At 70.3% G+C, this 56168-nt stretch carries 54 protein-coding genes and 2 pseudogenes (2 of these 56 cut by a window edge); 40 read left to right on the top strand and 16 right to left on the bottom strand.

The features are described 5' to 3' along the window. The 11 genes and pseudogenes from ACZ3I4_RS24830 to ACZ3I4_RS24780 all read left to right on the top strand — a co-directional run. On the top strand, positions 1-132 hold the 3' end of the coding sequence (locus ACZ3I4_RS24830; RefSeq protein WP_465384392.1) for an ABC transporter substrate-binding protein. Its footprint begins 1419 nt before the window's first position; the window shows 132 of its 1551 coding nt (coding positions 1420-1551); its start codon lies off the left edge, out of view; its stop codon occupies positions 130-132. Positions 133-144: 12 nt separating this feature from the next. After that, positions 145-1146 carry an ABC transporter permease gene (locus ACZ3I4_RS24825; RefSeq protein WP_465384391.1) on the top strand — a complete coding sequence of 334 codons (1002 nt, stop codon included), beginning with the start codon at positions 145-147 and terminating at the stop codon, positions 1144-1146. Beyond that, a complete protein-coding gene (locus tag ACZ3I4_RS24820) occupies positions 1146-3125 on the top strand; it encodes a dipeptide/oligopeptide/nickel ABC transporter permease/ATP-binding protein (protein ID WP_465384390.1) in 1980 nt (659 codons plus the stop codon). The genes ACZ3I4_RS24825 and ACZ3I4_RS24820 overlap by 1 nt, the downstream gene beginning before the upstream one ends. Further along, entirely contained in the window at positions 3122-4489 is a 1368-nt protein-coding gene (locus ACZ3I4_RS24815) for a serine hydrolase domain-containing protein (RefSeq protein WP_465384389.1), read from the top strand. Before ACZ3I4_RS24820 ends, ACZ3I4_RS24815 begins: the two co-directional genes overlap by 4 nt. After that, on the top strand, positions 4477-5235 hold the full coding sequence (locus ACZ3I4_RS24810; RefSeq protein WP_465384388.1) for an ABC transporter ATP-binding protein: 759 nt from the start codon (positions 4477-4479) through the stop codon (positions 5233-5235). The genes ACZ3I4_RS24815 and ACZ3I4_RS24810 overlap by 13 nt, the downstream gene beginning before the upstream one ends. Before the next feature lie 24 nt (positions 5236-5259). After that, positions 5260-6867, top strand: coding sequence for a PucR family transcriptional regulator (locus ACZ3I4_RS24805; RefSeq protein WP_465384387.1), 1608 nt, complete (start codon positions 5260-5262; stop codon positions 6865-6867). A gap of 145 nt (positions 6868-7012) precedes the next feature. Next, positions 7013-10288 (top strand): serine hydrolase, encoded by a 3276-nt coding sequence (locus tag ACZ3I4_RS24800; RefSeq protein WP_465384386.1) that lies wholly within the window; start codon positions 7013-7015, stop codon positions 10286-10288. A 2-nt stretch (positions 10289-10290) separates the two neighbouring features. Continuing rightward, on the top strand, positions 10291-11385 hold the full coding sequence (locus ACZ3I4_RS24795; RefSeq protein ID WP_465384385.1) for a M20 family metallopeptidase: 1095 nt from the start codon (positions 10291-10293) through the stop codon (positions 11383-11385). After that, on the top strand, positions 11382-12224 hold the full coding sequence (locus tag ACZ3I4_RS24790) for a GNAT family N-acetyltransferase (RefSeq protein ID WP_465384384.1): 843 nt from the start codon (positions 11382-11384) through the stop codon (positions 12222-12224). Before ACZ3I4_RS24795 ends, ACZ3I4_RS24790 begins: the two co-directional genes overlap by 4 nt. After that, positions 12221-13327 carry an o-succinylbenzoate synthase gene (gene menC / locus ACZ3I4_RS24785; protein ID WP_465384383.1) on the top strand — a complete coding sequence of 369 codons (1107 nt, stop codon included), beginning with the start codon at positions 12221-12223 and terminating at the stop codon, positions 13325-13327. Before ACZ3I4_RS24790 ends, menC begins: the two co-directional genes overlap by 4 nt. A gap of 140 nt (positions 13328-13467) precedes the next feature. Further along, a pseudogene (locus ACZ3I4_RS24780) lies at positions 13468-13704 on the top strand (helix-turn-helix domain-containing protein); the annotation flags it as partial. Between the two features lie 230 nt (positions 13705-13934). Here ACZ3I4_RS24780 and ACZ3I4_RS24775 read toward each other — a convergent pair. The 3 genes from ACZ3I4_RS24775 to ACZ3I4_RS24765 all read right to left on the bottom strand — a co-directional run bounded on the left by ACZ3I4_RS24775 (position 13935) and on the right by ACZ3I4_RS24765 (position 15434). Continuing rightward, complete coding sequence (locus ACZ3I4_RS24775; protein WP_465384382.1) at positions 13935-14552, bottom strand: ClpP family protease; 618 nt, start codon at positions 14550-14552, stop codon at positions 13935-13937. Continuing rightward, positions 14549-15157, bottom strand: coding sequence for a ClpP family protease (locus ACZ3I4_RS24770; protein WP_465384381.1), 609 nt, complete (start codon positions 15155-15157; stop codon positions 14549-14551). The genes ACZ3I4_RS24775 and ACZ3I4_RS24770 overlap by 4 nt, the downstream gene beginning before the upstream one ends. A gap of 70 nt (positions 15158-15227) precedes the next feature. After that, on the bottom strand, positions 15228-15434 hold the full coding sequence (locus ACZ3I4_RS24765; protein ID WP_465384380.1) for a sigma factor-like helix-turn-helix DNA-binding protein: 207 nt from the start codon (positions 15432-15434) through the stop codon (positions 15228-15230). Positions 15435-15755: 321 nt separating this feature from the next. On the opposite strand from ACZ3I4_RS24765, the gene ACZ3I4_RS24760 reads away from it, so the two are divergent. Beyond that, positions 15756-15962, top strand: coding sequence for a hypothetical protein (locus ACZ3I4_RS24760; RefSeq protein WP_465384379.1), 207 nt, complete (start codon positions 15756-15758; stop codon positions 15960-15962). Here ACZ3I4_RS24760 and ACZ3I4_RS24755 read toward each other — a convergent pair whose 3' ends face one another. Beyond that, the gene (locus ACZ3I4_RS24755; RefSeq protein WP_465384378.1) at positions 15963-16478 is read right to left on the bottom strand and encodes a hypothetical protein; all 516 of its coding nucleotides are present in this window, start codon (positions 16476-16478) and stop codon (positions 15963-15965) included. It lies immediately after the preceding gene. A gap of 59 nt (positions 16479-16537) precedes the next feature. After that, positions 16538-17182: a lytic polysaccharide monooxygenase auxiliary activity family 9 protein gene (locus ACZ3I4_RS24750; protein ID WP_465384377.1), complete on the bottom strand. Its 645-nt coding sequence runs from the start codon at positions 17180-17182 to the stop codon at positions 16538-16540. A gap of 272 nt (positions 17183-17454) precedes the next feature. On the opposite strand from ACZ3I4_RS24750, the gene ACZ3I4_RS24745 reads away from it, so the two are divergent. Both ACZ3I4_RS24745 and ACZ3I4_RS24740 read left to right on the top strand, forming a co-directional pair. Next, a complete protein-coding gene (locus tag ACZ3I4_RS24745) occupies positions 17455-17676 on the top strand; it encodes a hypothetical protein (protein ID WP_465384376.1) in 222 nt (73 codons plus the stop codon). Between the two features lie 485 nt (positions 17677-18161). After that, a complete protein-coding gene (locus ACZ3I4_RS24740; protein WP_465384375.1) occupies positions 18162-18995 on the top strand; it encodes an SAM-dependent methyltransferase in 834 nt (277 codons plus the stop codon). Positions 18996-19230: 235 nt separating this feature from the next. Here ACZ3I4_RS24740 and ACZ3I4_RS24735 read toward each other — a convergent pair whose 3' ends face one another. After that, entirely contained in the window at positions 19231-20157 is a 927-nt protein-coding gene (locus tag ACZ3I4_RS24735) for a hypothetical protein (protein WP_465384374.1), read from the bottom strand. Positions 20158-20330: 173 nt separating this feature from the next. Between ACZ3I4_RS24735 and ACZ3I4_RS24730 the strand changes: the two genes are divergently transcribed. The 3 genes from ACZ3I4_RS24730 (at position 20331) to ACZ3I4_RS24720 (ending at position 23120) form a co-directional block, all read left to right on the top strand. Continuing rightward, entirely contained in the window at positions 20331-21506 is a 1176-nt protein-coding gene (locus tag ACZ3I4_RS24730) for a sensor histidine kinase (protein ID WP_465384373.1), read from the top strand. An 8-nt stretch (positions 21507-21514) separates the two neighbouring features. Further along, positions 21515-22174 (top strand): response regulator, encoded by a 660-nt coding sequence (locus ACZ3I4_RS24725; RefSeq protein WP_465384372.1) that lies wholly within the window; start codon positions 21515-21517, stop codon positions 22172-22174. Positions 22175-22493: 319 nt separating this feature from the next. Further along, positions 22494-23120: a hypothetical protein gene (locus ACZ3I4_RS24720; protein WP_465384371.1), complete on the top strand. Its 627-nt coding sequence runs from the start codon at positions 22494-22496 to the stop codon at positions 23118-23120. A gap of 247 nt (positions 23121-23367) precedes the next feature. Here the strand turns inward: ACZ3I4_RS24720 and ACZ3I4_RS24715 are convergent, their stop codons facing one another. Together ACZ3I4_RS24715 and ACZ3I4_RS24710 are read right to left on the bottom strand one after the other, a co-directional pair. Continuing rightward, positions 23368-23718 carry a hypothetical protein gene (locus tag ACZ3I4_RS24715; protein WP_465384370.1) on the bottom strand — a complete coding sequence of 117 codons (351 nt, stop codon included), beginning with the start codon at positions 23716-23718 and terminating at the stop codon, positions 23368-23370. A 145-nt stretch (positions 23719-23863) separates the two neighbouring features. Then, a complete protein-coding gene (locus ACZ3I4_RS24710; RefSeq protein ID WP_465384369.1) occupies positions 23864-24157 on the bottom strand; it encodes a hypothetical protein in 294 nt (97 codons plus the stop codon). Between the two features lie 553 nt (positions 24158-24710). Here ACZ3I4_RS24710 and ACZ3I4_RS24705 point away from each other — a divergent pair. Continuing rightward, complete coding sequence (locus ACZ3I4_RS24705; RefSeq protein ID WP_465384368.1) at positions 24711-25436, top strand: pentapeptide repeat-containing protein; 726 nt, start codon at positions 24711-24713, stop codon at positions 25434-25436. Between the two features lie 144 nt (positions 25437-25580). Here ACZ3I4_RS24705 and ACZ3I4_RS24700 read toward each other — a convergent pair whose 3' ends face one another. The 3 genes from ACZ3I4_RS24700 to ACZ3I4_RS24690 form a co-directional block, all read right to left on the bottom strand. Further along, complete coding sequence (locus ACZ3I4_RS24700) at positions 25581-26282, bottom strand: group II intron maturase-specific domain-containing protein (protein ID WP_465384367.1); 702 nt, start codon at positions 26280-26282, stop codon at positions 25581-25583. Between the two features lie 92 nt (positions 26283-26374). After that, complete coding sequence (locus tag ACZ3I4_RS24695) at positions 26375-26950, bottom strand: reverse transcriptase/maturase family protein (protein WP_465384366.1); 576 nt, start codon at positions 26948-26950, stop codon at positions 26375-26377. Then, on the bottom strand, positions 26886-27332 hold the full coding sequence (locus ACZ3I4_RS24690) for a reverse transcriptase N-terminal domain-containing protein (protein WP_465384365.1): 447 nt from the start codon (positions 27330-27332) through the stop codon (positions 26886-26888). The genes ACZ3I4_RS24695 and ACZ3I4_RS24690 overlap by 65 nt, the downstream gene beginning before the upstream one ends. Positions 27333-28004: 672 nt before the next feature. On the opposite strand from ACZ3I4_RS24690, the gene ACZ3I4_RS24685 reads away from it, so the two are divergent. Next, a complete protein-coding gene (locus ACZ3I4_RS24685; RefSeq protein ID WP_465384364.1) occupies positions 28005-28520 on the top strand; it encodes a hypothetical protein in 516 nt (171 codons plus the stop codon). Positions 28521-28524: 4 nt separating this feature from the next. On the opposite strand, the gene ACZ3I4_RS24680 is transcribed toward ACZ3I4_RS24685, so the two are convergent. Beyond that, positions 28525-29121: a TetR/AcrR family transcriptional regulator gene (locus tag ACZ3I4_RS24680; RefSeq protein ID WP_465384363.1), complete on the bottom strand. Its 597-nt coding sequence runs from the start codon at positions 29119-29121 to the stop codon at positions 28525-28527. A 100-nt stretch (positions 29122-29221) separates the two neighbouring features. Between ACZ3I4_RS24680 and ACZ3I4_RS24675 the strand changes: the two genes are divergently transcribed. The 3 genes and pseudogenes from ACZ3I4_RS24675 to ACZ3I4_RS24665 form a co-directional block, all read left to right on the top strand. Further along, complete coding sequence (locus ACZ3I4_RS24675; RefSeq protein ID WP_465384362.1) at positions 29222-29779, top strand: hypothetical protein; 558 nt, start codon at positions 29222-29224, stop codon at positions 29777-29779. A gap of 1 nt (position 29780) precedes the next feature. Further along, on the top strand, positions 29781-30932 hold the full coding sequence (locus ACZ3I4_RS24670) for an FAD-dependent oxidoreductase (protein WP_465384361.1): 1152 nt from the start codon (positions 29781-29783) through the stop codon (positions 30930-30932). Next, positions 30896-31216, top strand: a pseudogene (locus ACZ3I4_RS24665) (FAD-dependent oxidoreductase); the annotation flags it as partial. The gene ACZ3I4_RS24670 and the pseudogene ACZ3I4_RS24665, both read left to right, overlap by 37 nt. A 62-nt stretch (positions 31217-31278) precedes the next feature. Here ACZ3I4_RS24665 and ACZ3I4_RS24660 read toward each other — a convergent pair. After that, positions 31279-31512, bottom strand: coding sequence for a hypothetical protein (locus ACZ3I4_RS24660; RefSeq protein ID WP_465384360.1), 234 nt, complete (start codon positions 31510-31512; stop codon positions 31279-31281). Here ACZ3I4_RS24660 and ACZ3I4_RS24655 point away from each other — a divergent pair. Continuing rightward, a complete protein-coding gene (locus ACZ3I4_RS24655) occupies positions 31492-31731 on the top strand; it encodes a hypothetical protein (RefSeq protein ID WP_465384359.1) in 240 nt (79 codons plus the stop codon). The two genes, ACZ3I4_RS24660 and ACZ3I4_RS24655, sit on opposite strands and share 21 nt — an antisense overlap. Before the next feature lie 5 nt (positions 31732-31736). On the opposite strand, the gene ACZ3I4_RS24650 is transcribed toward ACZ3I4_RS24655, so the two are convergent. Beyond that, complete coding sequence (locus ACZ3I4_RS24650) at positions 31737-33257, bottom strand: hypothetical protein (protein WP_465384358.1); 1521 nt, start codon at positions 33255-33257, stop codon at positions 31737-31739. Between the two features lies 1 nt (position 33258). Further along, complete coding sequence (locus ACZ3I4_RS24645; RefSeq protein ID WP_465384357.1) at positions 33259-35325, bottom strand: hypothetical protein; 2067 nt, start codon at positions 35323-35325, stop codon at positions 33259-33261. 407 nt (positions 35326-35732) lie between these two features. Here ACZ3I4_RS24645 and ACZ3I4_RS24640 point away from each other — a divergent pair, with 407 nt between their 5' ends. Genes ACZ3I4_RS24640 through ACZ3I4_RS24595 form a run of 10 tightly spaced genes read left to right on the top strand, consistent with a single transcriptional unit; the run spans position 35733 to position 46202 of the window. Further along, a complete protein-coding gene (locus tag ACZ3I4_RS24640) occupies positions 35733-37685 on the top strand; it encodes a methyl-accepting chemotaxis protein (RefSeq protein ID WP_465384356.1) in 1953 nt (650 codons plus the stop codon). A 7-nt stretch (positions 37686-37692) separates the two neighbouring features. Beyond that, entirely contained in the window at positions 37693-39240 is a 1548-nt protein-coding gene (locus tag ACZ3I4_RS24635; RefSeq protein ID WP_465384355.1) for a chemotaxis protein CheW, read from the top strand. Between the two features lie 11 nt (positions 39241-39251). Beyond that, positions 39252-40295, top strand: a complete 1044-nt coding sequence (gene cheB / locus ACZ3I4_RS24630; RefSeq protein WP_465384354.1) for a chemotaxis-specific protein-glutamate methyltransferase CheB — start codon at positions 39252-39254, stop codon at positions 40293-40295. A 19-nt stretch (positions 40296-40314) separates the two neighbouring features. After that, positions 40315-40911, top strand: a complete 597-nt coding sequence (locus ACZ3I4_RS24625) for a HEAT repeat domain-containing protein (protein WP_465384353.1) — start codon at positions 40315-40317, stop codon at positions 40909-40911. Continuing rightward, on the top strand, positions 40908-41777 hold the full coding sequence (locus tag ACZ3I4_RS24620; RefSeq protein WP_465384352.1) for a CheR family methyltransferase: 870 nt from the start codon (positions 40908-40910) through the stop codon (positions 41775-41777). The genes ACZ3I4_RS24625 and ACZ3I4_RS24620 overlap by 4 nt, the downstream gene beginning before the upstream one ends. Continuing rightward, positions 41774-42160 (top strand): response regulator, encoded by a 387-nt coding sequence (locus ACZ3I4_RS24615; protein ID WP_465384351.1) that lies wholly within the window; start codon positions 41774-41776, stop codon positions 42158-42160. Before ACZ3I4_RS24620 ends, ACZ3I4_RS24615 begins: the two co-directional genes overlap by 4 nt. Beyond that, complete coding sequence (locus tag ACZ3I4_RS24610; RefSeq protein WP_465384350.1) at positions 42157-44511, top strand: chemotaxis protein CheA; 2355 nt, start codon at positions 42157-42159, stop codon at positions 44509-44511. The genes ACZ3I4_RS24615 and ACZ3I4_RS24610 overlap by 4 nt, the downstream gene beginning before the upstream one ends. Then, a complete protein-coding gene (locus ACZ3I4_RS24605) occupies positions 44492-44764 on the top strand; it encodes a hypothetical protein (protein ID WP_465384349.1) in 273 nt (90 codons plus the stop codon). Before ACZ3I4_RS24610 ends, ACZ3I4_RS24605 begins: the two co-directional genes overlap by 20 nt. Continuing rightward, entirely contained in the window at positions 44761-45132 is a 372-nt protein-coding gene (locus tag ACZ3I4_RS24600) for a response regulator (protein ID WP_465384348.1), read from the top strand. Before ACZ3I4_RS24605 ends, ACZ3I4_RS24600 begins: the two co-directional genes overlap by 4 nt. Before the next feature lie 23 nt (positions 45133-45155). Next, positions 45156-46202 (top strand): methyl-accepting chemotaxis protein, encoded by a 1047-nt coding sequence (locus ACZ3I4_RS24595; protein ID WP_465384347.1) that lies wholly within the window; start codon positions 45156-45158, stop codon positions 46200-46202. A 12-nt stretch (positions 46203-46214) separates the two neighbouring features. On the opposite strand, the gene map is transcribed toward ACZ3I4_RS24595, so the two are convergent. After that, a complete protein-coding gene (gene map / locus ACZ3I4_RS24590) occupies positions 46215-47039 on the bottom strand; it encodes a type I methionyl aminopeptidase (RefSeq protein ID WP_465384346.1) in 825 nt (274 codons plus the stop codon). A gap of 68 nt (positions 47040-47107) precedes the next feature. Between map and ACZ3I4_RS24585 the strand changes: the two genes are divergently transcribed. The 7 genes from ACZ3I4_RS24585 to ACZ3I4_RS24555 form a co-directional block, all read left to right on the top strand. Then, on the top strand, positions 47108-47374 hold the full coding sequence (locus ACZ3I4_RS24585; RefSeq protein WP_465384345.1) for a helix-turn-helix domain-containing protein: 267 nt from the start codon (positions 47108-47110) through the stop codon (positions 47372-47374). Between the two features lie 302 nt (positions 47375-47676). Then, the gene (locus tag ACZ3I4_RS24580) at positions 47677-49308 is read left to right on the top strand and encodes an ABC transporter substrate-binding protein (RefSeq protein WP_465384344.1); all 1632 of its coding nucleotides are present in this window, start codon (positions 47677-47679) and stop codon (positions 49306-49308) included. A gap of 4 nt (positions 49309-49312) precedes the next feature. Next, on the top strand, positions 49313-50323 hold the full coding sequence (locus ACZ3I4_RS24575) for an ABC transporter permease (RefSeq protein ID WP_465384343.1): 1011 nt from the start codon (positions 49313-49315) through the stop codon (positions 50321-50323). Then, positions 50323-51195: an ABC transporter permease gene (locus tag ACZ3I4_RS24570; RefSeq protein WP_465384342.1), complete on the top strand. Its 873-nt coding sequence runs from the start codon at positions 50323-50325 to the stop codon at positions 51193-51195. Before ACZ3I4_RS24575 ends, ACZ3I4_RS24570 begins: the two co-directional genes overlap by 1 nt. A gap of 54 nt (positions 51196-51249) precedes the next feature. Continuing rightward, positions 51250-53202: a dipeptide ABC transporter ATP-binding protein gene (locus ACZ3I4_RS24565; RefSeq protein WP_465384341.1), complete on the top strand. Its 1953-nt coding sequence runs from the start codon at positions 51250-51252 to the stop codon at positions 53200-53202. A gap of 2 nt (positions 53203-53204) precedes the next feature. Next, entirely contained in the window at positions 53205-55241 is a 2037-nt protein-coding gene (locus ACZ3I4_RS24560) for a hydantoinase/oxoprolinase family protein (RefSeq protein ID WP_465384340.1), read from the top strand. Continuing rightward, positions 55238-56168, top strand: the 5' portion of a protein-coding gene (locus tag ACZ3I4_RS24555) for a hydantoinase B/oxoprolinase family protein (protein ID WP_465384339.1). The gene runs 737 nt beyond the window's last position; the window shows 931 of its 1668 coding nt (coding positions 1-931); its start codon is at positions 55238-55240; its stop codon lies off the right edge, out of view. Before ACZ3I4_RS24560 ends, ACZ3I4_RS24555 begins: the two co-directional genes overlap by 4 nt.

Below are 56168 nucleotides of genomic sequence, written 5' to 3'. Positions count from 1 at the left end.
GAGAAGGCGGTGGTGCAGAACCTGGACCTGGTGCCGTTCGCCAACTCCAACGCGCCGTCGATCGCCAACGGGGCCGAGTTCAACCTGTCCGAGGGTGACGTCGACCCGTCGTCCATCCGCATGCTGGGCTGACCGGGAGCGGGCATGACGATCACGGCGGAACCGGAGAAACTCGCGACTGAGCGGCCGAACCTGGCCGGCCACCCCTGGGTGCGGTTCGGCCTGCGCCGGGCCGGGCGCCTGGTGGTGTCGGTGTGGGTGCTGGTCACCGCCGCGTTCCTGATGATCCACGTGCTGCCCGGCGATCCCGTCCGGGCGGCCCTGGGCCCGACCGCTCCGCTCGCGCTGATCGACCAGCGGCGCGAGCAGCTCGGGCTCAACGACCCACTCTGGCTGCAGTACCTGCACTACCTGGGTCACCTCGTGACCGGCGACCTGGGCGTCTCGATGACCTCGGGCCTCCCGGTCGTCGAGGTGATCTCGGCCCGGCTCGGCTCCACGGTCGAGATGGCGTTGCTGGCGTTCGCCGTCGCGGTCGCCGTCTCGGTGCCGCTCGGTCTGCTGATGGCCGTGCTGGCCCGCGACGGGCGGAGCCGGGGCGGGGACTGGGCGCTCACCTCGACCGGGGTCGTCGTCGCGACCATCCCCGAGTTCCTGATGGCGGTCGGGCTGGTCTTCGTGTTCAGCGTGCAGCTCGGATGGTTCCCGGTGGCCGGGCGCTCGGGCCCCGACTCGTACGTGCTGCCGGTGTTGTCGCTGGCCATCGGCCCGGCCTTTATGCTGGCCCGGATCGTGCGGGTGGAGCTGCTGGCGGTGCTGCAGACCGACTACATCCGGACGGCCCGGGCCAAGCGGCTGCGCGCCGGGGCGATCTATCTGCGGCACGCGCTGCCCAACGCGCTCACCGCCACGCTGACCATCGGCGGGCTGCTGCTCGGCGGGCTGGTCGCGGGCACCGTGCTGATCGAGAACATCTTCGCCTGGCCGGGCCTGGGCGGCACCATCGTCCAGTCGATCCTGGCCAAGGACTATCCGACCGTGCAGGGCGTCGTGCTGGTCTACGGCATCGGCGTGCTGTTGATCAACCTGGTGGTGGACGTGGCCCTGGCCGTGCTCGACCCCCGCTCGGCGATTCGGGAGAGCTGATGGCGGTCCTGACCGAGGCAGTTCCGCCGGCCCGGCCGGCCCGTCGCTGGACAAGCGTGCTGCGCAGCCCGCTCGGCCTCACCGCCGCGGTGCTGCTGATCGCGGTGCTGGCGCTGACCGTGCTGGCCCCGCTGATCTGGCAGGACCGGGCCGAAGCCGTGCAGGCGGCCGACATCCTGCAGGGCCCGTCGTCGGCGCATCCGGTCGGCACCGACCTGCTCGGCCGCGACATCCTGGCCCGGGTGCTGGTCGCGTCGCGGCTGTCGGTGACGCTGGCGCTGCTGGCCACGGCGATCGGGGTGACCGCGGGCCTGCTGCTGGGCACCGCGCCCGTGCTGCTCGGCCGCCGGGTGGGCCGCTGGGCCGGCGCGTTCATCAACATCGCCGTCGCTTTCCCGTCCCTGCTGCTCGCGCTGTTCTTCGCCGTCATCTTCGGGGTAGGCGCCAAGGGGGCCGTGCTGGCGATCGGGTTCGCGACCGCACCCGGTTTCGCCCGGCTCACCCAGACCATGGCCGCGACCATCTCCGGCCGCGACTTCATCGCCGCCGCCCGGGTGGCCGGGATCGGCCGCCTGCGGATCCTGGTGCGGCACGTGCTGCCCAACATCGCCGAGCCGCTGGTGGTCTCGGCGACCATGGCGGCCGGCGGTGCGCTGCTGTCCTTCGCGGGCCTGTCGTTCCTCGGGCTCGGGGTGCAGGCGCCCAGCTACGACTGGGGCCGGCTGCTCGGCGAGGGGCTGGCCCAGATCTACGTCCACCCGGCCGGCGCCCTGGCCGCCGGGGTCGCCGTGGTGCTCGCCGCGATGGCCTTCAACCTGGCCGGCGAGGCCGTCGCGCGGGCGATCGGCCTGCGCTCGGCCCATCCCGGCGCGCGCACCGCCCCGGCCCACGAGCCCCCGCGGGCCGAACCGGCGCCGGACGGGCCCGAGCAGCCCCTGCTGGCCGTGGAGAACCTGCACGTCGGCTTTCCCGCGGCCGGTGGCGAGGTCACCCCCGTACGGGGTGTGAGCCTGTCGGTGCGCCAGGGCGAGGCGATCGGCATCGTCGGGGAGAGCGGCTCGGGCAAGAGCCTCACCGCCCTGGCCATCGCCCAGCTGATCGAGCGGCCCGGCCGGGTCCGCGCCGACCGGCTCGAATTCCTCGGCGTCGACCTGCGCGAGGACGCCGATCGCCGCGGGCGGGGCGGTCCGGGCCGGGACGAGCGCCGCCGCCTGCTCGGCACCTCGCTGGCGATGGTCTTCCAGGACCCGATGACCTCGCTCAACCCGGCCCAGCGGGTCGGCCGTCAGCTGGCCGAGGTGGTCCGCGAGCACCAGCGGGCCGACCGGCGTACGGCCTGGCGCCGGGCCGTCGACCGGCTGTCCGCCGTACGCATCCCGCAGGCCGAGCGCCGCGCCCGCCAGCTGCCGCACGAGTTCTCCGGCGGCATGCGGCAGCGGGCCATGATCGGCATGGGCGTGATGGCCAACCCGCAGCTGATCATCGCCGACGAGCCGACCACCGCCCTCGACGTCACCGTGCAGCGCCAGGTGCTGCAACTGCTGGCCCGGATCCGCGCCGCCGAGCGGGTCGGGCTGCTCTTCATCAGCCACGACGTCACCGTGGTGGGCCAGGTCTGCGACCGCGTGCTGGTCATGTACGCCGGCCGGGTCGTCGAGGACCTGCCCACCGGCGCGTTGCTGCACGACGCCCGGCACCCGTACACCCGGGCGCTGGTGGCCGCCGTGCCCGACATGACGACCGACCGGGACGCCCCGCTGGCGGTGATCCCCGGCCGGCCCCCGGACCCGCACAACCTGCCCGCCGGATGCCCGTACGCCCCGCGCTGCCCGCTCGCCGGCGAACGATGCCGCAGCGAGGACCCACCCCTGACCCCGTACGCCGAGGGCCGCCGCGTCGCCTGCTGGCACGCCGACCTGGCCCCGCAGGTGGTCCCGGACCACCAGATCGCCGCACCCCTGGGAGGAGAAAGACCATGACCGTCAGCACCGAACACTGGACCGCGCGACTGGCCGAGCTCGCGGAACGGCACGACGTGCCCGGCGCGACCCTGGGCATCCTGCACGACAACGAGATCACCGAGGCCGCGTACGGGGTCCTCAATCTGCGCACCGGCGTCGAGGTCACCACCGACTCGCTGTTCCAGATCGGCTCGATCAGCAAGGTGTGGACCACGACGCTGGTCATGCAGCTGGTCGACGAGGGCAAGCTGCAACTCGACGCGCCGCTGACCGACGTGCTGCCCGAGCTGCGGCTGAGCGACCCGGGCGTCACGGCCAAGGTCACCATGCGGCACCTGCTCACCCACACCAGCGGCATCGACGGCGACATCTTCACCGACACCGGCCGCGGCGACGACTGCCTCGAGAAGTACGTGGCCGGGCTGGCCGACGCCGCGCAGAACCACCCGCTCGAGGCCACCTGGTCGTACTGCAACTCCGGCTTCTCGCTGGCCGGGCGCGTCATCGAGAAGCTGACCGGCGGCACCTGGGACGCGGCCGTCCGCGACCGGCTGGTCACCCCGCTCGGCCTGACCCGCACCGTGACCCTGCCCGAGGAGGCGCTGCTGCACCGGGCCGCGGCCGGGCACGTGACCCACGACGGCAAGCAGACCGTGGCGCCCGTCTGGGCCATCCCGCGTTCGGCCGGACCGGCCGGTTCGATCATCTCGACCCCGGCCGACCTGCTGACCTTCGCCCGGCTGCACCTGGCCGGCGGCGTCGCCCCCGACGGCACCCGGGTGCTGAGCGAGGCGAGCACGGCCGCGATGGCCGAGCACCAGGTCGAGCTGCCCGACAAGCACACCCTGGGCGACTCGTGGGGCCTGGGCTGGGAGCGGGCCGGCTGGGACGGTCACCGGCTGATCGGGCACGACGGCAACACCATCGGACAGGCCGCCTTCCTGCGAATCCTGCCGGAGAAGGGTGTCGCGGTCGCGCTGCTGACCAACGGGGGCAACGCCGCCAAGCTGTACGAGGAGCTGTACCGCGAGATCTTCGCCGAACTCGCCGGTGTGCCCGTCCCGCACCCGCTCGGACCGCCGGACACCCCCGTCGACGTCGACCCCGCCCCGTACGTGGGCGTCTACGAGCGGGCCAGCATCCGCCAGGAGGTCAGCATCGGCGAGAACGGCCCGGTCATGCGGCTGAGCATCACCGGCCCGATGGCCGAGCTGCTGCAGGACGAGCCGGTCGACTACCCGATGGTCGCGGTCGGGCCCGGTTTGTTCGTCGGCCAGGACCCGGAGACCGGCAACTGGGTGCCGGCCACCTTCTACCAGCTGCCCACCGGCGAGAAGTACGTGCACTTCGGCGCCCGGGCGACCCCGCTGTGCGCGAGCTGACCTTCGCCGACGTGACCGTGCGCTTCGGCTCGCGCCGGCGGGGCACGGTCGCGGTCGACGGCGTGAACCTCGTCGTGCCCGCCGGGCAGGTGGTCGGCCTGGTCGGCGAGTCCGGCTCGGGCAAGTCGACCCTCGCCCGGGCCGCGGTCGGGCTGGCCCCGCTGTCGGCCGGCCGGATCCTGCTCGACGGACAGCCGATCGCCGGCCTCCGGACCCGGCCGCTACAAATGATCTTCCAGGACCCGTACTCGGCCCTCGATCCGCGGATGAGCATCGGCGCCTCGATCGCCGAGACCCTTCCGCGGCACCCGCCGATGCCCGCGGCCCAGCGGCGGGCCGAGGTGGGCCGGCTGCTCGAACTGGTCGGCCTGGCCGCCGACCGGGCCGGCGCCCGCCCCGACGAGCTCTCCGGCGGCCAGCGGCAGCGGGTCGCGCTGGCCCGCGCCCTGGCCGGCCGGCCCGAGGTGATCGTGGCCGACGAAATCACCTCGGCCCTGGACGTCTCGATCCAGGGCGCGGTGCTCAACGTGGTCCGCGACCTCCAACGCCAGATGCGGCTGACCATGCTGTTCATCTCGCACAACCTGGCCGTGGTGCGCTACGTCAGCGACATCGTCGCGGTGATGCGCCAGGGCCGGATCGTCGAGTGCGGCCCGGTCGAGCAGGTGCTCAGCGACCCCCGGCACGAGTACACCCGCGAACTGCTCGAGGCCGTCCCCCGTCCCGGCGTCCCTCTCGAAACCTGACCAGTGCCGCTATTGTCGGCGGGCATGAGCCAGCTGCCGCGCGCCAGTCTCGGCCGGGTCCTCGGCGACCTCGGGGTCACGCTGCTGGATCTGGTGCACGGCGACGCCCACTCGGCCGAGCCGATCGCCGGCATCGCCTTCCACGACCCGTACGACGAACCGCATCTGCCCTCGCGGGCCCTCGTGCTCGGCGTGGGCCTGCGCGAGCCCGCCGAGATCGCCGCGCTGCTGCGCACCCTCGGACCGCAGGGGGCGGCCGGTCTGATTGTGCGGGCCCCGGTGCCGCCGGGTGACGAGCTTCGGGCCGCCGCGCACGAGTCGGGGGTGGCGCTGATCGCGCTGACCCGCGGCGCCTCCTGGGCCCAGCTGGCCGCGCTGCTGCGCTCTATGCTCAGCCAGGGCGACGTCGGCGACGCCGGGCCCGAAATGCTCGGCGGGCTGCCCTCGGGTGACCTGTTCGCGCTGGCCAACGCGGTCGCCGCGCTGGTCGACGCGCCGGTCACGATCGAGGACCCGGACTCGCGGGTGCTGGCCTTCTCGGGGCGCCAGGAGGAGGCCGACGAGTCGCGGGTCGAGACCATTCTGGGCCGCCAGGTGCCGGAACGCTTCGCCGTCCTGCTGTCCCGCGCGGGCGTGCACCGCGACCTGCACCGCAGCGCGGAACCGGTGTTCGTGGCGCCGCCGGAGTCCGCGCCCGGCGAGTTCTCGGTGCCGCGGGTGGCGGTGGCCGTGCGGGCCGGCGACGAGTTCCTCGGCTCGATCTGGGCCGCCGTGCGCCAGCCGCTGACCCCCGACCGGTCCCGCGCGTTCAGCGACGCCGCCAAGCTGGTCGCGCTGCACATGCTGCGGCTGCGTGCCGGGGCCGACGTCGAGCGCCGGCTGCGCACCGACCTGGTCGGCACCGCGCTCGAGGGCGGCGCCGGCGCCCGGGAGTCGCTGGCCCGCCTCGGCCTGGCCGACCAGCCCCTCGTCGTGCTGGCCCTGGCCCCGGCCGCCCCCGAGGGCGCGGCCGACCGGTCCGGGCTGGCCGCCGACCGGCAGCGCCTGACCGACGCGCTGGCCATGCACCTCAGCGCCGTGCACGCCGGCAGCGCGGTGGCCCTGCTCGGCGATGTCGCGTACGGGCTGCTGCCGGTAATGACCGGGGAGCGGGCCGTGCGAGTGGCCGGCGAGTTCCTCGACCGGGTCGGCGACCGCGTGCCCGCCCTCATCGGGGTGAGCACGCCCGCGGCCTCGGTGAGCGAGCTGGCCGCGGCCCGGGCCGGCGCCGACCGCGCGTTGCGGGTGCTGCGCTCGGGCTGCGGCCTGCGGGTGGCCCGGCTCACCGACGTCTACACCAAGGCGATGGTGCTGGAACTGCGCGACCTGATCGCCGCCCGCGGCGACGCCCCGACCGGGCCCCTGGCCAAGCTGATCGCCTACGACGCCGAGCACAACGCCAGCCTGGTCGAGACCCTGGCCGCCTGGCTCGACGCCTTCGGCGACGCGGTGGCCGCCGCCGCGGCCCTGCACGTGCACCCCAACACCTTCCGATACCGGCTGCGCCGCCTGGCCGAGGTGGGCGACCTCGACCTGGCCGACCCCGAGGCCCGCTTCGGAGCCATGCTTCAGCTGCGCGTCTTCCAGGCCTGAATCACGCCGTTCCACCGGCGGGCGCGGTCGGTCACCGTGCCGGCGGACGAGTGGATCGCCCCGGACTCGTTGCGGCGCACAAAGACACGGCACTCCGCGGCGGGCAAGCTTCGGCCAGAGACCCGCGAGTCGAAGGGGAACACCCGTGGCACGTCGTGCGCAGATCGAAGACCTGGTGTCGGTGGCGACGCCGGAGCAGCCCGCCCTCAGCCCGGACGGGCGCCGGGTCGCGTACGTGCTGCGGACCGCCGACCGGGAGGCCGACCGCGTCACCCGCGGCCTCTGGTGTGCCGGCGACGGCGGCTCCCGCCGGCTGACGCGCGGCCCGGCCGACACGTCGCCCGCCTGGTCGCCCGACGGCACGCAGCTCGCGTTCCTGCGCGGCGGCGACGGACCCGCGCAGATCTGGCTGCTGCCCGCGGACGGCGGCGAGGCCGAGCCGGTCACCGACCTGCCGCAGGGCGCGGGCGCGCCGCTGTGGAGCCCGGACGGCACGAAGATCGCCTTCGCCGCGGCCGTCTCGGTGACCGGCGCGGCGGCGAGCGCCCCGATCGTCACCGAACGCCTCGACTATCAGGCCGACGGGGCCGGATGGCTGCGCGACCTGCGCAAGCATCTGTTCGTGCTCGACCCGCAGACCCGCGAGGTCCGGCAGGTCACCGAGGGGGACTGGCACGCGGGCGACCCGGCCTGGTCGCCCGACTCGGCCCGGCTGGCCTTCGCCGCGGCCACCGGCCCCGACGCCGACCTGGTGCTGCGGGCGCCGCTGCACGTCGTGGACGTGACCGATCCCAAGAGCCGCCCGCGGGTGGCCGGGCTGGCCGAGGGGGTCGCCGGGCCGGGCGTGTGGACACCGGACGGCGACGCGCTGGTGGTCGTCGGCTACGAGGGTTCCCTGGCCGGGCACGCCCACCTGCTGTACGTGCCGCTCGACGGCGGCCCGGTGCGCGACCTCGCGGCCGGCCTCGACCGCAACGTCATGCCGGGCGGTACGGCCTACCCGGGCGCGGTGCCCCGGTTCACCTCCGACGGGAGGACGGTCCTTTTCTGCGTACGGGACCGGGGTTGTTCGCACCTGTATGCCGTTCCGCTGGACGGTGGCGAGCCCCGCCCGGTCGTCGCGGGAGCCGGGCGCGTGGTCTCCGGACTGTCCGTGGCCGGGGACACCGCCGCGATCGTTCTGGCCACCCCCACCTCGTACGGGGAAATCGTCACCATCGACCTGGGCGCGGGCGACGAGACCGTCCGCACCACGCACGGCTCGGTGTTCGACGACGTCGAGCTGTTCCCGCGGGTCGAGCGCGAATTCACCGTCTCCGACGGCACGGTCGTGCACGGCTGGCTGATCCGCGACCCGGAGGCCACCGGCGCGCGGCCGCTGCTGCTGGACATCCACGGCGGCCCGCACAACGCCTGGAACGGCGCGGCCGACGAGGTCCACCTCTATCACCAGGAGCTGGTGGCCGCCGGCTGGAACGTGCTGCTGCTCAACCCGCGGGCCAGCGACGGATACGGCGAGCGGTTCTTCACCGCCGCCCTGGGCGCCTGGGGCGAGGCCGACGCCCGTGACTTCCTCGAGCCGCTGGACCAGCTGGTGGCCGAGGGCCTGGCCGATCCGGCGAAGCTGGCCGTGGCCGGCTACAGCTATGGCGGCTACATGACCTGCTATCTCACCGCCACCGACGACCGGTTCGCCGCCGCGGTGGCCGGGGGAGTGGTCAGCGACCTGACCAGCATGGCCGGCTCGTCGGACGACGGGCACCTGCTGGCCGGCCTCGAGCTCGGCGGTCAGCCGTGGGAGGCGCCGGAGCGTTACGCCGCGATGTCCCCGCTGACCCGGGTGGCCGACGTCCGCACCCCGACCCTGATCATCCAGGGCGCGGCCGACCTGCGCTGCCCGGTCGGCCAGGCCCAGCAGTGGCACACGGCGCTGCGCGAACGCGGCGTCCCGGCCGAGCTGGTGCTCTATCCGGAGGGCTCGCACCTGCTGATCGTCGAGGGCCCGCCCTCGCAGCGTCTCGACTTCAACCGGCGGATCGCCGAGTGGGTGGGCCGGCACACCGGCACAGGACGCAAGCCCTTGGACGCCGCGCACTGGCAGCGGCGCCTGAACGTGCTGGCCAAGCGGCACGGGGTGCCCGGAGCTGTCCTCGGCATCTCGCGGGCGGACGAACTGGTCGAGGCCGCCTACGGCGTGGTCAACGTGGACACCGGCGTCGAGACCACCACAAACACGGTGTTCCAGATCGGCTCGATCAGCAAGGTCTGGACCGCCACCCTCGTGCAGCAGCTGGTCGACGAGGGCAAGCTCGAACTGGACGCGCCGATCGCCGACGTGCTGCCCGAGCTGACCCTGGCCGACTCCGGCGTCGCGGCCAAGGTGACCATGCGGCACCTGCTCACCCACACCAGCGGCATCGACGGCGACGTCTTCACCGACACCGGCCGCGGCGACGACTGCCTGGAGAAGTACGTCGACGGCCTGCGCGACGTCGCCCAGAACCACCCGCTCGGGGCCACCTGGTCGTACTGCAACTCCGGCTTCTCGCTGGCCGGCCGGGTCATCGAGAAGCTCACCGGCGGCACCTGGGACGCGGCCCTCCGCGAGCGGATCAGCACCCCGCTCGGCCTGCGCCGCACCGGCACCCTGCCCGAGGAGGCGCTGCTGCACCGGGCGGCCACCGGCCACGTGCCCGGCCCGCAGGTCGCCCCGGTCTGGATGCTGCCGCGCGCGCTCGGCCCGGCCGGTCTGATCAACGCGACCGCGGCCGACCTGCTGGCCTTCGCCCGTCTGCACCTGGACGGCGGGCTGGCCCCGGACGGCACCCGGCTGATCAGCGCCGACGGCGCCGCGGCGATGACGGCCGAGCAGGTCGAACTGCCCGAGAAGTACACGCTGGGCGACTCGTGGGGGCTGGGCTGGATCCGGTTCGGCTGGGACGGCCACCGGCTGATCGGCCACGACGGCAACACCATCGGCCAGTCGGCGTTCCTGCGGCTGCTGCCCGAGCAGGGCCTGGCCGTCACGCTGCTGACCAACGGCGAGGGCGCCCGCGACCTCTACCAGGACCTGTTCTCCGAAATCTTCGCCGAGGTGGCCGGGCTGACCATGCCGCGGCCGCTCACCCCGCCGTCGCCGCCCGTCGAGGTCGACGTCACCGAGCACCTGGGCACCTACGAGCGGGCCAGCACCCGGCTGGAGGTGCTGGAGGGCCCGGTTCTGCGGATGACCCAGACCGGACCCCTGGCCGAGCTCAGCCCCGAGCCGGTGCACGAGTTGCCGATGGTCGGGGTCAAGGACGACCTTTTCCTCGTACGCATGCCGCAGACCGACACGTGGTTCCCGGTCTACTTCTATCGGCTGCCCACCGGCGAGCGCTATCTGCACCTGGGCGTGCGGGCGACCCCGAAGGTGGCCTGAGGATGGACCTGTCCGCGATGCTGGCCGACCTGGAAGAGCTGGTGACCTGCGAGTCGCCCTCGGACGACCGGGCGGCCGTGTCCCACAGCGCCGAAGTGCTCGCGGCCGTCGGCCACCGGCGGCTGGGCGCGCACCCGGAACGGATCGTGCTCGACGGCCGTACCCATTTGCGGTGGCGCTTCGGCTCCGGCCCGCCGAAAGTGCTGGTGCTGGGCCACCATGACACGGTGTGGCCGATCGGATCGCTCGCCGCCCACCCGTACGGGATCGACGGGGAGATTCTGCGCGGTCCCGGCTGCTTCGACATGAAGGCCGGTGTGGTGCAGGCCCTGCACGCGGTGGCCGCGCTGCCCGGCCGCGACGGGGTGAGCGTGCTGATCACCGGGGACGAGGAGCTCGGCTCGCCGACGTCGCGGGAGCTGATCGAGAAGGAAGCCGCCGGCTGCGCGGCCGCCCTGGTGCTGGAGGGCTCGGCCGACGGCGGCGCGCTCAAGACCGAGCGCAAGGGCGTCTCGCTCTACCGGGTCCGGGTCACCGGCCGCGCCTCGCACGCCGGCCTGGAACCCGAGGCGGGGGTCAACTCCACCGTCGAGCTGGCCCATCAGGTGCTCGCGGTGCAGGCCCTGAACGGTCCGGAGCACGGCACGACCGTGGTGCCGACCCGGATGACCGCGGGCACCACCACCAACACCGTTCCGGCGACCGGCGAGTTCGCCGTCGACGTGCGCGCTCGCACCGTCGCCGAGCAGCACCGCGTCGACACTGCCCTGCTTGCCCTGACCCCGGTGCTGCCGGGAGCCCGGATCACGATCGAGGGCGGTCCCAACCGGCCGCCGCTGGAAGCCGCCGCCTCCGAGGCCCTCTACGCGCGGGCCGTGGCGATCGCCGGCCGGCTGGGGCTGCCCCCACTGACCCGGGCCGCGGTGGGCGGCGCCTCGGACGGCAACTTCACCGCCGGCGTCGGCACCCCCACGCTGGACGGGCTGGGCGCGGTCGGCGGCGGCGCGCACGCTCCCGGCGAGCATGTCGTCGTGGCCGAGATGCCGCGCCGGGCCGCTCTGGTCGCCGCGCTGATCTCCGAGGTGACCCGCCGATGACCGATCTGCTCAGCCCCGGGTCCGCCGCCTCGGCCGCGGCCGACGCGGCCGGTGTCCGGGTCCGGATCCTCACCGAGCTGGCCGAGCTGCACGACGTGTGCCGGCTGTTCGACCGCATCTGGCAGTCCGATCCGGCCGAGCCGCCGGTCACCCGCGACCTGCTGCGGGCGATGAGCAAGGCCGGCAACTACGTGGCCGGGGCGTTCGACACCACGGGCCTGGTCGGGGCCTGCATCGCGTTCTTCGGCCCGCCGGAGAGCCGCGAGATGCACAGCCACATCGCCGGGGTCAGCAGCGCGGCCCGGGGCCGCCACGTCGGCCGGGCCCTCAAGCTGCACCAGCGGGCCTGGGCGCTGGACGCCGGAGTCCGCACGATCAGCTGGACCTACGACCCGCTGGTCGGCCGCAACGCGTACTTCAACCTGGTCAAGCTGGGCGGATCGCCCGTGCAGTACCTGCCGCACTTCTACGGCGCGATGAGCGACGGCATCAACGGCGACGACGACACCGACCGGCTGCTGCTGCGCTGGGACCTGACCGCGCCTGCCGTCGAGACCGCCGCCCGCGGGGGCCGGCCGCCGCAGCCGGACACCACCGGGGCGGTCTTCGCCCTGGCCCGTACGCCGGAGGGTGAACCGGCGCCCGGCCCGGCCCGCGGCCGTACGGTGCTGGTCGCCGTGCCGGCCGACATCGAATCGCTGCGCCGCACCGACCCCGCGTGCGCCCGGCGATGGCGGGTGGCCGTGCGTGACGTGCTCGCCCCCTTGATCGACAGCGGAGCCCGGGTGACCGGCTTCGACCGTGCCGGCTGGTACGTGGTGGAGAGGCAGGACTCATGAAACTCACCGGGATCGAGCTGCGCCGGATCCGGATGCCGCTGGTGGCGCCGTTCCGCACCTCGTTCGGCACGGAAACCGAACGCGACGTCCTGCTGCTGCGCGCCGTCACCGACGAGGCCGAGGGCTGGGGCGAGTGCGTCGCGATGAGCGACCCGCTCTACTCCAGCGAATACGTCGAGGCCGCGGCCGACGTGCTGCGCCGCTATCTGGTGCCCGCGCTCGGCGCGAGCCGGCCCGCCGCGGCCACCGCCGTGGCGCCCGCCCTGCACAAGTTCAAGGGCCACCGGATGGCCAAGGCGGCCCTGGAGACCGCGGTGCTCGACGCCGAACTGCGCGCCGAGGGCCGCAGCTTCGCCCGCGAGCTGGGCGCCACCCGCGACCGGGTGCCGTGCGGGGTGTCGGTCGGCATCATGGATTCGATCCCCGAGCTGCTCGACGCGGTCGACGGCTACCTGGCCCAGGGCTACGTCCGGATCAAGCTCAAGATCCAGCCGGGCTGGGACGTGGAGCCGGTCCGCGCGGTCCGCGAGCGCTTCGGCGACGACGTGCTGCTGCAGGTCGACGCGAACACGGCGTACACGCTCGGGCAGGCGCCGCTGCTGGCCGCCCTCGACCCGTTCGGCCTGCTGCTGATCGAGCAGCCGCTGGACGAGGAGGACGTGCTCGGCCACGTGGAGCTCTCCCGGCGGGTCCGCACCCCGATCTGCCTGGACGAGTCGATCGTCTCAGCCCGGGCCGCGGCGGACGCGATCCGGCTCGGCGCCTGCAGCATCGTCAACGTCAAGCCGGGGCGGGTCGGCGGCTATCTCGAGGCCCGCCGCATCCACGACGTGTGCGTCGCCAACGGCATCCCGGTGTGGTGCGGCGGCATGCTCGAAACAGGCCTGGGCAGGGCGGCCAACGTGGCTTTGGCCGCCCTGCCCGGTTTCACCCTGCCCGGCGACACGTCGGCGTCCGACCGCTATTTCCGTACGGACGTCACCGCGCCGTTCGTGCTCGAGGACGGTCACCTGCCCGTGCCCACCGGGCCCGGCCTCGGCGTGGAGCCGGTGCCGGAGATCCTGGCCGAGATCACCACGAGCATGGAGTGGCTGCCGCTGTAGTCCGGGGCCGTGAACGGCTGTCCCTACGGCAGCTGCCTCTACGGCGGCTGCTTTCACGGCGGCTGTCCCTACGGCGGCTGCTTCTACGCCGGCGGCGAACGGGGTATCGGCGTCGTCGCCGGGCTGGGTACGGTGACGGCATGGCGGACAACCGACGGCCCTTGTTGCGCACGGTGGTCGGCCGGGTGCTGCGCCGCCACCGGCTGGAGCAGCGCCGCACCCTGGCCGAGGTCGCCCGCGACGCGTGCGTCTCGGTGCAATATCTGTCCGAGGTCGAGCGCGGCCGCAAGGAACCGAGTTCCGAGATCCTGGCCGCGGTCTGCGACGCACTCCGGGTCGAGCTTTCCGACCTGCTGGCCGAGGTCCGGTTCGAGCTCGTCGGCCACACCGCCCCCGTGCTCCGGCTGGCCCCCGTGGCCCCCGTCACGCGGCCGGCGCCCGGCCGGTCCGGCGGCAGCGTAATGCTGCTAGCCGCCTGACCCTCGTTCAGCCGGCGGCGGTCAGGCAGCGTGATGCTGCTGGCCGCCTGACCCTGGCTCGGCCGGCGGCGGTCAGGCGACGTGATGCTGCTGGCCGCCCGACCGTGCGCTTCGCGCAGCTCGCTGGTTCAGCCGGCGGCGGTCAGGCGATAGGCGCGTTCGGGGCGGGCCGTGATCACCCGGTCGGCCAGGCCGTAGGCCACCGCCTCGGGAGCGGTCAGCGCCATGCTGCGGTCGGTGTCGGCGCGGATCTTCTCCACCGGATGTCCCGTGTGCCGGCTCAGGATCCGGTCCATCTCGGCCCGCACCTTGGCCACCTCCTTGGCCTCCACCGCCAGGTCGGGCAGGGTGCCGCGGGCCTGGCTCGACGGCTGGTGCAGCGTCACCTTGGCGTGCGGCAGCACCGAGCGCTTGCCCGGCGTGCCCGCGGCGAGCAGGGCCGCGGCCGCCGACGCCGCCTGACCCACGCAGATCGTGGCGATGTCACAGCGTACGAAATGCATGGTGTCGTAAATGGCGGTCAGCGCGCTGAACGAACCGCCGGGCGAGTTGATGTAGAGCCCGATCTCCTGCTCGCCGGCCGACTCCAGGTGAATCAGCTGGGCGATCACCACGTTGGCCACCCCGTCGTCGATCTCGGTGCCCAGAAAGATGATCCGGTCGGACAGCAGCCGCGAATAGATGTCGTACGCCCGCTCGCCGTTGGGGGTCTTCTCGACGACGGTGGGAATCGTGTACTGGCTCATGCGCTCAGTCCCATCGGCTGGCGGGTCATCTCGGGACGCACATCGTCCACGGTGTCCAGGATGTGATCGATCAGCCCGTACGCGAGAGCCTCCTCGGCGGTGAACCAGCGATCACGGCGACTGTCCCGCTCCACGACCTCGATCGGCTGCCCCGTGTGCTCCGCGGTCAGCCGCAGCAGCGTGGTGCCCACCCGATCCAGCTGATCGGCGTAGATCTCGACGTCGGCCGCCGTGCCCCCGAACCCGGCCGAGCCCTGGTGCATCAGGATCTGCGCGTGCGGCAGGCTGAACCGCTTGCCCGGCGCGCCCGCCGTCAGCAGGAACTGCCCCATGCTGCCGGCCAGCCCGAGAGCCAGCGTGCTGACCTCGTTGGGGATCAGCCGCATGGTGTCGTAGATGGCCAGCCCCGCGCTGACCGACCCGCCCGGCGAGTTGATGTAGAGGCTGATGACCGCGCGCGGGTCCTCGGCCGACAGCAGCAGCAACTGCCCGCAGAGCCGGTTGGCGATCGGGTCGTCGACCTCCGTGCCGAGCACGATGATGCGCTGATGCAGCAGCCGTGCCGCCACCTGGTCGTCGATCGACCCGGCATTCCACTGGTTCATGTGAGTCCCTCGCTCTCGTCCGGGTTCCACCATGGGAGCCGGGGAGGGCGGATTCCAAGCCGATCTGCTGTCAGCAGACGCGCATGTCGGAGAGCTGCCGCATCGCCTCGTAGAGCCGGGCCTTCACCGTCGCCGGCGGCAGCTTGAGCGAGCGCGCCGCGTCGGTCGTCGTCCGGCGGTGGAAGAACGTGGCGACGAGAACCTCACGATGCCGGGCCGGAAGGCGCTGGAGCATCTCCTCCATCGAGGGCCGGCGAGTCTCTTGTCGGGTCGGCATGCCTCGCACTCTGGTCGGCCGCGGGGGCCAACTCCAGTGCGCACCTGCGGCGTAGTCGTCCGGTTACGTGGCAGCGCCTTCCTACCCTGGGGGCATGCAGCTCACCGAGATGAGCGTACGAGGGTTCCGGACGTCGGTCACCGTGCTGCGGCGGCCCGCCGGTGGGCTGCGATGGGTGATCATCCCGACGATCCACATGGGGCATGCCGACTACTACTGGGCGATCTGGCAGCGGCTGCGCACCTGCCAGGCGGTCGTCGCCGAGATCTGGAGTTACCGCGCAGCCCCGACGACGTCAAGCGCGAAGATCTGCTGCTCGGCGTGCTGCGCGAGATCGACGGCGAGTTCGCGGCCGAGGACATGGAAGTGGCCGTGGTGTTCGGCGCCGCCCACATGCCCACCGTCGTCCGCGACCTGGTGCGGCTCGGCCACCGTGTGCGGCCCGGGTCGCAGTGGCTGACCGCCATCGACCACGACGAGCCGCCGCTGCTGCGCAAACCCGGCCTGGACGGCTGGATGGACTGGTGATCAGAGCCCGGCCGAGCTGTCGTAGCGGCGGCGCAGATCGCGCATTTCCGGCTCGGCCAGCGCCTCCTTGAGGGCCAGGTCCGCATACTTCGCCGGGAACACCTGCCGCAGACGGTCGACGTACTTGACCTTCTCGGTGGCCTCGACCACCTGGATGCCCGCCGGATCGGTGGTCAGGTCGAGGATGACCGGCCCGGCCAGCTTGACCGCCACGTCCCACGGTTGCCGGGCCTCGGCGACTCCGCAGAGGTGGAACCCGTAGACCGTCCGCACGTCGGCCAGCGCCTGCGCTCCGGCCGGCTCGTAGCCGTAGACGCGAACCCCGCAGACCACCTCGCCGGCCGCCGGCGCAGCGGAGTGCCCCGCATGGCTGTGCTGCCCCGGATCGGACTGCTCGAGCGTGCTTCGCATCCGGTTCGTGACCTGGTCGGGCAGACTCTCCGGATCCGGCTTCAGCGCGACGATCCCGCCCGCCACCGCCAGCAGAATCGCCGCCACTCCTACGTAGCGCTTCATCGTTTGGTCGCCCTCCTGCGCCCGGCGGCCCCGCGTCGCGAGGCCGCCGGACACGCCGATCAGGTGAAGTTCACGTCGCTGCACCACATGTAGGCCTGGTCCAGGTGGGAGGCCTGCCAGATGACGAAGAGAATGTGGTGCCCGGAGTATCCGGAGGTGGAAATGTTGAACGAGATGTTCTGCGCCGGCGCGTACCGGCCGGTCTGCGTGATGAAATCGAGGTTGCCCCAGCCGAGGCTCTGGGTGGCCGGGTTGAACCCCTGCTTGCTCACGTAGACCTTGAAGTAGTCAGCACCGTGGCTGGCCTGGTCATACAGCTTGACGCTGAAGTTGCTGCTGACGTCGGTCTTCCGCCAGGCGCCGGGTTGGTTGAGGCTGTTGTTGCGGCTCAGCCCGTTGCTGCAGAGCTGCCCGTCCGGGGTGCGGGCCTGGAACTGGGCGCCGAGCCCGTCCCGCAGGGCACTCATCCAGTTCCACATGGTGTCCGGGTTGGCCTGGAACGCTTGCCAGCACATCGGATCCTGCTGTTGCATGGCCGGATTCGTGTGCTGACTGCCCCAGGCCTGCCAGCACTGATAGGCGCGGCTGGCCGGACTGACAATGGTGCCGTGGGCCTGGGCCGCCCCACTCCAGGGGAGCAGGCTGGCCACCAGGGCGAACAGCACCACGATGGCACGGACGGGCCGACGTGACTTCTGTGACACGGTCGTCCTCCATTCTTCGGCGTTCGGGGGATGGGAGCGCTCCCAGGTGAGCATCGCAGGCATCTGTCCATATATCAACCCACGTCTATCCATTTGGCACGGCGGCTAGCGACGGCGACCTGCTCAGTGCCTGGTTGCGGGGCTTTGAGCCACTGTGCGAACGCCGCGGCGACGGTGCTGCCCGACCCACGGCAGAGCCGCCGGCCCCTGTTGGGGGTGTGGCGCTGCCTGCGTGCAACCCGGCCCGGCCCGGCGCTGCTTGCGGTGCATCGGTGCCCGGCGCAAGCCGCCTTGATCAGAGTCGTCGGCGCCGCCTGACTAGCAGGTACGCCGCAGACCCGGCCTTCGTCGAAGCGGCCAACAACTCCGGTGACGAGACGGTCACCGGCCTGATTCACGCTCAGGCATTGCAGCGCAGCGTCGGATCCGTCACCGAAGCAAAGGCGAATCCAACACTTGTTCGTTCTTCATCTCTGACCGCAACCACCGAATGATGAGTTGCAGCTGGCCGGCACCCGGCTACGGCATGGATTAATCACCGCAACCACCCACGAAGCATGACCACGCATTCAGGAAAACGCACCGGGCGCACGCAAGCCACCACGCGAATCCACCGCAGATGCGGGCCTCTGTGTGAGGCATCAATAGTCAAAGGGGGATGCGGATGCTGCCGCAGCAGGCCGGTCTCTGGCCATCGGCCGCTCTCGGCATCGCGGCCATCCTGAAAGCCGCGACCGCCCCGACCATCTGTGGAAACAATGTCGACCCACCACCGTTGGGTCGCCCACTGAGTCCTGGCTGACGCCTACGCCCAGCCCTCCCGCTGACGAATCATCGTACGGTCAGACCGCATGTCCATCGTGGTGAAGGGCATCAACGCTAGGCGATTTCGGAAAGGCCTCGACCTGGCCCCGGCCGATCTTTAGGATCCTGCGGTAGCCGACCCGCCCGCGGGAGGCCGGTGAAGGAGATGTCACGGATGTCCGAACAAGACGACCTGGATCCCGGAACCCGGGTGGACCTGCGCACCGACCGCCCGCACCCCGCCCGGGTATATGACTATCTCCTCGGCGGCAAGGACAACTTCGCGGCCGATCGCGAGGCCGCCCATAAGGGCTTGCAGGCCAACCCGGACAGCCGAATTCCACCGCGCGAGAACCGGTTGTTCCTGGGCCGGGCGGTTCGCTTCCTGGCTGAGCAGGGCATCGACCAGTTCCTCGACATCGGCACAGGGATCCCGAGCGCACCGAACGTCCACCATGTCGCCCAGGCGATCAACCCCCGCTCACGGATCGTCTACGTGGACAACGACCCCATCGTGCTCGCCCACGCCCGCGCGCTGCTGACCAGTCATCCCGACGGCAAGACCGACTACATCGACGCGGACCTGCGCGACGTCGACTCGATCCTCGGCTCCAAGACCCTGAGCGACACTCTCGACCTGAACCGCCCGGTCGGCTTGCTCCTCATCGCGATCCTGCACTTCATCGGCGACGAGCACCACCCGTGGGACATCGTCAACCGCCTCCTGACAGCGTTGCCGGCAGGCAGCTACCTGGCGTTGTCCCACTTGACCGGCGACTTCCGCCCGGAGGCTTGGGCGCATGTGACGGAGGTCTACCGTCGGCAGGGTGTCACCATGAAGGTCCGTCCCAAGCAGCAGATCGAACAGTTCTTCACCGGCCTGGAACTGGTAGATCCCGGACTGCAGATCCTGCCTGCCTGGCGACCCGACCTCGGTGAGCCCACCGATCAGCCACCGCCATCGGACCCGCAGGTCTCGGTCTACGGCGCGGTGGCCCGCAAGCCCTAGCTGCCGGTCGCTAACCGCCGCTCAGACTCTGGCCGCCACAACCGATTGCCGCAAGGCAGCGATCGCCTGGCCCGCCGCATCTCGGAGGCCGAAAGTAAAGGATGGCGCGGCGAAGTCGAAGGACCCTCCGCGATATTGGCTCGCCGGCTCGCTGCTGCCGACCTGCTCGCCGAGATCGCAGGCGGCCCGGCTGTAGCGTGGACAGTCCGCAGGTCCAGACGGGCGGGTGGGCCGCTCATCGACCGCCTTCGGCTGCAGCGGCGGCCACGGCCTTGGCCGGTAGCGGGCGGCTGCGGTTAGCCCAAGGGGTCATGCCGCCCGGTTTGTACACCGACAGCGTAGTGGCGGTGGCCAGCAGCGCCACGTAGACGATCATGCAGACGGCCAGCCGTACGCCTAGGCTGCCCGGCCCGGCCGGCGGGTCGGCGGCGGTGCGCTCGATCAGGTCAGCGATCCAGTGTTCCTGGGCGAAGCCGGCCACCAGAGGGATGCTCAGGGCGACAAAAAACTTGATCAGTACCCACCAGTGGCGGGTCAGCCCCCACTTCGTGAACAGGGACACCACCAGGCCGCTGAGGAGAGACAGCAGCACGATCGGAATCACCAACACGATGTCGAAGATGTGCATGATCCGGTAGACGTCGTAACGCAACGCCGGCTCGTCCGTGGCCAGCCCGATGATGCTCAATGCCGTCATCGACAGCGATAGGCCCAACCAGGCTACCGAGAAGCCGACGTGCAGAGTGAGGAAGAACCTGCGCGGTGCCGGTTTGAGCCGCGGGAATACCGGCTTCATCGCCACCGCGATCGCAGCAGAGATGAGCATTCCCAGCAGCACGATGCTTGACGGGATACTTAGGACGAACTGGATCGGTACCAACGCGGTGTGTACCGCGATGACTTGCCTGCGCGTCGCCGGGCGGCCGAAGCGCAGGGCAAGGACGAGGCTGACCACCCCGGCCAGCGCCGAAACGATGACGGCGGCGGTGACCAGCAATCCGTCACCGGCTGCCATCGGCAGCAGGATCGCCGCCACGGCCGCGTAAGGGGTATAGGCGACCAGCAGGGACCGGGCGATACGGGAGGGGCGGGTCAGCCTTCCCTCACCGCCTGCAGGGAGCTGATCGGCGGTCCGGCGGTCGGGTTGTGTTCCGGTCGGCATCGCTGCGCTCCTCGACATGATCGGGCGTGGTCAACACCACGCTATGGACCGGTCGCGGACCGCCGCGTCAGCGAAAGGTCGTCGCGGGGTCCGTCGAAGGATGGCTGCCGCCTGCGCTGATCTCCCTCCTTTGAACGACTTCAGCGACCGCCCGGCTGCCTACACTCGGGCCCATGAGCACCGCCAGAGTGGCCTGGTCGACGTGGCTCGGCGAGGCCTGGCTGCGGCGCGACCGGGCCGTCGACGGGCTCCTGGCCGCGGTCTGCGCGATCAGTACCGCGGGACCAGCGATGGACTCCACCCTGTTCGGCGGCTCGCCCTACCTGCCCTGGCACCCGCCACCGCCGGTCACCATCGGCCTCGGCATGCTGATCGGCGCTGCGACCCTGTCCCGGCGGCGTCGGCCGCTGCTGTTCGTCGTTGCCGCGTTGGTGGCGTGGGTGATCGCCGCGGCGTACCCCGCCGTGATCATCGGCCAGTACAGCCTGGGCAGCCACCAACGATCCCGGCGTACCGTCGCGGCCATCACCACCGTGGTGACAATCGCGGTCGCGGTGCCGTTCTGGCGGCAGGGACTTGACTCCATCATCCCGCTCAGCGTCGCGGTGTGTCTGGCACCCACCCTGCTCGGACTGTGGGTGGCTGCCCGGCGGGACCTGTTGGCCGGCCTCCGGGAGCGGGCCGACCGAGCCGAACGCGAACAGCACCTGCTCGCCGAGCGGGCCCGTGCCGACGAACGCACCCGGATCGCCCACGATATGCACGATGTGGTCGCCCACCGGGTCAGCCTGATGGTGCTGCACGCCACCGCGCTGGAGGTCGCCGCCGATACCGAACGCCCGGTGCTCGCCCGTCGGATCCGCTCCATCGGCCGGGACGCCCTCGACGAGCTCCGCGCTCTCGTCGGCGTCCTGCGCACCGGTGAACCCGGCGCACCGCTCGCGCCCCAGCCCGCCCTGGCCGACGTGGCCCGCCTGGTCGAACAGTCTCGGGCAGCCGGTACCTCCGTCACCATCGAATCGGCCGGGCAACCACGCACGTTGCCGTCCATGGTCGAGCAAGCCGGCTACCGGCTGGTGCAGGAGGCACTCACCAACGTGCACAAGCACGCCGGCACCGCCACCACCCGGGTCTACATCCAGTACGACCCCGACACGCTGCGCGTCGCCGTCCACAACGAACCGCCCGCCCACGCCGGTGCACCTGCGCTACCGCCCGGTGGAAACGGGCTTGTCGGGCTACGCGAACGGGTCCACCTCCTCGGCGGCCACCTCACCGCCCGGCCGACCCTCGACGGCGGGTACGAAGTCGCCGCCACCATCCCCGTCCCCCTGCAGGACTTCCTATGATCCGGGTCATGGTCGTCGACGACGAGTGGATGGTCCGGGCCATGCTGCGCACTATCCTGCACTCCGCCGGAGACCTCACCGTGGTCGCGGAGGCGGCCGACGGCGCCGACGCCGTCACCCAGGCCCGTCAGCACCACCCCGACGTAGCCCTGGTCGACATCCGCATGCCCGGCACCGACGGCCTCAGCGCCACCGCGAAACTCGGTCAGCTACCACACCCGCCGAAGGTCGTCGTACTGACCACCTTCGACCTCGACGAGTACGTCCGCACCGCCATCCGCAACGGCGCCGTCGGGTTCCTGCTCAAAGACGCCAGCGGAGAGGAGATGATCGCCGCGGTACGGGCCGCCCACGCCGGCGACGCCATGCTGGCCCCCCGCATCACCCGCCGCCTACTCGACGCCTTCGCCCGCGACATCGAACCCGACGTCGAACCCACCGAACCGGCAAAGGCCGAAGCGCAACAGCGGCTGCGCTCACTCACCCACAAGGAACGTGAAGTCCTCCAAGCCCTCGCCGACGGGTTGTCCAACGCTGACATCGCCAAAAGGCTTCACCTCGGCGAATCCACCGTCAAGACCCACATCAGCCGGATCTTGACCAAACTCCAACTCACCAACCGCGTCCAGGCCGCCATCCTCGCCCACCGCGCCGGCCCCAACCGCTAACCAGCTCCCGCGACCGCGCAACCGACCCGCCCGGCATCCGCCACTTCCACAGCGCAACGTACACAAATGACGATGGCACTGCCGTCGGCTTCTACTGGCTGGCGACTCTTTCTGAGGATCGTCAAGATAACGCCCGTCGGCACGCCACGTGAGCACAGCGCGTTTTCGGCGGCAAATGAGTACGTCGACCTGCCTATACATCGACCCGTGGTCGACGATGACCTCTGACGGGCCAATCGCAAGCAGGTCGACATGCGCGCGGTCGAGAGCTGCCATTGATCAGCGATCATCGTTGCGCTAGTGCCGCACCCTGATAGTTATGACGGCTTTGATCGATCAGCTGCCCGCCCTAGTCGGAGTCATCATCGGCGCCGTCGGCGCGATGGCATCCAGCACACTGACCGACCGCCTACGCTGGAGACGAGACCAAGCGGTCCGCTGGGACCAACGGCGCCTTGACTCGTACATCGCCTTCACCGCAACACTAAAAGACGCCGTCAGGCTCTCCTACCGTCTGACGGCGTCGCACCGGCAGGCGGCCACAGCATTCCAACTGGATCGTGCTGCAGCGATCGAGGACTTGGAGGAAGCCGAAAAGCGCAACTCGAAGGACTGGGAAGCGCTCTTGCTACTCGGCGATGCCAACACTGTCGAAGCCGCTCGCCACTGGCGTGAAGCTGCCGGAACGGTTGTGCGCGTGGCGCTACGCGACGAATTTGATCGAAACCAGTGGGACGCCGCCGTCCACCAATTGGATCAAACCCGCGACGATTTTCACGCCGTAGCACGGCGCACCCTCGGGGTCAGTGGATCCGTCGAGCAGTTTTCCTTCCTTCGCGAGCTTCATGGCGACGCCCGCGTATCAGGTCTCGACGACCGGCTCGCCAGCGAGACCGCCCCAAGCCGACCTAATGGCGCTGCAATACCCCCTCGCGCCAACAAGTAGAGATCCGGTACGGCACACCGCCACACTGGCAGCCCAGACCAGCATCACGTCGGCCCCCGCCATCCTGATGCTCGGGCGCCCGGATCCACTTCTCATCATGACGCAAGGTTACGAAGACCCATCGCCTCGCAGGCGATCACCACAACCGGTCGGCGGCAGATGAGTGCGTCTCGCGGCTTGGGTCCGGTTCGGTCGTGGCTATTCAGGATACTGTTCGCGTATCACGCACACGACCAGCTACGCCGTCCTAGTCGCGATGGCTATCAGAGGGGCGATCCGCTCGCCACTCCAGCTCTGGATCTTGGTGCCGGTGCCCGTCGATGAGCGTGAGCAGCTCGATAAGTGCGGAACGGTCATGAGCGAGTCTGGCGAGATCGCCACCGGTCGCGACGTGCCGACGCAGGAAGTCGGCTGCCGTTGAGGTTGCGTGCTGCCCCAAAAGGTCGCCGATGTGGTCCTGCATGTAGCTCAGGACCTCATCGGGTACGCCGCCGCGCTCGTAGGCGTCCTCCGTGAGCAACCACGCCGCCAGAGCAGGGAGCGCTTGAGCCGTACGCCTGCCATGCTCTGCAGCTGCCGCCATGTCGTCGCGATCCACATACAGATTCTGACAGCGACACGAACTGGAAACTTCGCTTCTCAGCAGCCTGCGCACCCGGCCGACCGCCATCGCTGCAGAGCCTAGCGCTCGACTCGCGGGAAATCCGGATGCTCCCACCCTCGGTCCCAGGATCGACGATCCCCTACTCGCGCCGCGAGGCTCCGGAAACCTCTCGCAGATCATCCGCGGCGAGCTTGATGCCGGCGCTGACCGCGTACTTGATGACGAAGTAAAGAACGGTGCAGATGGCTCCGATCAACAACAAATAACCAAGCCCTTTGGCCATCAGCACCACCAGCGGATCCCAGCTCTCCATCGATCCGTCCTCCATCGCATCCGCGTCCGAGCCGCACGGCCGGGTGATCGTACGTCGCTCGCGGCCCCTCGGTACGAGCGGGCGTTCGAGCGGGCCCGGCCCCCGCACGTCGGCCACCACGGGGCCACCGCGCATTATCGGCGGCAGATCAGTGCACTCGATCACAACAAGATCGCGCTGGTCGCGCCTAACCGCCGGTGGTCCTGCGCGAACTATCGGCGGCAATGGACGTCGGCTCACTAGCGCGAGGTGGTTACTTCGCCGCCGATGCGCCTGTCTGACGAAGGTCGCTGTGTAAGCGGTGGGAGATAAGGTGGTCATGGGTACCGCCCTGGGGTTCCCGGGTCTGCTCAACACGCAGCCTTGGCTATAAGCAATCGACATCTGGCCAGCAATCGTCAGCGAGACCGAGCCAATGTCGGCCTGGTGGCATAGCTCGGTCCGCCAGTTATGGCGGGAGTGATGCTGCAGCGGCTCAAGAACCTGAATGCTATTCTGATGTGAAGATGACCGTGTCAAGTAGTCGCGAAAGACTCGCTACACAACACTCGGATCGGTGCTGCCGCGAGTATTTCTCGGGTTTGCCGCCGTGTTGTTGAGTGGTCTCATGAGGCCCACCGCAACCCGTCGACGGCATACTCGCAGAACCCGTTCGAGCGGCGGCCCGCCGGGTATGACCGCCCTTGCAGTCGCTATTGTCGGCGTTCTAGGTGCGCTGATCGGCAGTGCAGGCCCCACCGCCGTCGCTTGGAAGGCGACGACAAGTGCCGATGTCACGAGCGAGAAAACACTAGAGTTCACCGCGAAAGGTCAGGCTGCGGATAGGTTCACGGCGGCGGTTGAGCAAATCGGATCGCAACGCCTGAGTGTCCGAATGGGAGGCGTTTACGCACTCGACCGAATTGCGAAGGACGACAGTTCATACTATTATCAAGTGCAGTCAGTGTTAGCGGCTATCGTTCGAACCAGCGCGACAGGAAACGGTGGGTCTCCAGCTGACGTGGTAGCAGCGCTACGGTTCTTATTGCCGGACACTCGCTATGAGGCTATACCGGCTGACCTTTCCGGAGCAAAGATAAATAACTTAGAGCTTCGTGATCGAATTGCCAATAGAGTGAATTTCCGTGGTGCGGTGCTTACAAACGTCAGCTTTCGCGGCAGCAACTTGGTGAGTGCGCGCCTGGATGGCGCGATGCTATCGGGAGACCTCGAAGGGGCGAATCTGGTTAATGCATTCCTCTGCGGGGCGGACCTGAGTGCCGCTTCAATCGTCTATCCGAATGCCGAAGGACGCCGGGAAACTAATCTCCGTGGCGCAATATTGGATGAAAGAACAAAACTGCCACCAGGCGCTACTTCGGATCGGCTCGGCATGATTCGCGGCATTTGTAACTCATAACCGTGGCACCGCTAATGATTGCACCGTTATTGGGTTGAGCGAGTGCAGTCGGGTAGCCCCGACGCATTGCTGCGTCGGGGCCCCCTCAGAACCGTGCGTGCAACTCGTCGCGGCACACGGCTCAAGCAAGCCACTGCGGCGATTTCAGGAGTGCAGAAGTGCTGGTTCCTGCTGTCCGCCGATAGTTCGGCGGAGGCAGTAGGAGTGAACGAGTCGGGCATCGTCCGGCAGGCCGTTTCCGTAGGTGGCGATGATTTGCCTGGTTATCGCCTTGCGGGTGGTGCGGTGCCACTGTTCCCACTCGCGTGGGCTTTCCGGCTCGCGGTCGGCGTGCAGGAGCAGTTCTCCGCAGATCGGGCAGGACCCGTGCTGCCTGCGCAGCAGGTGCAGGGTTCTGCGGTCGAGCAGCGGTCTTCTCTTGCTGCGCCGTTCGGCCCAGTAGCCGGCCTGGGCGGGGTCGTCCGGAGACGCGTCCCCGCGGACCAGGCTGTGCCGGACGATTTTCGTCCAGGCGAACTTGGGGAGGTAGGCGCCGCTGGTGCGGTCGCCGAACACCCACCGGTCCTGCCTGTCCGGGTTGTGCCGGCCGAAGTACCTGTTGACGATCCAGGGTCTCGGCTTGTGGGTATGGCCGTGGCAGGCCCACTTGTAGGCCAGCCGCCACAAGTGCACGTCCAGCGTTGCGAACACGATGGACGATGCGGCCCCTCGGTAGTAGTTCGCCCAGCCCCGCACGATCGGATTGATCTTCGCGAGGACTGTCGCCGGGTTCGAGCCGCGCAGGGCCCGGAACTCGGCGGAGAGGCGTTGCCTGACTCGTTTGACGGCGGCCTTGCTGGGTTTCATCAGCAGCTTGCCGTTGCGTCGGCGGGCGGTGAACCCGAGGAAGTCGAACCCCTCGTCGAGGTGGACGATTCTCGTCTTGTCCTCGTTGAAGGTCAGACCCCGGGATGCCAGCCAGGCGGCGAGCCGCGTTTGACGTCTTCGGCCTGCTGCTTGGAGTAGCAGAGGGCGACCATGTCATCGGCGTACCTGATCAGCGAAGGCGAGCCCCGTTTCGTCCGCTGCGGATCGCTGCGTTCGTGTCGGACTCCTGCCGCCTCTTCCAGCCCATGCAGCGCCATATTCAACAGCAATGGACTGATCACCCCGCCTCGCGGGGTTCCCGCGTCAGTGGGGGCGAATCCCTTGCCTTTCTCGAACACTCCCGCTTTAAGCCAGCCCCGGATTTGGGTCCGGCCGGGGAAATCCCCGATGGTGGCGAGTAGACGGTCGTGGTCGATTTTGTCGAATGCTGCGGTGAGGTCCGCGTCCAGCACCCACACGCGTTTCGCTCCTGCTCCGCAGGCTGTCACGTGAATGACTTGGATCGCGTCCTGGCAGCTTCGGCCCGGCCGGAACCCGTAACTCTTGGGCTCGAACCGGGCCTCCCATTCGGGTTCCAGTGCGTTACGGTGCCGCGCCTGGTGGACGCGGTCCGAGATGACGGGAATGCCGAGCGGGCCTGTTTCCATTGGCTTTCGGAATGTATACCCGTTTGACCGCGAGCGGCATGAACGACTGTGCGGTGCGATGGGTCTGTTCCGCCAGGTTCATGCGTGCCGGGGAGGTCGACGCGACCTGCCCGTCGATGCCCGCCGTCGCGCGTCCAGCGTTGCGCTGCGTGACCTGGCGCACGCTGACCAGCGTGTTGGACCAGGTCCGCAGCATCAATTTCTGCAGGTTCCTGACCTGAGGCCAGTCACCGTCCTTCGTCGCCTTGAAGATCCTGCCTCGTAGCCGCCGTACGTTCTCCTCGTGGCGTCGCCAGGCGACGTTGTCCCAGCTCGGAGAGTCGTCCTCAGGTCCGTTCACTCCGAGGGCCGCCATCGCAACATCGAAAGCAAAGGCCGTCATCTGTGTCTAAGTTGTCCTTCGGTTCGGGTGGTTCCGCTGCTTGATCGTCAAAGGCTCACCCGCCACACGTCAGCCTGCTTTCGCAGCCGGGCACCAGACCCGGTATCCGGCCAGTTATACGACGGCGGCCGGTCGGAGGACCGGTCGTTGATGCCGCCGCTTTCCTGTCACCTTTCAGTCACCGGCATTCGCTTCTTGGGCGTCCTGTTCCCGTCATGGAGTTAAACTCTCCTCACGGTCGGCCTACCGCAATAATGCTGCGGACCGTAACGGGGTTTCCACGTTCCACACGCGTGAGACACGGCCGGGTCGGGTGCCCTCTTAACCCCGGAGGCGACGGTATCCACACGACCGTCGATGAGTCCTCGGTCGTCGTCTGCCGACTTCCAGCGGCCAGCCCCTTTGTCTCCCCGGTATTGCATGACCGACCCGGAGAGTTGCCGTGACGAGGCGTCAACGAGGGTTCACCATATTCACCCTTTCGGCCTTCCCCTGACCTGTAACACACCCAGTCGGGATGGGTGCCCTTGGGCTTTTCCCTGAGCTCCGCACCCGGCAATTACTCGCCACGCACGTCAGGTCGGGGACCGGTCTGGAGATACTGACCGGAGTTACGTCTCGGGCATCAAACCCGGCCTCCAATCGACGTACTCACTCACTTCGTGCGACCTCGTGTCGCACCTCATCTCGGCAGAAGCGGATATCGATCTCGACGGGCACTGGACCTGGGGCCTGGACGTTCTGCTCGACGGTCGTACCGCCATGGGGCCCGGCCGGATGCCGTACCGCGTCATCGACCGATCGGTTTCGCAGAGGCTGGAACGGCACGCGCTGCTTTCCGAGGTGTCCGACTGGTATCACCAGGCGCTCGTCTGCTTTACGCCCTCCGGCGTCGGACTGATCGTCGATGAGGACGGGTGGCCGCCGCCCGTTCCGGAAGCCACCGGTCCCGCGGAGTTGTGGTGGAGCGGGCCGCACGTTGCTTTGCAGGGCCAGCTCGCGGGCTGGCCGCCCGGGCGTGACAAGTGGGTCGTGCGCTACTTCGCCCGACAGCCGCGGCAGGTGCACGAGGCTGGTCTGGCGATCTACGTCGCCATGTGGCACGAGACGGTTCCGGTCACCTGGGGCACTCTTTGCTCTGAGCCGGTCGAGGCCGGCGCGCCGTGCGTACGCCGTGGGAAAGGCTGACTGATCAGGCCTGGTGGCGTGCCCCGTGGGTGACGACCAGGCCTTCGACGCCGCGGAGGAAGGTTTCGCAGATTGCCGCCGGGTCGAAGAGGCAGCCGGCGGCCATGGCGCCGTCCCGCAGCATGACGAAGTGCTGGGCGGCCGCTTCGGCCCGGGTCTCCTCGATCTGCGCCATCAGGGTGTTGATCGTGTCGAGGAACCATTGGCGGTGGGCCAGGACGACCTGGTGCACCGGGTGGGCGGGGTCGGGATATTCGGCCACCGCGTTGAGGAAGGCGCACCCCCGGAAGCCCGGCGACTGGATGCCCTGGGCGATCGACGCCGCGATGGCGCGGACGGCGTCCGCGGGTGAACCGCTGGCCGCCATGCCCGCCGAGGCCTGGCCGCGGAGGGCTTCGTCGGCGCTCGTCAAATAGGCCACGACCAGGTCTTCCTTGCCGGGGAAGTGCCGGTAGAAGGTGGCCCGGGTGACGTTGGCCCCGACGATGATCCGGTCGACGCCGACCGAGTGGATGCCCTCGGCGTAGAAGATCTTGCTCGCCGTGCCGAGAAGCCGGTTGCGGGCCTCGGACGGCCGGGGCTCGGTTGCGGTGCGCGCCATGCGTCCCATGGTAGCGACAGAACGTTCGTTCTTGACAAGTGACGCCGCGACGGTCATCGTTTGGGGCGACAGAACGTTCGTTCTTCCTCTAGGAAGTGCCATGACCACGCTCGCCACGCCCGGCATCTCGACCACGGCGTCCGTCCTGCGGCGGCTGTATTTCGCCCGCTTCGGGTTCGCCGTCGTCTGGGCCCTCGTGATGTTCACGACCGCCGACCACCTCGGCCCGCTCGCCGTCACGCTGCTGGTGCTCTATCCGCTCGTCGACGTCGCCGCCGCCGTGGTCGACGCCCGAGCCTCCCGCCGTACGGGATCTCCGGCCCTGCTTTACGCCAACATCGCGGTCAGCCTGCTCGCCGCGGCCGGTCTCGCTTTCGCCGCCGCGTCCGGCATCCCGGCCGTCCTGCGCGTGTGGGGCGCCTGGGCCGTCGTCGCCGGGCTCATCCAGCTGATCGTCGGCGTCACCCGGCGTGGCATGGGCGGCCAGTGGCCGATGATCATCAGCGGGGGCATCTCGGTGCTGGCCGGCGGTTCGTTCATCGCCACCGCCGGAGCGGACGACCCGGTGCTGACCAACGCGATCGGCTACGCCATCCCCGGCGCCATCTTCTTCCTCATCTCAGCCGTCCGCCTCGGCCGCGCAGCGAAGGACAATTGACATGGAAAACGCGCAGTCAACGCCAGTCGATGCGCAGAACGCGCAGTCAACGCCAGCCGGCACCGAGAACGTGCAGTCAACGCCAGTTGGCGTGCAGAACGTGCAGTCAACGGCAGCCGAAGTGCAAAGCGCGCAGTCCACGGCAGCCGGCATGCAGAACGCGCAGCTAAGGCCAGCTGGCACGGAGAACGTGCAGTCAAGGACAGCCGACGTGCTGAACGCGCAGTCAACGGCGGCTGGCGCGGAGAGCGTGCAGTCAACGGCAGCTGGCGTGCAGAGCGCGCAGCCAGCGGAAGCCGAGGTGCAGAACGCGCAGTCAACGCCAGCCGGCACCGAAAATGAGCAGTCAACGGCAGCTGGCGTGCAGAACGCGCAGCCAGCGGAAGCCGACGTGCAGAACGCGCAGGCAAGGCCAGCCGGCTCGGAGGACGTGCAGTCAACGCCATTCGATGTGCAAAGTGCGCAGTCAGTGGCAGCCGACGTGCAGAGCGCGCAGTCAGTGGCAGCCGGCGTGCAAAGCGCGCAGCCAACGTCGGCCGGCGCGGGGAACGCGCAGCCAAGGGCAACCGACGCGCAGTACGACGTCATTGTCATCGGCGCTGGGCCGGTGGGGGAGAACGTTGCCGATCGGGTTGTGCGGGGTGGTCTGACTGTCGCCATCGTTGAGCGCGAGCTCGTCGGCGGTGAATGTTCCTACTGGGCCTGTATGCCGACCAAGGCGCTTCTGCGCAGTTCGGCCGCGCTGCGGGCGGCGCAAGACCTGCCCGGGGCACGGGAGGCGGTTACCGGCGGGCTTGACGTGGCCGCGGTATTGCGCCGCCGGGATGTCTTTGCCTCGCACTGGTCGGATGACGGGCAGGCGTCGTGGCTCGATGGGGCCGGGATCGCGCTGTACCGCGGGCACGGCCGCATCGGCGGGGATCGGACCGTCGAAGTCGACGGCGGCGTTCGGCTTACCGCCCGCCATGCGGTCGTGATCGCTACGGGCAGCAGCGCCCTGGTTCCCGGCATTGCCGGTCTGCGTGAGTCGGCGCCCTGGACCAGTCGTGAGGCCGCCGCCGTGAGCGTGATCCCGGCCGGCTTGCCGTCATCGGGGGTGGCGTCGTCGCGTCGGAGATGGCCACCGCGTTCACGAGCCTGGGTTCCGTGGTGACGGTGCTGGCCCGCGACGGCTTGCTGCCCCAGGCCGAGCCGTTCGCGGGGGAGCTGGTCGCCAAGTCGTTGCCTGAAGTCCGGCTCGGCGCGGAGGTCGCGTCGGTGCGCCGGGACGGCACGGTGCGGCTGACGCTCACCGACGGCGAGGAGCTGGAGGCCGACGAAGTGCTGGTCGCGGTGGGGCGGACGCCGAACACGTACGACCTCGGCCTTGACCGGATCGGCCTCGAGCCGGGCTCCTGGCTGATCGTCGACGACACGATGCGAGTGGTCGACGGTCCGGCGTGGCTCTATGCCGCGGGCGACGTCAACCGGCGCGTGCTCCTGACCCACCAGGGCAAATATCAGGCGCGGGCGGTGGGCGACGTGATCGTGGCGCGGGCCCGGGGCGAAGCGGTGGCGGACGGCCGGTGGGGCCGGCACGTTGCCACGGCCGACGAGCGGGCCGTGCCGCAGGTTGTTTTCACGGATCCCGAGGTGGCGTCGGTCGGGCTGACCGCGGCCGCCGCCGAGGCCGCGGGCTGCGGATCCGGGTTGTCGATCACGACCTGGCCGCCGTGGCCGGTTCTGCCCTGCACGCTGACGGCTATCGGGGCCGGGCCCGCATGGTTGTCGACGAGGAACGGCACGTCATCGTGGGGTTCACGCTGGTCGGGCCGGACGTTGCCGAGCTGTTGCACGCGGCGACGATCGCGATTGTGGGTGAGGTTCCGATCGACCGGCTGTGGCACGCCGTTCCCGCGTTTCCCACCGTCAGCGAGGTGTGGCTCCGCCTGCTCGAGGCGTACGGCCGCTGAGAACTTCAGGCCGAGATTCCCGCGTACGTCAGCCAGCGCTCGCGCGGTGACAGGCGCAGACGCACCTTGCTCGGGTCGACGCGGCCGAGGGCGGGCAACTGTTCCCGGATGCGCAGTTGAGCCGCCTCAGTGGCGTCGGTCAGCAGGCGCTGCACGGCCGCGTGGTCGCGCGTCTCCTGCGACAGCATCACGATCAGCTTGGCCCGCCCGCGTACGACGTCGCCCCGGCACAGGCGCGACTGGGCATAGGCGATCTCGCAGTGCCGGGTGTGCGGTTGCAGCGCGGCCTGCACGACTCCCAGCAGCGCGGGCGTGTCTACCGTACGGTGTGGAATTTGCCACCACAGCCAGATCGGATAGGGCACCCGGCCGGTGGTGGTGGCGCCGGTCTGGTGGCTCGACGGCGGGTAGGTGCAGCGCATCGGCGGGCTCACGGCCACCTTCCAGTCGGCGATCAGGCTCTCGTCGGCCCGGTCGGCGACCGGTGGGCGGTGCGGGGCGAGCGCGCCCAGCCGGGGCAGCGCGTCGAGCCAGCCGCCCGACCACTGCGGCAGCTCGTCGGGCACATCCGGGGCCACCGGCAGCACCAGGTTGATGAAGGTCGTCTTGCGCATGCTGGAGATGGACGCGGCCAGCACCCCGACTCCGCGTTCGCGCAGGGCCGCCACCGCCGCCGCGGTCGTGCCCGTACGGGATGGCCCGACGACGCTGACCACGGCCGCCCGGCGTGGTGTGTTGGCCGACGCCCTCGGAAACAGCCGGTTGCGCGCCTGCCGGAATCGTTCCCGGTCGAAGCCGCGGATCGTGAACCATTCCCCCCGTACGCGATTGAACCGCTGATCGCTCAGCTTGAGCCCGAAGCCGTACTCCTCGGCCAGCGCGGCCAACTCGGTCTCGAAGTCGAGCCGCACCTCGGACATCTGCGGGTCGACCCCGATCGAGAACCGCAGACAGGGCGCGATCGCGTCCCGCAGCCGCTCGTTGGAGCCGTCGCCCCGCTCGGAGCGGATGCTCAGCGGAACCGGAGCAACGGGGGTGTGGAGGTGCAGCACCGGGGCGTCGCGCTCGGCGGCCAGGCCGGTCAGCTTCTCGATGATCAGCGCCTGCATCAGCGCTTCGCGATAGGTCGGGGACCAGTGGGTGGTGCCCAGGGTGATCAGCACCTCGACCTTGCGCGTGGACTGGTTGAGGAAGCCCGGATTCGGAACGGCATGGCCGAAATACGAATACGTGTCGCGCTCGCCCGGCTCCTCGTCGGCGCCGATCTGCACCCGGCCGCTGAACGCCGACATCGCCGACGGCCAGGTCGACACCGACACCGACAACCCGGCCGCGGAGAAGTGGCAGAAGTCGGTCGGCCAGCCGTTCGGATCCTCCTTGTCGGGGTCCATGATCGGCGTCGGCGGGGGGCCGTGGCCGGCCCCGTGGGTCAGGGTGAACTGCACCGAGGAGAAGTAGCTGCCGGCCGCCTCGGCCGCGATGCGGGCCAGCTCGGACGACTTGGTGGAGTTCGCGGGGGACGTCATGTCACGCCTCACCACGGGCGTCGAAGAAGTCGTCCGGCTCGACCGGCGGCCGGGTGGAGCGGCGGGCGTCCCGCAGCCAGCGCGGCACCCTCGTCGATCGCGGCACCGGGCTGCTGCGGTGGATCCGGCGGGCGTAGAACTCGCACAGGCAGCAGACCAGGATGCCGATCAGCACGGCCAGCGCCAGCTGGAACAGCCGGGTCATCTCCCGGTCCGACTGCACGGTGCCGACCACGATGGCCAGGGCGGTGGTCACCACGACCGAGGCCGCGGCCAGCGTCCGCTGGAACTTGTGCAGCTGGCCCAGCACCGATTTCGTGCTGGGCAGGTCGAGCCGCGCCAGCAGCAGGCCGGGCACCAGCAGGAGCACCGCGACCACGGCGTCGGCCTGCTGCGGAACGAAGTCGTCGGGGATCGCCGGCGAGTACAGCCAGGAGATCCCGCCCGACAGCAGCGTCCCGATGCCCAGCACCACCAGGGCCAGCCCGGCCACCATGCGGGTGATGCTCTCGATCAGCGCCGGCGCCTCGTCGGCCAGCGCCATGAAGGCGAAGACGCGCACCGGCTCGGTCGACTGCGGGCTCAGCTCCACCGACGGGCGCCGCCAGTGCGCGTGGGCGCCGTGCTCGCGCGGGTCGTTGTCGGTGGTGATGTCCCGGCCGACCTGGGCCGCGCGCAACCCGTCGGCGATGGTGCGCAGCGCCGGGCCGGCCAGTTCGCTCTTGGCCAGGTGCTGCAGGCCGTCGGAGGCATAGTGCGCGCAGAACGCGGCCAACACCTCGAGCGAGCAGTCACCCTCGATCAGCGACTCGACCACCTGGCCGGCCGTGAGCCGCCGGGGCGGGGGCGCCGCGTCCGGGCCGACCGGGATCGGCAGCCGGGCCAGATAGGCCTCGTAGCCGGCCAGGTCGACCAGGCGTCGCCGGCCCAGCTCGGCCAGCCGTGACGCCACACTCTGCATCTCGAGCTCGAGCAGCTTGTGGTGGCCGCCGAGCCTCTCCGTGCGCCGGGCCACCGACTCCAGATCCTGGGCCAGCACCTCGACGAACTCCTCGTCGACGTCGCTGGACATCAGGAACCGCCGGACGCTGATCTCCTGCCGGGTCTCCAGCGTCAGGTGGTACGCCTTGACCGAGCGCGGAATCTCGGTCTCGTACTCCACCACGAACTCGCGGTTGACGGGCAGCACGCTCTTGGCCAGCGACTGCAGCGGCGCTGGGCGGTGCTGGGCCGGCAACAGCGGCGCGTCCCAGGTCAGGAACCGGCGCGGACGGTCCTGGCCGAGCTGCGCGACCAGCACGTACTGGCGGGTGGCGAGCTGCAGGAGCCGGGCGAACGGAACCTCGCCGGCCTCGGGCGCGAACAGCTCGTCCAGACCGAGCAGGGCCAGATCCCGTACGGGACGGGACCCTCCGGAACCGCCGGCGGGCAACTCGGCGTGATCGAGCGGGGTGTGCAACCGCGGCCCGGCCGGCGCGCCCACCATGATCAGCTCGGTGATCGCGGCCTCGATCAGCCACCGCGACCGCTGATGGGTGTGCCGCAGCTGGTGGATCGGGCTGCCCGCCACCGACACGTCGTCGTGCGCGTTGATCAGCATGGACAGCAGCTTGACGAAGGCCGCCGCGGTGACCCGGTTGGCGTCGCGGTGCGATAGCCGCGGCACGACCTCGCCGTTCGCGTCGCGGATAGCCACCGGCGCGAGATCGCGGCGGCTGTAGCGGGACACCGGCACCCACAGCGAGGACTCGCCACCGCGTACGGCGCCGCCCGGAACCAGAAGCGTGTCGCGCAGCCGCCCCGAGATGGCGTCCAGGTCGACGTCGACGCTGATCGTGCGGCTCATGTGACCGCGGTCCATCAGCGTCAGGTGCTCCGAGAGCCGCGGCACGTGGTCGAGCCGGAACGACAGGTCCATCAGGGCCAGCCCCAGCGCGGCGTCCCGGCTGGGGAACGTCAGCGGCGCGGTGGGCACCGGAAGCATCCGGATCATCGTGCGCAGATGGTCCAGCGGGCCGTCCGCGGGCCGGTCGGTGACCGCGGAACGCCCCCGGATGTGAACAGTCAAGGTGCTGCTCCTCCAGGCAGGCGGACGTCGGTCCACGTACGCCTGCCATCCTCGCCGCATCCACCGAAGCGACGGCCGATGTGTCGCCATCACGACTGGATCTTTCCGCGGCGGATCCGGCCGGTGGCGAACTCCGTACGACCCCGGACGCCGCGGTGCTGCGGGGGCGGGCAAGGACTCCAGGGCCGGGCGTCGTCACAGCGGCCACCTGCGTGACGGATGCATTCCGGCGGCGCGGCAAATCGGCCAGTTGCAAGTCTTTCGATTCCGTCTCGGACGCAAGCCGCCAATGCCAGGATCCGGAGAGGTGAGAAAAGTGCCCGGCTCCGACCGGCGCGTTTCCCCAGCTCCGGTGTCCTTGGCGCGTCTCGCGCACGGCAGCTTTCACGAGAGGGGAGTTCACCCCCATGCCCTTGACCACTAGTTCCGCCAACGGGCGTGCCTCCGACCAGGCCCGCGCCAGCCGGCCGGTCTCCGCCCCGGTAGCCACCCGCCCCGCCCGGGGCGGAGGAGGCGGCGGCGACAGCGAGGCGAACCGGCGGCAGGCCCGGTCGGTCGCCAAGCAGCAGCAGGCGGCCGAGCGGATTGCCGCGGCCACCGCGGAGATCTCGGCCCAGAACGCGGAGGCCGCCGAGGCCTCGCGTCAGTTGACCGAGTCGATGCAGCAGATCTCGGCCGGCGCCGAAGAGGCGTCGGGCGCGACCCAGCAGAGCCTGGCCGCGATGAGCCAAATCGAGGAACGGGTCGGCCGCCAGGAGACCACCACCCGGCAGGTCGCCGAGCTCACCCAGGCGCTGCAGAACCTGCTCAACGAGACCCGTTCGGGCATCAACGGCCTGCTGGCCAACGTGGACAGTGGATCCACCCGGCAGACCGCCTCGGTCGTCACGATCACCGAGCTGGAGAAGCAGGCCGACGAGATCGGCGAGATCGTCAAGACGGTCGCGCACATCGCCGATCAGACCAACCTGCTCGCGCTGAACGCGGCCATCGAGGCGGCCCGGGCCCGCCAGCACGGCAAGGGCTTCGCGGTGGTGGCCGACGAGGTGCGCACCCTGGCCGAGACCAGTGAGCGCAGCGCCCGCCAGATCCGGGATCTGATCGACGAGGTGCGGGCGAGCGTCACCACGATCGCCTCGGGTGTGCAGGAATCGGCCGAGGTCGCGCGGACCCAGGTCGAGAAGGGCAAGGCCATCACCGAGCAGCTCGAGACCATCCGGGCCGACATGGGCACGATCATGGTCGGGGCGACCGAGATGGCCGGCGCGGCGGTGCAGTCCGGGAGTTCCGCGAGAGTCGCGAAAGGTCTGTCCGAGGAGATCGCCGCGGCCGCCGAGCAGCAGTCCGCGGCCTGCGAGGAATCCCTGCAGACCGTCAATCAGCAGACCCAGGCCCTGCGGCAGAGCGAACAGGCGGCCGAGGAACTGGCCGAGGTCTCCGACACGTTGCGGTCGAGCACGGACATCAGCAAGAGCGCGGAGGAGGTCGCTTCGGCCGCCGAGGAGCTGTCGGCCGCGGTCGAAGAGATCAACCGCGCCGCTATCCAGATCAACACCGCGATCGGCGAGATCAACGCCGGGGCCCGGACGGCCGCCGAGAAGGGCCAGCAGACGGCCGAGGCGGTGAACCAGATCGAGCAGGGCGCCCAGCTGTCATCGACCCGTGGCGCCGCCGCAGTGGAGCGGTCCGACGTCATCCTGGAGCTGATCAACGCCAACACGGCCGCGGTCGACACCATGATCAGCGCGATCGGGCAGGCCGCGCGGGAGGGCGTCGAGAACGTCCGCAAGGTCAGCGAGCTGGAGCAGATCTCCCGGCGGATCGACAAGATCGTCGACGCCATCGCCAATGTCTCGATCCAGACCAACATGCTGGCGGTCAACGGTTCGGTGGAGTCGGCGCGGGCCGGCGAGTTCGGCAAGGGCTTCGCCGTGGTCTCGACCGACATCCGCAATCTGGCCCGCGACTCGGCCGACAACGCCGACCGCATCAAGGATCTCGTCAAGGCGGTGCAGGACCGGATCGTCGAGGTGCGCTCCGACCTCGAGGAGACGAGCCGGCAGTCGCTGGCCGAGGTGGAAGCGGCCCGGGCGACCACCGAGCGGCTCGCCGAGATCGAGCGCGACATGCAGCAGGTGCGGGCCGGCAACGACGAGGTCCGCGAGTCGGCGCAGCAGATCGCCGGAATTCTCGCCGAGGTCAAGACCGGTCTGGAGCAGATCGCGACCGCCGCCGGCGAGGCCGAGCAACTGGCCGCGCAGTCGTCCACCGCCGCCCGGGAGCAGGCGCAGGGCGCCGAGCAACTGGCCGCCGCGGTCGAGGAGATCGCCGCGCTGGCCGACGAGCTGCAGAACGGGTGAGGCGCCGATGACCAGCGACGACGAGCCGGACGTGGAGGACGGCAACGCCGACTACGTCACCTTCGACATGGCCGGCGAGCGGTACGCCTTCCCGATGAGGCGGGTCCAGGAGATCATCCGGATGCCCGCCGTGGTGCGGGTGCCGCTCGGGCCGCCCGCCCTGGAGGGTCTGGCCAACCTGCGCGGCCGGGTCCTGCCGGTGGTGAGCCTGCGGGAATGCTGCACCATGCCGACGGCCGAGCACGACGAGACCACGCGGGTGATCGTCGTGGACGGCGGCGTGCCGCTGGGCTTCGTGGTCGACCGGGTGGCCAGTGTGATCAGCATCGACCCGTCGGCCATGGAGTCGTCGGACTCCGTGCAGTCGACCGTCCGGTCCGACGTGCTGGTCGGCGTCATCAAGTCGGGCGACGAGATGACCAGCGTGCTGGACGTGGACCGGCTGGTCGGCAGCCAGTTCGACGGGCTGGCCGAGGCCGCGACGAACCGCGAGGCCACCGGGGTCGCGGCCCGCGTGCCCGAGGGGGAGGCCGACGAGGCCGACAGCGACGACACGCTGGAGCTCGTCAGCTTCGCCGTGCAGGGCCAGGAGTACGCGCTGCCGATCGATCAGGTGCAGGAGATCGTGCAGGCCCCGGAGTCGGTCAGCCACGTGCCCAACGCGGGCAGCCGGGTCCTCGGCGTGATCGACCTGCGCGGCCGCCTGCTGCCGGTGGTCAGCATGCGGCGCGTTTTCGGGCTGCCGTCCACCCCGCTGGAGCCGCAGAACCGGATCGTCGTCGTCTCGCTCGACGGCGGGGTGGTCGGCGTGGTGATGGACACCGTGCGCGAGGTTCTGCGGGTGCCGCACCAGCTGGTCGCGCCGCTGCCCGGCTTCATGGCCGGCAACGGCCGCAGCGAGGTCGAGTCGGTGTGCCGGCTGGAGGACGGCAAGCGTCTGGTGTCCGTGCTCAGCGTGAACCGGATGTTCGATTCGCCCGAGGTCCGCAACGAGATCGCTGAGCATCAGAACGGGGAGGACGGGCCCGACATGGCCGAGGAGCAGCAAACCGACGACGGCCGCGGCGACGAGGAACTGTTCGTCGTGTTCCGGCTCGACAACGAGGAGTACGCGGTCGACGTCGACGCGGTCCAGGAGATCATCCGCGTGCCCGAGGCGCTCATCCGTGTGCCCCGGTCCTTCGACTTCGTCGAGGGGCTGGTCAATCTGCGCGGCACCGTGCTGCCCGTGGTCGACCTGCGCACCCGGCTCGGCCTGACCCGTACCGACCGCGACGAGCGGCAGCGGATCGTCGTGCTGATCATCGGCGGGGTGCGTACCGGCTTCATCGTCGACTCCGTGGCCGAGGTCGGCCGGATCGGGCGGCACGTGCTCGAACCGGCGCCGCAGCTCTCGGCCGAGCAGGCCCGGGTCGTGTCGCGGGTGGCCAACCTGCCCGAGCAGAAGCGGATGCTGCTGCTGGTGCAGGTGGACGAGTTGCTGGCGGCCGAGCAGGCGCGTGACCTGGAGGCCGTGCTGGAAGAGGTCGCCGGCGACGTTCTCGAGCCCGTCTGACGGGACCACAGATGGCGAATACATCGGTCCTGGTCGTCGACGACTCCGCGCTGATGCGCCGGGCGATCCGCGGCATCCTCGAGGAGGCCGGGGGGTTCGAGGTGAGCACGGCCCGTAACGGCGTCGACGCCCTCGACCAGCTCGACCGCGTCCGCCCCGACGTGGTCACGCTGGACATCAACATGCCGGAGATGGACGGGCTCACCTGCCTGTCCAAGATCATGGCGGAGCGGCCGACCCCGGTCGTCATGGTCTCGTCGCTGACCGAGGCCAACGCCCTGGTCACCCTGGAGGCGCTGGAGCTGGGCGCGGTCGACTACGTGGCCAAGCCCGGCGGCACGGTGTCGCTGAACATGAGGGACGTCGCCACCGAGATCACCGGCAAGGTGCGGGCCGCCGCGAAGGCCCGGATCGGCCGCGCCCGGGGGCTGTCGGAGCGGATCCGGCAGGCGCCGCCGCCCCGCGCAGCCGCGGTGGCCAGGAATACGGACCTGGTCCTGATCGGCTCGTCCACCGGCGGTCCGAGGCTGCTGGCCGACCTGCTTCCGCAGCTGCCCGGCACGCTGAGCGCCCCGGTGGTGATCGCGCAGCACATCCCGGCCTCGTTCACCCCCACCCTGGCCCGCCGCCTCGACGACGCATGCCGGCTGCGGGTGCACGAGGTGGACAGGATCATGACGGTCCAGCCCGGCTCGATCTATCTGGGCCGGGGCAGCAACGACGTGGTGATGGCCCGGCGCACCGACGGCCTGATCGTCAAGAGCGTCCCGGCCGGCGCCGAATACCGCTGGCACCCGAGTGTCGACCGGCTGGTCGCCTCGGCCCGGCGGCACGTCCCGGCCGAGCGGCTCGTCTGCGTCCTGCTGACCGGGATGGGCGACGACGGCGCGGCCGAGATGGCCCAGGTGCGCGCGGACGGCGGCCGCACGATCGCCGAGTCCGAGGAGACGGCCGTGGTCTGGGGCATGCCCGGCGAACTCGCCCAGCGGGGCGGTTCCACCGAGGTTCTGCCGTCGTACGAGATCGCCGACCGCATCGCCGAGTGGGTCCGCTAGACATCGAGGAGGAGGAACCGTGGGACTTGTCCGCCGCGAACAGCAACCCACCGAGGAGAAGGCCGCACCGACCGTCGAGACGCTGCTGCAGCAGATCGACGACCCCGATCCGGACTGCCGCCGGGAGGCCGCGCTCGGCCTGGACGGCGTGGCCGAGGCGGTGCCGGCCCTGCTCGAACGGGTGGCCGCCGAGAGCGTGGCCACCGTCCGCGACGCGATGCTGACCACCCTGGCCGCCCATGACACGGCCGAGGTCGCCGAAGCCCTCGCCGTTCATCTGGCCAGCGACGAGGCCGACCTGCGCACGTCGGTGGCCGAGACGCTGGCGACCATGCCGGGCTCGGTGCCGGCGATCGTCGCGCGCCTGCTGGAGGACCCCGACCACGACGTCCGCGTGATGACCGCGATGGTGCTGGCCGACCTGCCCCATCCCGGCTCGATGACCTGGCTGGCCGACATGATCCGCGAGGATCCGCACCCGAATGTGGTGACGGCGGCGGTCGACGCGCTGCTGCCCTCGCTCGGCCCGGAGCACACGGAACTGCTGCGCGACGCGGTCCGCCGCTTTCCCGACGACCCGTTCCTGCGGTTCACGGTGGAGGCGGCGGTCGGATGACCTCGTCGGCCACGACCGGGCTCAGCGCCGCGGACTTCGAGAAGTTCCGCGAGCACTTCTACAAGCGCACCGGCATCCAATTCACCGAGTCCAAGCGGTACTTCGTGGACAAGCGGATCGAGAACTGCATCCGCCAGGGCGGCTTCACCGGCTTCAACACGTGGTTCGCCGCCCTGCGCATGAGCGACCGGTCCGGACTGCTCCAGGAGCTGATCAACCAGCTCACCGTCAACGAGACGTACTTCCTGCGCGAGGACTACCAGTTCGACTCGCTGATCAAGACGGTGCTGCCGGACGTGCTGGCCGCCCGGGGCGGCGCCGCCCGGATGACCGGGCCCGTCAAGATCCTGTCGCTGCCGTGCTCCACCGGCGAGGAACCCTACTCGATCGCCCTGCGGCTGCTGGAGGAGTGGGACCAGATCGACCACGTGGACGTCGAGATCCACGGGGCCGACATCGACAGCGAAGTGCTCGACCGCGCGCGCCACGCCAGCTACGGGGAGCGTTCCCTGCAGCGGGTGCCGATGTCCTGGCGGGCCAAGTACTTCGCCGCGGTCGGGGCGGGCCGCTACCAGCTCGACGAGGGTGTCCGCGGCGCGGTCACGCTGCACCAGGTCAACGTGTGCGACACCGCGTCGATGCGGGCGCTGCGCGACTTCGACGTCATCTTCTGCCGCAACGTGCTCATCTACTTCGACGAGTTGTCGAGCCGGCGGGCGGCCGAGAACCTCTACGGCGCGATGCGCCCCGGCGGATATCTCTTCCTCGGCCACTCCGAGTCGATGAGCCGCATCTCGCCGATCTTCACGCCTTCGCGCCTGCCCGAGGGCATCGTCTATCAACGACCCACCGGAGGCCCCCGATGACCGAGAACCGTGCCAAGGTGCTGGTGGTCGACGACGCCGCGACGGTGCGGCTCTATCACACCAAGCTGCTGGAGGACGCCGGCTTCGAGGTGGCCGAGGCGGCCAACGGGCTGGAAGCCGTCGAGGCCGCGATGTCGACCGCCTTTGACTTGTTCGTGGTCGACGTCAACATGCCCAAGATGAACGGCTACACCTGCATCGAGACCCTGCGCTCGGAAACCGTCGGCACGCCCGCGCCGATCCTGATGATCAGCACCGAGGACCGGCCGGGCGACGCCGACCGGGCGTACGCGGCCGGCGCCAACCTCTATCTGGTCAAGCCGGTGAACGCCGAGCGCCTGGCCCGGGTCGCCCGCATGCTCACCTCGGGTGTCGCCGCATGAATCCGCTGCTCGCCCAGTTCCTGGCCGAGGCGGCCGACCTGCTCAGCCAGGTCGACGATGGTCTGCTGCAGCTGGAGCGGGATCCGGGCGACCCCGAGCTGGTCAACGAGGTGTTCCGGGCGGCGCACACGTTCAAGGGGTCGTCCGGGCTTTTCGACTTCCCCGAGCTGACCCGGCTCACCCACGCCGCCGAGGACCTTCTTGACGCCGTACGCTCCGGCCGGCTCGCCCTCGACTCGGGCATGACCGACGACCTGCTCGCCGCGTTCGACTTGATCCGCGGCTGGCTGGCCTACGTCACCACGCACGAGCAGCTGCCCGCGACCGCCGGTCCGGCCGCGCAGAGCCTGATCACCAAGCTGCGGGGCCCGCTCGGGGGCGAGCCCGCGCCGACCGGCTCGGCGAGCGCGTCCGCACCCACCGCCGTGGCCGACCGGGCGCCCGAATGGCTGGCCGTGTTCGAGCAGGAGTGGCTCGAGCGGACCGCGTCCTGGCTGACCACCACCTCGGCCCGGATGCGCTTCGTGCGGTACACGCCCGACGAGGGCTGCTTCTTCCGCGCCGAGGACCCGCTGCACCTGGTCAGCCAGGTCCCGGCGCTGGCCACGCTGGGCCTGATCCAGCCGTTCGAGTGGCCCCCGGCCGAGACCTACGACGAATACCAGTGCCTGATCGGCTTCGTGCTGGCCACCCGGGCGGCGGTGGGGGAGCTGAACCACCTCTTCCGCTACGTGCCCGACCAGATCGAGATCGTCGAGCTGGACGGCGAGGCGATCCGCCGCCACCTCAACGGCGAGGAGCCGCCGGAAGCGCCCGCCGCGGTCACGGTCGAGGCCGTGACCCAGTCGCAGACGGAGAACGTCGAGCTGGCCCGGGACGCGTACGCGATCCTGACCGCCGCCCAGCGCTCGCTGACCGTCGACTCCCCGTCCGGCGCCCGGTTGTCCGCCGTCGCCCACTCGGTGGCCGCCGCCGCGGCCGCGCTGGGCTTCCCGGTCGAGCCGGCCGAACCGGATGTCGAGACCCTCACCGCCCGGGTGGCCACCCTGCTGGCCGACACGCCGGCGGTTGCCGAGGAGCCGCCGCGGGCCGCCCCGCCGCCGCCCGCCGACCGGGCGGCGGCCGACCGTCCCCGGGCCGACGACCCGGGCGGCCAGGTCGGCACCCGCATCCTCAAGGTCGACCAGGAGAAGGTCGACCACCTGATGGAGCTGGTCGGCGAGCTCAATGTGGCCAAGAACGGCCTGACCTTCCTGGCCGACGCGGCCGAGGAGGAGTTCGGCAGCCGGGTGCTGGGCCGCCGGATCAAGGACCAGTACTCGGGACTGCACCGGATCGCCGAGGAACTGCAGGCGGCGGTGATGGACGTGCGGATGCTGCCGCTCTCGGTGGCGTTCTCGCGGTTCCCGCGCCTGATCCGCGACCTCTCGCGCCGGCTCGACAAGAGCGTCGAGCTGGTGACCGAGGGCGAGGACACCATGGCCGACAAGGACGTCATCGAGGCGCTCGGCGACCCGCTGGTGCACCTCGTGCGTAACAGCCTCGACCACGGCATCGAGACCCCGGCCGAGCGGACGGCCACGGGCAAGGCGCCGGCCGCCCGGATCACGCTGACGGCGGTGGCCGACGGGGACGCCGTCATCGTCGAGATCGCCGACGACGGGCGGGGCATCGACCCGGACAAGGTCAAGCGCAAGGCGTACGAGAAGGGTCTGATCTCGGAGGAGGAGCTCGAGAGCCTCACCGAGACCGACGCGATCGACCTGATCTTCCGAGCCGGGTTCTCGACCGCCGAGCAGGTGTCCGACCTCTCCGGCCGGGGTGTCGGCATGGACGCGGTGCGGGCCAGCGTCGAGAAGCTGGGCGGCACCGTCTCGATGCGCTCGCAGCTGGGCCGGGGCACGTCGACCCGGCTGCGGCTGCCGCTGTCGATGGCCGTCACCCAGGTCATGGTGGTCAGCGTGGCCGGGCAGCGCTTCGGCATCCCGGTCGACCTGGTCGTCGAGACCGTCCGGGTGCCGGCCGGCGAGATCGGCCGGGTGCTGCACCAGGACGTGGTCGTGCTGCGCGACGAGGTGGTGCCGGTGATCGACCTGGCCCGGGCCCTGGACATGCCGTGGACGCCGGATGTGGCGGCCGACCGCGCGATCCTCGTCGTGAGCATGCACGGCCAGCGGGTGGGCCTGCTGGTCGAGCAGTTCCACCGCGAGGTCGACGTGATCCTGAAACCGATGGAGGGGTTGCTCGCCTACGCCGGCGAGTTCTCCGGCACCGCACTGCTGGGCGACGGCCTGGTGCTGCTGGTGCTGAACATGAAGGAGGTGCTCAGCCTTGCCGCTCGAACTCAATGAGCACACTGCGACCTTGAGTGACGTCGTGACCGTGGACGAGGTGGAACCGCTGGTCGCCTGGCTGCGGGCCACCGTCAAACCGAAGGTGAACCTGCGCCGGTGCAACCATTTGCATACCGGCGTGCTCCAGGCCCTGCTGCTTTTCCAGCCGAGGATTACTTCAGCACCAGCCGACGCCTTCCTGGCCACGCAGGTGCTGCCGCTGCTCAGGGGGAGCAGCGGCGTCTCCTCTGCAGAAAGCGAACCTCCGTGACCACTGTCATGCTCGTCGACGACTCCGCCACCATGATCATGAGCCTGAAGTCGATCCTCACCAAGGCCGGTTACTCCGTTGAGACCGCCGGGCACGGCAAGGAGGCGCTGGACAAGCTCCTCAAGGGCGTCAAGCCCAACCTGATCATCAGCGACGTCAACATGCCGCAGATGGACGGGATCACCTTCGTCCGCGAGGCCCGCAAGGCCCCGGGCATGCGGTTCACCCCGATGCTCATGCTGACCACCGAGTCCGACCAGACCAAGCGCAACGAGGCCAAGACCGCCGGCGCCACCGGCTGGCTGGTCAAGCCGGTCGGTCCCGACCAGCTCCTCGGTGTTATCAAGCAGGTCGTACCCGGCGCCTGACAGCGCCCCTCCAGGAGGTTCCGATGTCCCGCCTTCTCCGCCGGCCCGGCCCGGTCGACGTTTCCGCGGAACCACACGTGCGGACGGACGTCATCGGCGCGGTGCTCAAGGACGTGCCCGCGGTGTGCGAGGTCGCGACCGCGCACATCGGGGACGTCATCGAGCAGACCGGCGAGGCCGCGGAGTCGATCGTCGGACAGCTGATCAAGGTCGACGGGCTGGCCGACGTGATGGCCGGCGACGTCGCCCAGCTGGCCGGCACGCTCGGGCGTACGGAATCGGAACTGGGACAGGCCACGTCGTCGAACGACCAGCTCGTGGAGCAGCTAGTCCGGTACTTCCTGTACCGCGACGAGCGGATCCACGAGCTGGTCGACGAGATGCGCGGCCTCAAGAAGCACGTCAGCCAGATCGAGGAAGTCAGCAAGGCGACCAACATCCTGGCGCTCAACGCGATGATCGAGGCGATGCGCGCGGGCGACGCCGGCGAGGGCTTCGCGGTCGTCGCCGACGAGGTCCGCAAGCTCGCCGACCGCTCGGCCAAGGCCGCGCAGGGCATCGGCAGCAGCATCGCCGACCTGACCACCCGGCTCGACCGGGTGCTCTCCGACGACTCCTCGTTCGAGAGCGTCACCGCGAGCGCCGGGGCGAGCAGCGCCGACACCGCCATGACCCGCCGGCTCAACAGCATCGCCGACGCCCAGCGGGGGCTGTCGCAGATGGTGGGCCAGGTCCTGCACGACACCATGGCGGCCCTGCACCAGGTCGAGCAGAGCTCCGGCGCGCTCACCGCGGAGACCACGGGGGCGGTCGGGCACGTCCAGTTCCAGGACATCACCCGGCAGATGCTGGAGCACGTGGCCGACGCGATCGGCCGCGTCAAGCAGAGCGCCGAGGACACGGTCGGGTACGCCGCAGGCACCATGCCCGAGCACACGGTGCGCGAACGAGCGATCTCGGTCGATGACCTGCGCGCCCACCATGTGATGTCACGCCAGCGGGTGACGCACGGCCAGCACACGGCCGCCGGCGCCGCCGCTAACGACGGCCCGGTGATCGAGCTCTTCTGAGCCCGCCCGCGGCTATCGCTGCGATCGGGTTCCCGGCGTCGCTTCGGCCTCGGACCGGGGCCCGGCCTCGGCCGGGCGGCGGGTCAGGACCTGGGGACCGGTGGGGGTGACCGCGATGGTGTGCTCGGAGTGGGCGGTGCGCGAGCCGTCGGCCGAGCGGATCGTCCAGCCGTCGTCGTCGTAGCGGATCTTGTCGGTGGACCGGCACAGCCAGGGCTCGATGGCCAGGGTCAGGCCGGGATCGAGACGCATGCCACGGCGGGCCCGGCCGCTGTTGGCGACGTGCGGGGCCTCGTGCATGGTGCGGCCGATGCCGTGGCCGCCGAACTCGCCGTTGACGCCGTAGCCGTACGAGTGGGCGACCTGGCCGATCGCGGCCGAGATGTCGCCGAGGCGGCCGCCGGGCTGGGCGGCGGCGATGCCGGCCTCCAGCGCGACCTGGGTCGCCTCAATCAGCTTGAGGTCCTCCGAATCGGGAGTGCCGACGATGAACGAGTACGCGGAGTCGGCCACCCAGCCGTTGATGCCGAGCGCCATGTCGATGCTGAGCAGGTCGCCGTCGCGCAGCACGTAGTCGTGGGGCAGGCCGTGCAGGACCGCGTCGTTGACCGACAGGCAGAGCACGTTGCGGAACGGGCCCCGGCCGAACGAGGGGGCGTAGTCCCAGTAGCACGACTCGGCGCCGCGCTCGGCGATGCGGCGGCGGGCGTGGTGCTCGATGTCCATCACGTTGACGCCGACCGCGGCCACCCGGCTCAGCTCGTCGATCAGCTCGCCGACGAACTGACCGGCCACCGCCATCCGGCCGATCTCCTCGGCCGACTTGAGCTCGATCACCGTTTTTCTCCTTCGCCGACGCGGCATTTCTCTACCGGTATTTTTATACCACGGGCTAAGCTGCGGGCATGGTTCGCCAGCCCCTGACCCCCGAGCAGATCGCCGCCGGCCGGCGTCTCGGTGTCGCGCTCCGGGCCGCCCGGGGTGGCCGCAGCCTGGTCGAGGTGGCCCTGGCGGCCGGCATGTCGCCCGAGACCCTGCGCAAGATCGAGGCGGGCCGCCTGCCCGCGCCGGCGTTCGGCACCGTGGTCTGCCTGAGTCAGGCCCTCGACGTGCCCCTGGGCGACCTGGCCGACGCGTGGCTGGCCGACATGCCCGCCCGCCAGGCCTCCTGAGGCCGAAGCCTCCCCGGAGCCAGCCCGCTGAAACGCTGAGCCGCTGAACACTGAGCCCGCGGAAACGCCGGTCGGCACGCGGCTGCGCGCTTTACCGTGAACACGGGTTTGTATCGGCTGTGTGAACGCGTGTGAACTCTTCCAGCGCTGGATATCAGCTGTTCGGACGAGCCTCCGGGCGAATGGTTGCGGTCTGGCTGTGAACAACGGCCGGGCTCTTGTTCACTCTCACGTTATCCGGTAGAACTCCGTTCACGGCCCTTGTGGGGGTCGCCAGCCGTTCGGCTCTAGGAGGACCACCCATGGCTCCGCCAAACATCTCTCGTCGCGGCCTGCTCCAGCTCGGTGGCAGCGTGGCGCTTTTGATGACGACCGGCGCGTGTGCGGCCGGCAGTGACGACAACCCGGACTCCAGCGCGTCGGCCGGCCCCGCGGCGAGCACCCTGCGGATCGCCGTCTCCAGCTACCTCTCGAGCTGGGACCAGGACTTCGTCGGCTTCGACCTGACCGCGCTGATGCTGTTCAAGAACGTCTACCCATACATGATCGACTACGGCGTCACGACGGCCGGGGACAGCCAGATCCTCGACACCGGCAACATCACCCCGACCTTCGCCGAGTCGTTCGAGCCGGACAGCACGCAGAAGATCTGGACGCTCAAGCTGCGCCAGGGCGTCAAGTTCGCCAGCGGCAACGAGATGAAGGCGGCCGACGTCAAGTGGTCGAAGGACCGCGCGTTCGCGGCCCAGGCCAACGTGGCCGGCATCTACCGCACCATCGGGCTCACCAAGCCCGAGCAGGTCGTGGTCAAGGACGACTACACGGTCGAGTTCCACCAGGAGTTCCCGAGCGCCCTGACCAAGCAGATCCAGGCCATCTCGCTCTACGTGTTCGACTCGGCCGAGGCCAAGAAGCACGCCACCGATGCCGACCCGTGGGCCAAACAGTGGTTCGCCAAGAACGCCCCGACCGGCGGTTACTTCAACGTTGCCAAGGCCACCCAGGGCCAGGAGATCGAGCTCACCGCCAACACCGGCTACCCGGGCAAGGACGGCGCCAAGACCCCGACGATCCGGCTCTCGGTCGTGCCCGCCGCGGCCAACCAGCGCCTTCAGCTGCAGGCCGGCGACATCGACATCGCGCTCGGCATCACCGGTCAGGACCTGCAGGACCTCAAGAAGGCCGAGGGCATCAAGGTGCTCTCCGCGGCCAGCAACAACCAGGTCGCGATCCAGATGTCGGTCACCACCGCGCCGTTCGACGACGTCAACGTGCGCAAGGCCCTCGCCTACGCGGTGCCCTACGAGCAGATCATCAAGAACGTGTACGGCGGTGACGCCCGGCCGACCAAGAGCCTGGTGCCGCTGGACATGCCCGGCTACGCCGAGACCGGCTACCCCTTCACGTACGACCTCGAGCAGGCCAAGGCGGCCCTGGCCGCGTCGGGCAAGACCGCGATCAACTCGGAGCTGGTCTTCGAGGCCAACAACGACGAGCAGCAGAAGATCGCCGTGCAGGTGCAGGCCGAGGCGGCCAAGGCGGGCATCACGCTCAAGCTGACCCCGCTCGACCCGGCCACGCTGGGGGAGCGCCGCACCCAGAAGAGCATCCCGCTGCAGATCACCACCGGGCAGCTGTGGGTCAACGACGTCGAATACATGCTGGCCACCAGCTTCGTGAAGGGCGCCGCGCTCAACTACTCGAACTACACCAACCCGGAGATCGAACAGATCTACACCAAGTCGCACACCACCGTGGACGACGCGGCCCGCAAGCAGCTCTGGTCGCAGGTGCAGTCGATTCTCGCGGCCGACGTGCCCTGGGTGATCATCTGCCAGCCCAACTTCAATCTTCCCGTACGGGAAAAGGTGTCGGGCTGGGTGCAGCCGATGGACGGCCTGGCCCGTCTCCGCTACCTGAGCGCGTCGGCCTGATCCGGTGCGAATTCTGCGTTTCGTCGGTCGCCGGCTGCTCCAGCTGATCCCGGTTCTGCTCGGGGTGGTCGTGCTGACCTTCCTGCTGGTGAGAGTGCTGCCCGGCGACCCGATCCGCAGCATCCTCGGGCCCAACGCGACCGAGGCCGACGCGGACGCCGCGCGCGCCCGTTTCGGCCTCGACCAGCCCATGTGGAAACAGTTCCTCGACTACCTGGGCGGCCTGGTCACCGGCGACTTCGGCACCTCGATCCAGAGCGGCGCCTCGGTCACCGGCGAGATGGCCCTGCGTCTGGGGCCCACGCTCGAGCTGGTGTTGTCCGCCGTGTCGATCGCGATCGTCCTGGCCATCTGGCTGGGCATCTGGTCGGCGCGGCGGGCCGACCGGTTCGGCGACCATTCCGTACGCATCTTCGCCCTGTTCGGCAACTCCATCCCGGAGTTCTGGCTGGGCCTGGTGCTGATCCTCGTCGGTTACGCGGCGCTGGGCTGGTTCCCGGCGCCCAGCGGCCGCGTCGACCCGGACACCGACCTCACCCCGCTGACCGGGGCCGACCTGATCGACGCGCTGCTCACCGGCAACGGGCCGGCCATCTCGTCGGCCGCCGCGCACCTCGTGCTGCCGGTGCTCACGCTGGTCATCGGCGTCCTGGCGCCGCTGCTGCGGAGCGTACGGGCGTCCGCTCTGGAAGTTCTGCGTTCCGAGGCGTACGCCGCGGCGGCCGCGCACGGGCTGCCCGAGCGCACGCTGCTGCGCGGCTATCTGCGGCGGGCCACGCTGGTGCGGCTGCCGTCGCTGGCCGCGCTGGTCTTCGGCACCGCGCTCGGCTCGACCGTCCTGGTCGAGTACGTCTTCTCGTGGCAGGGCTTCGGCCAGTGGGCGCTGCGCGGGCTGCTCTACCGCGACTACCCGGTCGTGCAGGCGTCTGTGCTGATCATTGCCTTCGCCTACGTCCTGGTCTTCCTCATCGCCGACGTCGTGCACGCCTGGCTCGACCCGAGGGTGAAAATCTGATGGCTGAGATCCAGATGGCGCAGCCCGGCGCCGTCCCCGTCGTCTCCGGCAGCCGGGACGGCCGGTTCGCCAACGCCCTGATCTATGTCGGCAGCGCGATCCTGGCGGTCGCCGCCCTGGCCGCACTGCTGGCCCCGCTGCTGACCACCTGGGGCCCGACCGAGATCGACCCGTCCGGCACGCTCGCCTCCCCGGGCGGCCCGCATCTGCTCGGCAGCGACGGCAACGGCATGGACGTGTGGAGCCGGATGCTGCACGCGGCCCGCCTCGACCTGGGCATCGCCGTGCTGGCCGTCGCCCTGGCCGTGGTCGTGGGCACGCTGCTCGGCCTGCTCGCCGGCTACCTGGGCGGCTGGGTCGACGACGTGCTCATGCGCATCGTCGACATCTTCCAGGCGTTCCCCACCTTCATCCTGGCCCTCGCGGTCAGCGCGCTGCTCGGCGGCGGGTTCGTCAACCTGGTGATCACGATCGCCGCGGTCAACGCCCCCGCGTACGCGCGGCTGGTGCGGGCCGAGGTGCGCACGCTGCGCGAGATGCAGTACATCGACGCGGCCAAGACCTCCGGCGCCTCCACCCTCGGCATCATGTGGCGGCATCTGCTGCCCAACAGCCTGACGCCCGTACGGGTGATCGCGCCCCTGAACTGCGGCTGGGCCATGCTCACGCTGGCCGGCCTGTCCTTCCTCGGCCTGGGCGTCACGGTGCCCACCGCCGAATGGGGCTCCATGATCAGCCTCGGCACGTCGGACGTCGTGGCCGGCCGCTGGTGGACCTCGGTCCCGCCCGGCCTGGCCCTGCTCGTCTGCGTCCTCGGCTTCAGCCTGCTGGGCGAGGGCCTGCAGGAACGCGCGGACGCGAAGAGGCGATGACCATGCCCAGTCTCGTGAGCCGGCTCGGCGGCAGTCCGCAGGAAGGCGGTGACCATGCTTGAGATCGAAGACCTGTCGGTGGTCATCCGGCGACCCGGGCGCCAGGTCGCGGCGCTCAGCAACGTGAGCTTCTCGGTCGCCCCCGGCGAGGTGGTCGGCCTGGTCGGCGAGAGCGGCGGCGGCAAGAGCATGGTCGCGCGGGCGATCGTCGGGATGCTGCCCGCCGGCTCACACTCGACCGGACGGGTCGGCTTCGACGGCGCCGACGTGCTCCGGATGGACGCCGCGGCCCTGGCCCGGCACCGGGGACGCGGCGCGGCGATCTGCTTCCAGAACCCCCGGGGAGCGCTCAGCCCCACCCGTACGGTGGGACGGCAGTTGATCGACCGCCTGGTCACGCATCAGGACATGAGCGGCGAGCGCGCCCGGGAAAGCGCGCAGGAGCTGTTCGCGTCGGTCGGCATCCGCAACCCCGCCCGGCGCCTGGAGGCCTATCCGCACGAGCTGTCGGGCGGCATGGCCCAGCGCGTGATGATCTCGCTGGCGACCGGCTGCGCCCCCGGCCTGCTGATCGCCGACGAGCCGACCACCGGCCTCGACGTCACGCTGACCCGCGAGATCCTGCGCCAGTTCCGCCACGCCGCCGACACCGACGGCCGCGGCGTCCTGCTGATCTCGCACGACCTGGCCTCGATCGCCGAGGTCTGCGACCGCGTGGTGGTCCTCTACGCCGGCACGGTCGTCGAATCCGGCCCGGCCGCCAAGGTGCTGCGCGAGCCCGCCCACCCCTACACCCGGGCCCTGTTGCGCTCGGTGCCCGACGTCGGCGGCGGCCGGGTGGTCCCGACGGCCGGCGGCATGCCGCTTCTGACGTCGGCTCCGCACGACTGCCCGTTCGCGCCGCGCTGCGCCCACGCGGGGGACGACTGCCGCAGCACACGCCCGCAGACGAAGCCGTTGGAAGACGGCTGGTCCTTGGCGTGCTTCCACCCGCAGCAGGCGCCTCTGTCCGAGGCCGCGGCGGGCGAGCCCGCCCGGACCGACGCTACGCCCGGCGAGCTCGTGCTGAAGATCGAGGACGCGCATGTCGTCTATCGGAGCCGGTTCGGCTCGGGTGGGCACCATGCCCTGCGCGGGGTCAGTCTGGAGCTCCGGGCCGGTGAGACGCTCGGCGTCGTGGGGGAGAGCGGCTGCGGCAAGAGCACGCTGGCCAAGCTCATCATGGGACTCATCGAGCCGTCGGAAGGGTCGGTCGCGGTCGCCGGCAAGAACGTCGGCAAGCTCAGCCGGGCCGAGCGGACCCGGGCGCAGATGGTGTTTCAGGACCCGATCGGGTCGCTGAGCCCCCGGCGCACCGTGGGGGACTCCATCGCCGAACCGCTGCGGGCGGCCAAGGTGTCCTCCAGCGACCGGGCCGGGCGGGTCGAGGCGGCGCTCGGTCGGATGGAGCTCGACCGGTCGATCCTGGGCCGCTATCCGCACGAGCTCTCCGGCGGGCAGGCGCAGCGCATCGGGATCGCCCGGGCGCTCGTCGGGCAGCCCGACCTGATCGTCTTCGACGAGCCGACCAGCGCGCTCGATGTCACCGTGCAGGCGCAGATCCTCGACGTCATCGCCGACGTCGCCGCGGACGCCGGCCACGGGTCGGTGTTCATCTCGCACGACCTGGCCACCGTGCGCGGCTTCGCCGACCGGGTGGTCGTGCTCTATCTCGGCCGGGTGGTCGAGGAGGGGCCGGTCGACGAGGTCTTCGACCGCCCCAAGCATCCCTACACGCGGGCCCTGCTGGGCAGCGCGCCCCGGCTGGGCGAGACCCGCACGGCCGACGTCCAGCTGGTCAAGGACCTGGACGAGGCGGACGCGGCCGCCGGGTGCCCGCTGGCCGCCCGCTGCCCGTTCGTCACCGACACCTGCCGGTCGCAGGAGCAGACCCTTCAGCCGTACGGCGCGAGCCGGGCCGCCTGCTGGCGTGTGCCCGAGCTGCCCGCCCTGATCGAAAAGAGCTGAGCATGACCATCCGGCTGGCCGTGGACATCGGCGGCACCTTCGTCGACGCGATGGAACTGGACACCCGCACCGGCAAGGTCCGCTTCCGCAAGGCCTCGACCACCCCGGCCAACCCGGCCGAGGGCGTGCTCAACGCGATCGCCGCGCTGGGCACCGACCTGAGCCAGGTCGAGCTGTTCATCCACGGCACCACGCTGGGCCTGAACGCGGTGCTGGAGCGGCGCGGCGGCAACACCGGCATCATCACCAACGAGGGCTTCCGCGACATCTTCCTGATCGGCCGGGGCAACGTGCCCGCCGCCCACATGTACGACTTCCGCTACCAGCGCCCGGAAAGCCTGGTGCAGCGCCGGTTCACCGCGGGCGTCAAGGGCCGGCTCGACTACAAGGGCAACGTCGTCGACGAGCTCGACCCCGAGAGCGTCCGGGCGGCGGCGCGGGAGCTGATCGAGAACCAGGGCGTCACGTCGATCGCGATCACCTTTCTGCACTCGTTCCTCGACCCGGCGCACGAGCGCGAGGCGGCCCGGATCATCCGCGAGGCCTACCCGGGCGTGAGCCTGTCGCTGTCGACCGACATCGTGCGCGAATACCGGGAGTACGAGCGGACCAGCACCACCGTGCTCGAGGCCTACATCCGGCCGATCTTCGAGCGCTACGTCGACGAGCTCGAGAAGGGCCTGGCCGACGGGGGCTTCGCCGGCCGGTTCCTGATCATGCGATCGGGTGGCGGCTCGATGACCGGCGCGGTGGCCAAGACGTCGCCCACCCACACCGTGCTCTCCGGCCCGGCCGGCGGCATCGTGGGCGCCGCCTATCTCGCCCGCGAACTGGGCCGCGACAACATGCTCACGTTCGACATCGGCGGCACCTCGCTCGACGCCTGCGTGATCGAGAAGGGCAGCCCGGTCGCCGCGTACGAGGCCCAGCTCGAGCATTTCCCGCTGCTAATTCCCACGTACGACATCCGCACGATCGGGGCCGGCGGCGGTTCGATCGCCTGGCTCGACCGCGGTCTGCTCAAGGTGGGCCCGCAGAGCGCCGGCGCCGCGCCCGGTCCGGTCTGCTACGGCCGCGGCGGCACGCAGCCGACGGTGACCGACGCCGCCGTGGTGCTCGGTTTCGTCGACCCGGAACGGTTCCTGGCCGGCACCATGGGCCTGGCCGACGAGGCCGCCCGCGACGCGATCCGCGAGCAGCTGGCCGAGCCGCTCGGGCTGTCCGTGGCCGATGCCGCCGCCGGCATCTTCGACGTGCTGCTGGCCAAGACGGTCGGCGCAGTCCGGCAGATCACCGTCGAGCGGGGCCACGACCCGCGGGTGTTCTCGCTGCTGGCCTTTGGCGGCGCCGGTCCGTTGCTGGCCCCGCTGCTGGCCCGCGAGATGGGCATCGGCGAGGTGCTCGTGCCCTTCGCGCCGTCCGGCTTCTCGGCCTGGGGCATGCTCAGCGCCGACATCGTCAACGACTTCAGCCGTACGGTGATGACCACGCTCGACGGCGCCGATCTGGCTCTGCTCGAACCGCTGTTCTCCGAGACCGAGGCCGAGGCGATCGCGTCGCTGACCGCGCAGGGCGTGCCGGCCGGCGAGGGGGTGCTCGAGCGCCAGTTCGAGCTGCGCTATCTGGGTCAGGAACACAGCCTAATGGTCACGGTCGGCTCCACTCTGGACGCCGATGCGGTGCGGGCGGCCTTCGACGAGGTGCACCACGCGCGTTACGGCCACACGATGAGCAACCCCTTGCAGATCCTCAATTTGCGCGTACGGGGGATCGGCCGCACCTCGCGCCCGGAGCTCCCGCTGCTCGAGGCCGGCGGCGAGGCCACGCCCCGTACGCACCGGGAAGCCTTTGATTTCGGCACCCGCGGAATCGTGCCGTTCGCCGTCTACGACCGCGCCGACCTCAAGGCCGGAAACACGTTCCCCGGCCCGGCGCTGGTGGACGAAGGCACCTCGACCACCGTGGTGCCCAGCGGCCAGAACGTGACCGTCGATGAGCACGGTTACTTGCACGTCACCCTTACGGAGGCCGCCGCGTGACCGCCCTGGACGGCGCTCGCGTCGAGGTCGTGCGCAGCTATCTGCTGTCCGCGGCCGAGGAGATGCGGGCCACCCTCATCCGTACGTCGTTCAACCCGGTCATCTACGAGGTGCACGACTTCGGCCTGTCCCTGTACGACGCGCGGATGCGGCCGGTCGCCGAGGCCACCGGGCTCACCTCGTTCCTCGGCGCCAACGACTATTCGCTGCGCAAGGGCGTCGAATACGTGGGCGTCGAGAACCTGCACCCGGGCGACGTGGTGCTGCTCAACTACCCGTACTGGAACGCCGCCCACGCCTCCGACGCCACGCTGTTCGCGCCGGTGTTCGACGACGGCGGGACGCTGATCGGCTTCCTCTGCATCCGCGCCCACTGGATGGATCTGGGCGCCAAGGACCCGGGCTACGTGCTCGACTCCACCGACATGCACCAGGAGGGCCTGATCTTCCCGGGCACCAAGGTGGTCTCCCGCGGCGAGCCGGTGCGCGACATCCACGAGTTGCTGCGGTTCAACTCGCGCATGCCCGACGCGATCCTCGGCGACCTGCACGCCCAGATCGCCGCCATCCGTACGGGCGAACGCCGGCTGCTGGAGATCTACGCCAAGTTCGGCCGCCCGACCGTGCTGGCCGCGATCGACCAGATCATCGCCGACGGCGAGGCCCGCACCCGGGCCGCCCTGGCCGAGCTGCCGCAGGGCAGCTGGACCGCCGAGGACTACCTGGACGACGACGGCATCACCGACGATCCGGTCAAGATGCGGGTCACCGTCACCATCGCCGACGGCAAGTTCCTGGTCGACTTCGCGGGTTCGTCGCCGGCCGTCCGCGGCCCGATCAACATGCCGTTCGGGGCCACCGAGGCCATCTGCAAGGTCATCCTCAAGTCGCTGACCTCACCCGACGAGCCGTCCAACGCCGGCACGG

The sequence above is a fragment of the Actinoplanes sp. NPDC021490 genome, from assembly GCF_055562135.1.
The sequence above is the reverse complement of the archived record's forward strand: the minus strand, read 5'-3'. Positions and strand labels throughout refer to the sequence as shown.

What these genes read in the sequence shown, in the direction of transcription:
- ACZ3I4_RS24670 (WP_465384361.1), top strand. Translation starts at nt 29,781, where the DNA reads ATGGAAAACGCGCAGTCAACGCCAGTCGATGCGCAGAACGCGCAGTCA.
- menC (WP_465384383.1), top strand. Translation starts at nt 12,221, where the DNA reads ATGAAACTCACCGGGATCGAGCTGCGCCGGATCCGGATGCCGCTGGTG.
- ACZ3I4_RS24610 (WP_465384350.1), top strand. Translation starts at nt 42,157, where the DNA reads ATGAATCCGCTGCTCGCCCAGTTCCTGGCCGAGGCGGCCGACCTGCTC.
- ACZ3I4_RS24765 (WP_465384380.1), bottom strand. Translation starts at nt 15,434, where the DNA reads ATGCCGACCCGACAAGAGACTCGCCGGCCCTCGATGGAGGAGATGCTC.
- ACZ3I4_RS24635 (WP_465384355.1), top strand. Translation starts at nt 37,693, where the DNA reads ATGACCAGCGACGACGAGCCGGACGTGGAGGACGGCAACGCCGACTAC.
- ACZ3I4_RS24790 (WP_465384384.1), top strand. Translation starts at nt 11,382, where the DNA reads ATGACCGATCTGCTCAGCCCCGGGTCCGCCGCCTCGGCCGCGGCCGAC.
- ACZ3I4_RS24700 (WP_465384367.1), bottom strand. Translation starts at nt 26,282, where the DNA reads ATGAAACCCAGCAAGGCCGCCGTCAAACGAGTCAGGCAACGCCTCTCC.
- ACZ3I4_RS24690 (WP_465384365.1), bottom strand. Translation starts at nt 27,332, where the DNA reads ATGACGGCCTTTGCTTTCGATGTTGCGATGGCGGCCCTCGGAGTGAAC.
- ACZ3I4_RS24595 (WP_465384347.1), top strand. Translation starts at nt 45,156, where the DNA reads ATGTCCCGCCTTCTCCGCCGGCCCGGCCCGGTCGACGTTTCCGCGGAA.
- ACZ3I4_RS24735 (WP_465384374.1), bottom strand. Translation starts at nt 20,157, where the DNA reads ATGCCGACCGGAACACAACCCGACCGCCGGACCGCCGATCAGCTCCCT.
- ACZ3I4_RS24815 (WP_465384389.1), top strand. Translation starts at nt 3,122, where the DNA reads ATGACCGTCAGCACCGAACACTGGACCGCGCGACTGGCCGAGCTCGCG.
- ACZ3I4_RS24820 (WP_465384390.1), top strand. Translation starts at nt 1,146, where the DNA reads ATGGCGGTCCTGACCGAGGCAGTTCCGCCGGCCCGGCCGGCCCGTCGC.
- ACZ3I4_RS24640 (WP_465384356.1), top strand. Translation starts at nt 35,733, where the DNA reads ATGCCCTTGACCACTAGTTCCGCCAACGGGCGTGCCTCCGACCAGGCC.
- ACZ3I4_RS24770 (WP_465384381.1), bottom strand. Translation starts at nt 15,157, where the DNA reads ATGAACCAGTGGAATGCCGGGTCGATCGACGACCAGGTGGCGGCACGG.
- ACZ3I4_RS24695 (WP_465384366.1), bottom strand. Translation starts at nt 26,950, where the DNA reads ATGGAAACAGGCCCGCTCGGCATTCCCGTCATCTCGGACCGCGTCCAC.
- ACZ3I4_RS24705 (WP_465384368.1), top strand. Translation starts at nt 24,711, where the DNA reads ATGACCGCCCTTGCAGTCGCTATTGTCGGCGTTCTAGGTGCGCTGATC.
- ACZ3I4_RS24725 (WP_465384372.1), top strand. Translation starts at nt 21,515, where the DNA reads ATGGTCGTCGACGACGAGTGGATGGTCCGGGCCATGCTGCGCACTATC.
- ACZ3I4_RS24560 (WP_465384340.1), top strand. Translation starts at nt 53,205, where the DNA reads ATGACCATCCGGCTGGCCGTGGACATCGGCGGCACCTTCGTCGACGCG.
- ACZ3I4_RS24755 (WP_465384378.1), bottom strand. Translation starts at nt 16,478, where the DNA reads ATGAAGCGCTACGTAGGAGTGGCGGCGATTCTGCTGGCGGTGGCGGGC.
- ACZ3I4_RS24620 (WP_465384352.1), top strand. Translation starts at nt 40,908, where the DNA reads ATGACCTCGTCGGCCACGACCGGGCTCAGCGCCGCGGACTTCGAGAAG.
- ACZ3I4_RS24720 (WP_465384371.1), top strand. Translation starts at nt 22,494, where the DNA reads ATGACGGCTTTGATCGATCAGCTGCCCGCCCTAGTCGGAGTCATCATC.
- ACZ3I4_RS24580 (WP_465384344.1), top strand. Translation starts at nt 47,677, where the DNA reads ATGGCTCCGCCAAACATCTCTCGTCGCGGCCTGCTCCAGCTCGGTGGC.
- ACZ3I4_RS24775 (WP_465384382.1), bottom strand. Translation starts at nt 14,552, where the DNA reads ATGAGCCAGTACACGATTCCCACCGTCGTCGAGAAGACCCCCAACGGC.
- cheB (WP_465384354.1), top strand. Translation starts at nt 39,252, where the DNA reads ATGGCGAATACATCGGTCCTGGTCGTCGACGACTCCGCGCTGATGCGC.
- ACZ3I4_RS24730 (WP_465384373.1), top strand. Translation starts at nt 20,331, where the DNA reads ATGAGCACCGCCAGAGTGGCCTGGTCGACGTGGCTCGGCGAGGCCTGG.
- ACZ3I4_RS24615 (WP_465384351.1), top strand. Translation starts at nt 41,774, where the DNA reads ATGACCGAGAACCGTGCCAAGGTGCTGGTGGTCGACGACGCCGCGACG.
- ACZ3I4_RS24680 (WP_465384363.1), bottom strand. Translation starts at nt 29,121, where the DNA reads ATGGCGCGCACCGCAACCGAGCCCCGGCCGTCCGAGGCCCGCAACCGG.
- ACZ3I4_RS24675 (WP_465384362.1), top strand. Translation starts at nt 29,222, where the DNA reads ATGACCACGCTCGCCACGCCCGGCATCTCGACCACGGCGTCCGTCCTG.
- ACZ3I4_RS24585 (WP_465384345.1), top strand. Translation starts at nt 47,108, where the DNA reads ATGGTTCGCCAGCCCCTGACCCCCGAGCAGATCGCCGCCGGCCGGCGT.
- ACZ3I4_RS24565 (WP_465384341.1), top strand. Translation starts at nt 51,250, where the DNA reads ATGCTTGAGATCGAAGACCTGTCGGTGGTCATCCGGCGACCCGGGCGC.
- ACZ3I4_RS24650 (WP_465384358.1), bottom strand. Translation starts at nt 33,257, where the DNA reads ATGACGTCCCCCGCGAACTCCACCAAGTCGTCCGAGCTGGCCCGCATC.
- ACZ3I4_RS24795 (WP_465384385.1), top strand. Translation starts at nt 10,291, where the DNA reads ATGGACCTGTCCGCGATGCTGGCCGACCTGGAAGAGCTGGTGACCTGC.
- ACZ3I4_RS24825 (WP_465384391.1), top strand. Translation starts at nt 145, where the DNA reads ATGACGATCACGGCGGAACCGGAGAAACTCGCGACTGAGCGGCCGAAC.
- ACZ3I4_RS24740 (WP_465384375.1), top strand. Translation starts at nt 18,162, where the DNA reads ATGTCCGAACAAGACGACCTGGATCCCGGAACCCGGGTGGACCTGCGC.
- ACZ3I4_RS24805 (WP_465384387.1), top strand. Translation starts at nt 5,260, where the DNA reads ATGAGCCAGCTGCCGCGCGCCAGTCTCGGCCGGGTCCTCGGCGACCTC.
- ACZ3I4_RS24570 (WP_465384342.1), top strand. Translation starts at nt 50,323, where the DNA reads ATGGCTGAGATCCAGATGGCGCAGCCCGGCGCCGTCCCCGTCGTCTCC.